Raw genomic sequence first — 57,020 nt, forward strand, 5'->3', positions numbered from 1 at the left:
CATCGGCGGGCGGCTGACGCCACTGCTGCTCGCCGAGGGACACACCGTGCGGTGCCTGGCCCGCAAGGCGGTCCGACTGCGCGACGTGCCCTGGGCCTCGGCGGCCGAGATCGTCGAAGGGGACCTGAGCCGGCCGGACACGTTGCCCGCCGCCTTCGCCGACGTGGACGTCGCCTACTTCCTGGTGCACTCCCTCGGCCGGCCCGACTTCGAGGCCGTCGACCGGACGGCGGCGACGAACTTCGCGGCGGCGGCCCGGGCGGCCGGCGTACGCCGGATCGTCTATCTGGGCGGTCCGCTGCCGGAGACCGGTGCGGTCCCCTCGCCGCACCTGCGCTCCCGGGCCGAGGTGGGCCGGATCCTGCTGGCCAGCGGGGTGCCCACGGCGGTGCTCCGGGCCGCGGTGATCATCGGATCCGGCTCGGCGTCGTTCGAGATGCTGCGCTACCTGACCGAGCGACTGCCCGCCATGATCACCCCGCGTTGGGTGCGTAACCGGATCCAGCCGATCGCCGTCCGCGACGTGCTGAACTACCTGGTGGGCTCCAGCGCGCTACCGCCGGAGGTCAACCGGGGCTTCGACATCGGCGGACCGGACGTGCTCACGTTCCGCGAGATGATGCAGCGCTACGCGCGGGTGGCCGGGCTGCGCCGGCGGATCATCGTGCCGGTCCGGGCGCTCACCCCGGCGCTCTCCTCGCACTGGGTCGGCCTGATCACCCCGGTGCCGAATGCCATCGCCCGCCCGCTGGTGGAGAGCCTGATCCAGGAGGCGGTCGCGGACGAACACGACATCGCCCGCTACGTTCCCGACCCGCCGGGCGGGTTGACCGGCTTCGACGACGCGGTGGCGCTGGCGCTGGCCAAGGTGCGCGACGCCCAGGTGGAGACCCGCTGGTCGAACGCGAGCGGCCCGGACGCGCCCGCCGAGCCACTGCCCACCGACCCGGTGTGGTCCGGTGGCACCGCCTACACCGACGTCCGGGAGCGGACGGTGGACGCGCCACCAGCGGCGCTCTGGCGGGTGGTCGAGGGCGTCGGCGGCGAACACGGCTGGTACTCGTTCCCGCTCGCCTGGTCGGTGCGCGGCTGGTTGGACCGCCTGGTCGGCGGGGTCGGCCTCCGTCGGGGCCGACGCGACCCACACCGCCTCCAGGTCGGTGAGGCGTTGGACTTCTGGCGGGTCGAGGAGATCGTCCCGGGCGAGTTGCTGCGACTGCGCGCGGAGATGCGGCTGCCCGGCCGGGCCTGGCTGGAGATGCGGGTGCTCCCCACCGACGGCGGCCGCAGCCGCTACCAGCAACGTGCCGTCTTCCTGCCGCGCGGCCTGCCGGGGCACGCCTACTGGAAGTCGGTGGCCCCGTTCCACGCGGTGGTCTTCGGCGGCATGGCCCGCAACATCGCCCGCAACGCCGAACAGACCCCCTGATCCCCGCAGGTCTCAGTTGCCGGTGCGGGCTCCGGTGAGCTGGAAGGCGGTTCGTTCGCTCGGCGGGACGAAGTCGCGGACCGGTTGACCGCGCAGGGCGGTGGAGAGCACCTCGCCGACCGCGTCGACCATCCGGGCCTGCACGGCCTGACCGACCGCGTCCCGGGGATCGTCCGGGTTCGCCGCCATCGAGGCGACCGCGATCTGCGGGGTGAACGCGACGACCGTCTCCGTCTCGTAATGCTCTGAGCTGCCGGTCTTGCCCGCGACCGGCCGGCCGAGCCGCGCCCGCAGGCCGGCTGCGGTGGCACCGTCGCAGCGCCCGTACATCGACTGGTCGCCGACCGGGCAGCGAGCCGCGTCGGTGGCCGCCCGCGCAACGTCGACGTCGAGCACCTGCCGGCAGTCCGGCTTGGCGGCGTCGACCGGGCGGCCACCCGCGTCGGTGATCGACACCACCGGCAGCGGCGCGCACCAGGTCCCCTCGGCCGCCACCGTGGCGTACGCGGTGGCCAGGTCCAGCGGCGTGGTCGCGGCGACGCCCAGGGTGAACGCACCCCAGTCCTTCGCGTCGTAGCGGGCCAGTCGGGCGTCGGCGTCGGCCCGCAGCACGATGCCGAGTCGCTCGGCCATCTCCACCACCCGGTCGGCGCCGACCTTCTCGGTCAGCCAGGCGAAGTACGTGTTCACCGACCGACCGAACCCGGTCCACATGGTGCGGGGGCCATCCATCGAGGATGGGCTGGCGTTCGAAGGACACCAGCGGCCGGCACAGCTCGCCTCCCCGGTCGCCGGGAAGCGGGTGAGCAACTGGGTGGGCGCCACGAAGTCGGTCGACAGCGGCAGGCCCGCCTCCAGCGCGGCAAGCATCGTGAAGAGTTTGAACGTCGACCCGCCCTGGTACCCCTCGATCGCACCGCCGCCGCCGATCAACTGGTTGACCGTGTTCGGGCGGTTCTTCTGCCCGACGGGGTTGTCCCGCACGCTGTAGGTGCGGTTCACCGACATCGCCAGCACCCGTCCCGTGCCCGGTTGCACCACCGCGGTCGGCACCGCCTCGGCCGCCGACGGCTGATAGATCTTCAGCACCTGCTCGGTGGTGGCCCGCTGCACCCCCGGGTCCAGCGACGACACGATCGAGAACCCACCCCGGCGCAGCGCGCGTTGCCGCTCGTCGGCGGACGCGCCGAACGCGGACTGGCTGCTCCACCAGCGGGTGAACCAGTCGCAGAAGAAGCCCCAGTCGTTGTGCGCCTCGGGCACCCCGGTGCAGTCGTTGGGCGTCTCGCTCGGCCGTAGCTGCAAGGGCTCGGCCCGCGCCGCCGCCGCCGCGTCCGCCGGCACCTGCCCCGACTCCACCAGCCGCTCCAACACGTACGACCGCCGCGCCATCGCGCTGTCGGCGTCGCCGTTGATCGGATCGTCGCTGTCCGGCGACCGGACCAGGCCGGCCAGCAGCGCCGCCTGGGCCAGGGTCAACTCGGCCGGGGACCGGGAGAAGTAGCGCTTGCTGGCCGCCGCGACGCCGTACGCCCCGGCGCCGAAGTAGGCGATGTTGAGGTAGCGGGTGAGGATCTCCTCCTTGTCGAGCTCGCGTTCCAGCGCGAGCGCGTAACGCATCTCCTGGAGCTTGCGGGCGGTGCTGACCTCGGTGGCGGCCACCCGCTGCGCCTCGGTCAGCCGGGGATCGCTGCTGAGCACGTTGCGGACGTACTGCATGGTCAACGTGGAGGCGCCCTGCCGGGTCTGCCCGTCCCGCTTGTTGACGGTGAAGGCGCGCACCACGCCCCGCAGGTCCACTCCGCTGTGCTGGTAGAACCGGACGTCCTCGGCGGCCACGATCGCCTGGCGCATCACCGGGGCCACCTCACGCAGCGGCACGTCCACCCGGTCCTCCTGGTAGAAGGAGGTGATCAGGGTGGTGCCGTCGTTGGCGTAGAGGTTGGAGCGCTGGGCGGTGGGCGGCGTACGAAGTGTGTTCGGCAGCTCCGAGTACGGCGTGGACAGGGCGCTGAAGCCGATCCCGAACACCAGGGCCACCGGCAGGGCGGCTGCGGCCAGCACCAACCCGGCCAGCACTCCAGCGATCACCACGGTCAGCAGTTTGTCGAGATGGGCCCGGATCATCAGCTCTCCCCGCAGGAGCCGGTCACGCTAGGACCCGTTCAGAATGACCCGGAACGCCGCTTTCGCCCCGGGTTTTCCCCAAACCCGGAGGAAACTCGCACCGCGCCCAATCAGGGCAGCAGCGCGCCGGCCAGCGGGTGGACCGTCTCCTCGATCTCGTCGGCGACCCGGCTGAAGCACTGGTCACCACGGCCCCACGGGTCGTCCAGATCGTCCGTCGTCAACGCCGAGGCGCCCAACCGGGCGTCGTGGGCCGCTGCCACCAGGGCCACCCCCCGGGCGTACACGGCCTCCGGGGTCGCGTCACCCGGCGGCAACGCGGCGGCGTCCACCGCGGCCAGCAGCCGACCGAACTCACCCAGCACGAACGTGCGGGCCGCCGCGTCCGGCCGCAACGCCACCACGTACTCCTGCTGGTCGGCGGTGGCGGTCAGCACCAGGTCGGCGGCGTCGATGTGGTCCGACCGCAGCTTGCGCGCGGCGAACCCCTCGACGTCCCCACCACGGCCGGTGACCTGCCGGGCCGCCGGCGGATTCATCTCCTCGCCCGCGTGCCAACCACCCGTGCCGGCGCTGTGGCTGTGCAGCAAACCGTCTGCCTGGGCCGGGTCCTGCGCACGCCGCGTCAACCGCTCCCGCACCGCCAGAGCGAGCAGCCGCTCCGCCATCGGGGAGCGGCAGATGTTGCCCATGCAGACGTGCAGGACCGTGAACGGGGGCACTCAGACCCCCCGACCGTCGACGAGGTCCGGAACGACGTCGCGCAGCTTCTCCAACGGGATCGCCCCGGCCCGCAGCAGTTGCGGCACCTCACCGGTCAGATCCACGATCGTGCTGGGCACCGGATCCGGGCACGGCCCGGCCTCCAGGTAGGCCCGCACCGAGTAGCTGAGCTGGTCCCGTGCCTCCTCGGCGGTCACCGCGGCGGGCTGGCCGGTCTTGTTGGCCGACGAGACCGCCATCGGGCCGGTCTCCCGCAGCACCTCGAGCGCCACCGGGTGCAGCGGCATCCGCACCGCCACCGTGCCGGTCTTGTCGCCCAGGTCCCACTGGAGGCTCGGCGAGTGCTCGACCACGATCGTCAGCGCACCCGGCCAGAACGCCTCCACCAGGTCCCGGGCTGCGGTGGGCAGCGAGAAGACCAACCCGTCCAGGGTGTGCCGCGAGCCGATCAGCACCGGCGGCGGCATCTGCCGACCCCGGCCCTTGGCATCCAGCAGGGCCTTGACCGCGTACGGGGTGAACGCGTCCGCGCCGATCCCGTAGACGGTGTCCGTCGGGAGGACGACAAGCTCGCCGTTCTTGACCGCCTCGATGGCCGCAGCGATGCCGCGGTCCCGATCGGCGGGCGATCGGCAGTCGTAAAGCATCACGAGGAGTCAGTCTGCCACGCCGCCCCGATCGGGGCGTGCTGGCCGTCCGCCCGTCGGGACGCGGTGGCGTAACGGGGACGTCCGGTGAGGTCCAGATGCGCCGTGACAGCGGTGAAGCCACCGTCGCCGGCAAGCAGCGCGGGAACCGCCGCGCCGTGGGTGTCGTCGTGCTCCACCCCGAGCACGCCGCCCGCGCGCAGCAACACCGCCGCGCGGCTGACGACCGGCCGGATCACCGCCAGGCCGTCCGCGCCGCCGAAGACCGCCTCCGCGGGGTCGTGCCCGGCCACCTCCGGCGGGACTACCACGTCGTCCGGCACGTACGGCGGGTTGCAGAGCAGCACGTCCACCGAGCCCACCAGGGACGCCAGCAGGTCCGGCGCGGTCACGTCCGCCTCGACCACCTCGATCGGCCGGTCTCCCGACGCGGCCCGCTCCGCCGCGTTGCGCCGCAACCAGGCCAGCGCCCGCGGGGACCGCTCCACCGCGATCACCCGCGCACCCGGCACCTCCTGCGCCACCGCCAGCGCGATCGCCCCCGAGCCGCTGCAGAGGTCGACCACCACCGGGTCGGTACGGCCCCGGGCCTGCTCGACACCCCAGCCGGCCAGCAGCTCGGTCTCCGGCCGGGGCACGAACACACCCGGCCCGACCGACAGGTCGAGGTGCCGGAACCCGGCCCGGCCGGTCAGATGCTGCAACGGCACCCGCGCGGCCCGACGGCGCGTCAGCTCGTCGAGCCGCGCCAACTGCTCCTCGTTCAGGTCGTCGGCGAGAGCCAGCCGGCCTCGGGAGACCCCCAGCACGTACGCGGCCAGCACCTCCGCCTCCGCCCGGGCCGAGCCGACCCCGGCGGCGGCGAGCGCGCGGGCCACCCGAGCCACCGCGGCGGACGGGCGGGTGGGGCCTGTCCCTTCGGGGGGGTGTTGCGGCAGAGTGGTCACGCGACAATCATGATGCGTCGCGGGCAGCGCGACCAACGGGTGCGCGGGCGGCGCACACGACAGGAGGTCGGCGGGTGGGGTGGCTCGACCGGGTCGATGACCAGGTTGACTTCCTCACGCGCGCCCGGGCGCTGCAGGAGGCCAGTCGCTCCGCGGAGTCGTACGTCCTGCTCGAACGTGTGATCCGCACCACCACCGATCCGGCGGCGCGTGCGGACGCGATGGTGCAGCGCCTCTCCGCCCTGATCAATCTCGGTCGGACGGCGGAGTTCACCCGGGCCATCGAGGAGGCGTCGGCGGCCGTCCGCGATCTCGCCGAGCCCTACCTGCACGGGCACCTCAACGCGCTCGCCGCCCTCGCCGCACACCACCAGGGCGCACTGGACCGTTCGGTCACGCACCTCGTCCGAGCCGCCCGCGCGCTGGGCGCCGTCGAAGACCCGGACCGGGACACCGCCTGGGGCTGGCACGACCTGGCCATGGCGTACAGCTACCTCAGCTTCCACGGATACGCCCTGGGGGCCATCGAACGAGCCCGGCAACTCGGTCTCACCGCCGGGATCCCCGAGGAGACGTTCGCCGCGCCGGGCATCCGGCTGCGCAACGCCGTGGCACTGGACCACAACGGCGACAGCGACGGCTGCCTGCGGGTGCTCCGGGACGTGGCCGCCGACCTGGCCCGCTTCATCGACTCCGGGCGGGCCGGGCGGCTGCGCCCGAGCAGCCTCGCCGCGTACGGCTACGCGTCGGCCCGGCAGGCCGCGCTCGGCGACCAGGTGGAGACCGACGGGAAAGCCGAACCGGCCCGCCTGATCAGCCACGGTGGGGACAGCTCCCGCGCTCGCGACCTGCGTCAGCTCGGGCAGGTGTGCCTCGCCGTCGCCGACGGCCGGCCGATCGAGGCGGTCGCCCGACTGGACACCGTCCAGGTCTCCAACGAGACGCTCGGGGCGGCCGAGCCGGCCCGACTGCGCAGCATCGCGCTGGCCCGTGCCGGCGACCACGCGGCGGCGCACCGGGCCGACCGGCTGGCGTTCCGGCTCGCCGCCCAACGCAACGATCGGCTGCGCGACGTCTACATCGACGGCATCGCCGCCCGGATCGACCACGAGGAGATGCGCCGCGAGGCGGCACGGTTCGAGGGCGAGGCGTTGACCGACCCGCTCACCGGGCTGCCCAACCGCCGCCGGTTGGAGCGCTACATCACCGCCGTGGTCACCCGAGGCGACCGGGTGGTGATCGGTGTCTGCGACCTGGACGGCTTCAAGGCGGTCAACACCCGCCACGGGCACCACTCCGGTGACCTGGTGCTGCAACGCATCGCCGGAGTGATCAACCGGGTGATGCGCCGGGGTGACTTCGTGGCCCGCTACGGCGGCGACGAGTTCGTGGTGGTGCTGCCGGACACCGGCATGCGCGAGGCCGCCGAGGTGGCCCGCCGGATCGAGGCCGCCGTCCGACTCGAAGACTGGGAGTCGCTGGTGCCGGGGACCCCGGTCGGGGTGAGCATCGGCTTCGCGGAGGTCTCCGGCGGCGGTGGGCTGCGGGACGCCCTCGGCGTCGCCTTCGAGCAGGCCGACCGGGCCATGCTCCGTGCCAAGTCGCGTCCCCGCGCGAGCTGATCGCCCGGCGGACAGCGGCGGGGCGCGGCGGCGGTCAGCGGCGGGTCAGCTCGGTGTCGCCGGCGAGCCGGGCGGCGCGGTCGGCCTCGGCGAGCGCGTCCAGCACCCCGTCCAGGTCGCCGGCGAGCGCCAGGTCCAGGTTGTACGCCGTGTAGCCGATCCGGTGGTCGCTGATCCGGTTCTGCGGGTAGTTGTAGGTGCGGATCCGCTCCGAGCGGTCGACCGTGCGCACCTGCGCCTTGCGGGCGTCCGAGGCGGCGGCGTCGGCCTGCTCCTGCGCGGCGGCGAGCAGCCGGGCGCGCAGGATCCGCATGGCCTGCTCCCGGTTCTGCAACTGGGACTTCTCGTTCTGGCAGGAGACGACGATGCCGGTCGGCAGGTGGGTGATCCGCACCGCGGAGTCGGTGGTGTTCACCGACTGACCACCCGGGCCGGACGAACGGAACACGTCGATGCGCAGCTCGTTCTGGTCGAGGGTGACGTCGACGTCCTCGGCCTCGGGCAGCACCAGCACTCCGGCGGCGCTGGTGTGGATGCGGCCCTGCGACTCGGTGACCGGGACCCGCTGCACCCGGTGCACACCGCCCTCCCACTTGAGTCGCGACCAGACGCCGTTGCCGCCCTCCGGCACACCCTTCGTCTTGATCGCCAGCGAGACGTCCTTGACCCCGCCGAGGTCGGAATCCTGGGCGTCGATCACCTCGGTGATCCAGCCGTGCCGCTCGGCGTAGCGGGTGTACATCCGCAGCAGGTCAGCGGCGAAGAGAGCCGACTCCTCGCCACCCTCACCGGCCTTGATCTCGACGATCACGTCCTTGGCGTCGTGGGGGTCACGCGGAATGAGCAGCTCGGCGAGGCGCTCCTCCAGCATCGGCACGGATCCGGCGATGGACTCCGCCTCGCCCGCGAAGGACGGGTCCTCGGCAGCCAACTCACGAGCCGCGGACAGGTCGGCGCGGGTCTGCTCCAGCTCGGCAGCGGCCTTGTGCAGGGGCACCAGCTCCGCGTAGCGGCGACCCACCCTGCGCGCGGTGGCCTGGTCGGCGTGGATGGCCGGATCGGCCAACCGCTTCTCCAGCGTCGCGTACTCGTCGAGGAGGGCGGCCAGACGCTCGCTGCTCATGCTGCGGATGCTCCTTCGACGGTGCGAAGCCGGCCGGGCCGAAGGCCGCCGGCTGCGTAACAGGGCACAACGCGGACGGCGCCCGCGCCCGGTGGAAAACCGGACGCGGGCGCCGAACGAGGAGTTACTTGGCCTTCTTGGCCTGAACCTTGGCGTACTTCTGCTGGAACTTCGCGACCCGGCCGGCGGTGTCGAGAACGCGCTGCTTACCGGTGTAGAACGGGTGGCAGGCGCTGCAGGTCTCGGCGTGGATCGTGCCGCCCTTGGCGGTGCTGCGGGTCGTGAACGTGTTGCCACAGGAGCAGCTGACCTCGGTGGTCACGTACTCCGGGTGGATGTTTGCCTTCATCGCCTCGGTCCTCTCGTTGGTGGTCGCCGGGTCGCCGTCATCACTCGTCGCGCCGTACACGACGGGCTCGGGCGTGAACCGGAACCGGTGGCCGATTGACCAGTGTGCCATGGGCCTGAGCCGACCCGGTAATCGGGCCGCACACCTCGTCCGGCATCGTCAACACGTGCTACCCCACCCGCATTCCCGCCGCCCGGCGGGGCATTCGCCCACCCGGCGGTCCGCCGCCGCGTACCCCGCCGGGGGTACGTCCCACGAGCCGGAGGGATACCGGTGACCCGCCTGATCGCCACCCGCGGACTACCCGCCTCGGGTAAGACGACCTTCGCCCGAACGCTCCAACCGTCCGTGGCCCGGGTGAACCGGGACGACCTGCGCCGGATGCTGCACGGCGAGCGGCTCTTCACCCAGTGGGCCGAGGCCCAGGTGACCGTCGCACAGCGGTCCCAGGTCGAGGCGTTGCTGCGCGCCCGGGTGGACGTCTGCGTGGACGACACCAACCTGCGCTCGCGGGCCCTGCGGGGCTGGGCCGACCTGGCCGCCCGGCACGGCGCTGATTTCGAGGTGCACGACTTCACCGACGTGCCACTTGACGAGTGCCTGCGCCGCGACGCCGCGCGCCCACCTGCCGACCAGGTCGGCGCGGACGCGATCCGTCAGCTGCACGAGCGGTACCTGGAGGGGCGGACCCTGCCGTTGCCGGTGCCGCAGGCCCGCACCGGACGCCCCGCCGTGGTGCACCCGCCGTCGACCGAGCCACCGGAGATCGTCCTGGTGGACATCGACGGCACCGTCGCGCTGGCCGTGTCCCGCAGCCCGTACGACATGACCCGGGTGGGCGAAGACGCGCCGAACACGGCGGTGATCGCGGCGGTCCGGGCGATGCACGCCGCCGGATACGGGGTGGTCTTCTGCTCCGGGCGGGACGCCTCCGCCCGAGCGGCCACCGAGGCCTGGCTGGACCAGCACGTCCAGGTGCCGTACCTCGGCCTGCACCTGCGCGCCGTCGGCGACTCGCGGAAGGACTCGGCCGTGAAGCGGGAGATCTACGACCGGGAGATCCGGGACCGTTACCGGGTGGCCGGTGTCTTCGACGACCGTGCCCAGGTGGTCCAGATGTGGCGAACCCTCGGCCTCACCGTCTTCCAGGTGGCCGACGGCGACTTCTGAGCCGCGAAGGGGCACGGCCAGGACGGCCGTGCCCCTTCGTCGTCGATCACCCGGGACTGGTTACTCCCCCGGCGTCGACTTCGCGATCTGCATCAGGAACTCGATGTTGGTACGGGACTGCTTGAGCCGGTCCAGCAGGAGATCCATCGCCGCCTGCGAGTCCAGCGAGTGCAGCACCTTCCGGAGCTTGTGGATGATGGCCAGCTCCTCGGGTGCGAGGAGGACCTCTTCCTTCCGGGTGCCGGACGGGTTGATGTCGATGGCCGGGAAGGTCCGCTTGTCGGCGATCTTCCGGTCCAGCTTCAGCTCCGCGTTGCCGGTGCCCTTGAACTCCTCGAAGATGACCGTGTCCGCCATGGAACCGGTCTCCACCAGCGCCGTGGCGATGATGGTCAACGACCCGCCGTTCTCGATGTTGCGGGCCGCGCCGAGGAAGCGCTTCGGCGGGTAGAGCGCCGTGGAGTCGATACCACCCGACATGATCCGGCCGCTGGCCGGAGCCGCCAGGTTGTACGACCGACCGAGCCGGGTCACCGAGTCGAGCAGCACGACCACGTCGTGTCCAAGCTCGACCAGGCGCTTGGCCCGCTCGATGGCCAGCTCGGCCACCGTGGTGTGGTCCTGCGGCGGACGGTCGAACGTGGCCGCGATGACCTCGCCCTTGATCGACCGCTGCATGTCGGTGACCTCTTCAGGCCGCTCGTCGACCAGCACCACCATCAGGTGGCACTCCGGGTTGTTGCGGGTGATCGCGTTCGCGATCGCCTGCAGCACCATCGTCTTACCCGCCTTCGGCGGCGACTGGATGAGTGCCCGCTGGCCCTTGCCGATCGGCATGACCAGGTCGATGACCCGGGTGGTCAGGATGTGCGGCTCGGTCTCCAGGCGCAGGCGCTCCTGCGGGTAGAGCGGAGTGAGCTTGTAGAACTCCGGACGACGCCGGGCCTCCTCCGGCTCCATCCCGTTGATCGTGTCCAGCCGCATCAGCGGGTTGTACTTGTCGCGCCGCTGGTCGCCGCTGTTACCGCCCTCGCGGGCCGCCCGCACCGCACCGGTGATCGCGTCACCGCGGCGCAGGCCGTACTTCTTGATCTGGGACATCGAGACGTACACGTCGTTCGGGCCGGCCAGGTAGCCGGTGGTCCGCACGAAGGCGTAGTTGTCGAGCACGTCGATGATGCCGGCCACCGGGACGAGCACGTCGTCCTCGCTGACCTGCGGCTCACGCCCACCGGTGTCGGTGCCGGTCTCGGTGCGCTCACCGCGCCCGCGACGACGGTCCCGGAAACGGCTGCGCCGGCCACGCCGGCCGCCGCCCTCGCCGTCATCGTCGTCGTTGTCCCGCTCGACACGCTCGACACGCTGACCACGGTCGTTGCGGTCGCCCCGGTCGCCCCGGTCGTTGCGCTCGCCCCGGTCGGAGCGCTCCGTGCGCTCGTTCCGCTCGCCGCGCTCGGCCCGCTCGCCCCGGTCGTTGCGCTCGGCACGATCCGCCCGCTCGCCCCGTTCGGAGCGCTCGGTGCGGTCCACGCGCTCGGTGCGCTCGGCACGTTCCGGACGCTCGGCCCGCTCGGCCCGCTCGGTGCGCTCGGTGCGCTCCGGACGCTCGGCCCGCTCGGTGCGCTCGGCCCGCTCGGTGCGCTCGGCCCGCTCGGCCCGCTCCGGACGCTCGGCCCGCTCGGTGCGCTCCGGACGCTCGGCCCGCTCGCGGCGGTTCTCGCCACGGTCGGCCCGGTCGCCGGCTTCCGCCTCGTCGGTACGCGTCTCGGCCGGACGTGCCGTCTCGGTCGAACGCGCCTCAGCCGGACGGGTCTCCGCCGCTGCGGCCCGGCTCCGCCGGGTGCGACCACGGCCCTCGGTTTCGGGGGCTGGCTCAGCCGCTGCCGGCTCGGCGCCACGTCCTTCGGCGGCCGGCCGGTCGGCGGTCTCCCGCACCTCGGCGCGCACCCCCTCACGGGTCGGGGCTGCTGCGGCCGCGACCTCGGCCCGCGGTCGAGGGGTCCCGGCGGCGTTGCCGCCCTGCCGCTCGGAAATCGCGGCGATCAGCTCGCCCTTGCGCATGCGAGCCGTGCCGGAGATGCCGAGCGACGCAGCCAGGCTCTGCAGCTCTGGCAGCAGCATCGCCGACAGACCGGTGCCGCTACGCCGACGACGGGCGGGAGCGGCGGCGGTGGCATCGCCAGCGACGTTGGAAACATCCGACGTCACGTCGGTGGTGTCGCTCAATGGATTCCTTCCCTCGATAAAGGCCGGGACTGCCCGGAGTCGGAACTAAGGTGGCCGGGCGGCCTCGGTGCACCCGCCTCGCAAGGACGCGTCGCGGGAGTCTGTGACACAGCAGCCGGTCGGTATCCCGACTCACCAACGTCGGTGAGCAGGTCTCGCCGTCTGCGGCGACCTGTGGAATCTGCGGTGCGGCGTGGGCCTTTGGCAGGGGTGTGACGGGCTGACCGCCGAGAGCTTCGGGGTGCGCCGCCTCGCAGGAGATCGCGTGCTTCGCGGCTGTGCTAGGTCTAGAGCGTAATCAACTCTTCCGACCTGCGGCAACAGGGCCCCGCTCGGCGTGTCCAAGTCTACCCCGAGCAACCCGCGCACCGCTGACGTCTATCGGTAACTGCCAGATTTCCCAGTCTGTTCCCACCGGGAAGCCCTCCGGGGGCTCGCTGAACGCCAGCACGGTGGGGCCGGCCCCACTGACCACGGCTGCCACACCAGCCGCTCGCAACGCTCTGACCAGCGCCGATGTGCCTGGCATCCCGGATGCGCGGTAGTCCTGGTGGAGTCGATCGACGGTCGCCGGCAGCAGCAGCCCCGGGTCGGCGGTGAGCGCGTGCACCAGCAGAGCCGCCCGCCCCGCGGTCAACGCGGCGTCGCCGTGCGGCACGGTGGCCGGCAACGCGGCCCGCGCGGCAGCGGTCAACCCGCGCTCCGCCGGGACGAAGACGGTGGGCAGCACCCCGTCCGCGACCGGCAGGGACACCGCCCGCGCGCCCGTCGGCTCGGACCAGGCCACCGTGAAGCCGCCGAGCAGGCACGGTGCGACGTTGTCGGGATGGCCCTCGATCTCGGCGGCCAGCCGGAGCGCGGCCCCGTCGTCCAGCCGGTGCTCCCCGTCGGTGACCAGGGCACGGGCCAGCAGCACCCCGGCGACGATCGCGGCGGACGAGGAGCCCAGCCCGCGCGCCTGCGGGATCCGGTTGACGCACTCCACGCGCAGGCCCTCGGGGTGGGCGTCAAGCACGTCAAACACGGCCCGCATGGCCCGCACCACCAGGTGCCGGTCGTCGTCCGGCAGCTCACCGGCACCCTGCCCGGTCACCGTCACCCGGACCCCGCCCGGCGCGACCTCGGCGGACACGTCGTCGTAGAGCCCGAGGGCGAGACCCAACGCGTCGAAGCCCGGACCCAGGTTGGCGCTGGTCGCGGGGACCCGGACACGGACCGGCCCGGCGGTGAAGTTCGTCGGCACGCGCTCATGCTAGGCGTCGGCACCGACGAACCGGCCCGTTGCCCGCTGCCTGGGACCGCCGACTTCAGCCGGCCGGGTTCGGGACCGGTTCCGCAACCGGATCGCTGAGCGTGAGCCGCCGGGTGGCGATCCGCCAGCCGACCGCGTAGACGAGGGTGATCAGCCCGCAGCCGGCGAGCACGACCCGTTCGTCCACCACGTCCACGACCAGGGCCACGGCCAGCTGACTCACCGAGATCGCCAGCGTCGCGAGCATCATGTCGGTGGCGAAGACACGCCCACGCAACCGGTCCGGAACCTCGCCCTGCAGGGCGAAGTTCGACATCACCCAGTTGCTGCCGCCGGCGAAGTGCGCCACGAAGACCAGCAGCAGCACCAACGGGAACCAACGCACCACCGACGTGCCCAGATAGGACAGCCCGTAGAGCGACATCGACAGCGCGAGCCCGGGCAGCAACCACGCCCGGTTGGTGAGCACCCGACGCATCAGGATCGGCCCCACCAACGCACCGGCCCCACGCACCGCGAAGAGCAGGCCGGCGCCGAGCGGGCCGACGCCGTACACGCCGGCCAGCAACGGGAACACGGTCAGCACGCCGTTGCCCAGGCCCACCGCCGACTTCACCGTGACCAGCGCGAGCACCCGGGGACGGTGACCGATGTAGCCGAGCGCCTCGCGGACGGCGGCCCAGGTCCGCTGGGCCGGCAGGTGGGCGTCCCGTGGCGCCTGCAACGGCCGGCGGATCCGGGTGGCGAGGGCCGCGGCCAGCGCCAGGCCGACCGCCGCCACCCAGAAGCAGACGTACGGGCCGGCAGCGGTGCTGAGGACGCCACCGAGCGAGGCACCGACGACGGTCATGGTGCCCCAGGCCGAGCCGGCGACCGCGTTGCCGGCGGCCAGCTCGTGCGGCTCCAGCACGTTGGGCAGCGCGGCCTGCGCGGCCGGCGAATAGAACGCCTTGGCCACCGCGACCACCCCGATCGCGACGAGCGCCAGCCACGCCGTGGCGGCGCCGCGCACGCCGAGCAGCAGCAACACGCCGGCCAGCGCGGCCACGTTGGCCGCGATCATGATCTTCCGGCGGTCGAAACGGTCGGCGATCGTGCCCGTGTACGGCAGCAGCAGCGCCACGATGCCGGTGTCCACCGCCAACACCAGCGCGCCCCAGACCCCGCTGCCGGTCAGCTGCGGTAACAGCACCAGCAGCGGCACCATGACGAACCAGTCGGCGCCGAAGACCACCAGTTCGGCCAGGAAGAGGTTGCGGAAGCTCCGGTTGCCGGTCAGGACCGAGAGGGTGGACGCCACGGAGCGGCACCTTACCTGGTCGGGGTCGGGGCCACGCTCGCTGTCAGCAGCGCCGAAACCGTGACGAAGGTGTAACCAAGCGACCGCAGTCCATTGATCATGTCGGTCAGGCCGCGGAGCGCGACCAGTCGCCGATGGGCCCCCACATCGTGGCCGAGCACGATCGTTCCCGGTCGGACCTCAGCCACGATCCGCCGGGCGTGGCCGGCCGGGTCGTCGGGAAACTCGCGCTCCACCATCTGCAGCGACCAGAGCACCAGCCGGTAGTCCAGCCGCGCCGCCGCGTGCAGCACCGCCCCGCCCAGGTGACCGTACGGTGGGCGAAGCAGCCGGGGCTGAGCCCCGGTCACGTCGGCGATCGCGTCGTGGCTCCGGCGCAGGTCGTCGTACGCCTCGGCGGCGTCCAGCTCGGCCAGGTCCCGGTGGTCCCAGCTGTGGTTGCCCACCTCGTGCCCCGCGAGCCGGTCGCGGACGACGTCGGCGTGCCGGCGGACCTGCGCGCCCACCATGAAGAACGTGGCCGGAACCTGGTGCCGGGCCAGGGTGTCGAGCACCATCGGAGTCCACTGTGGTGCCGGGCCGTCGTCGAAGGTGAGGGCCACCAGACGCTGACTGGTCCTTCCCGACCAGAAGACCTCAAGCGCGCCGGCGCCGACATCCTGCTGGCCGTTTCCGAGTGTGGCGCTGGCGGGGCCGCCGGCGATCGGCAGCCGACGATGGGTGCCCTGCCACGCCTCGGACGCCCCGGCGCCGATGGCAACCCCGCCGACCACCAGCAGGCCACGGCGCAACAGATCGCGCCGCCCCCACCCTCGCGTGCCGTCGGCCATCCGCCCACCCTTGCGTCACCCGCACCCATCTATCTACGAAGAGTACGCAAGAAGTTACAGAAGGTGCGGCTCCGGTCGGATCGGAGTGTTTCGGTCGACAGACGCAGGAACGCCCCCGGCAGAACCCTGCCGGGGGCGTTCCGAGTCGCGGTCCGACCTACTCGGTCGACTCCGACGGAGGCAGCGGCGAGGTACGGCTACGGGGCAGCCGCAGCACCTCGAACTGGTCCGTACCCTCGACCAGCGCGGCCGACGGCGCGGCTCGCCCGGCCGGCTGCGCACCCTCGGCCGCGGCCGAGGCAGGTGCGCCGCTCGGCACCGCCACCTGGTTCGGGGCCGACACCTCGTCGGTCTCCGCCGCGGTCACCTCCGACCTGCCGGCGCGCCGCCGGTCGCGTCGGTCCCGCAGCGACTCCTTGGTGTGCTCCACCATCGTGTAGAGCGTCGGCACCAGGATCAGGGTGAGCAGCGTGGAGCTGAGCAGACCGCCGATCACCACCACCGCCAGCGGCTGCGAGATGAACCCGCCCTCACCGGTCAGCCCGAACGCCATCGGCAGCAGCGCGAAGATGGTCGCCACCGCGGTCATCAGAATCGGGCGCAGTCGACGCCGGCCGCCCTCGACCACCGCCTCCCGGACGCCCATGCCCTGCGCCCGGTACTGGTTGATCAGGTCGAGCAGCACGATCGCGTTGGTCACCACGATGCCGACAAGCATCAGCACGCCGATCAGCGCCGGCACGCCGAGTGGCGTCCCGGTGACCAGCAGCAGACCGATCGCGCCGGTCGACGCGAACGGGATGGAGATCAGCAGGATCAGCGCCTGGGTGAGGCTGCGGAACGTCGCCACCATGATCAGGAAGACGATCGCGATCGCCACCAGCACCGCCAGGCCCAGGTCACCGAACGCATCCGCCTGATCCGCGCTGACGCCACCGATCGTGAAGCTCGCGCCCGGCACGTCGAGGGCGTCCAGCCGCTTCTGCAGCTCCTTGCTCGTCGCGCCCAGGTTCGAGCCGGTCGCCGCACCGGTCACCGACACGCTGCGCTCGCCGTCGATCCGGGTGACCTGCTGCGGCCCCTCGCCCTGGGTGACGTCCGCGATGTCGTCCAACTTGACCGACCCCACCGGCAGCGCCCGCAGCTCCTCCACCGTCACCGGCGGGCGCGTGCCCAGCCGCAGCACCACGTTCTGCTGCTGGCCGTCGAGCGAGACCTGACCCAGCGGCGCTCCCCGGAACGCCTGCGACACGAGCTGCCCCACGGCGGCCTCGGTGAGTCCGGCCCGGCCGGCGGCGACCCGGTCGACGGTCACGTCGACCCGCGGCACGCGCTCGGCCAGGCTGGTGGAGACATCCTCGACGTCCGGGACACCGGCCATCGCCGACCGGGCCTCCTCGGCGGCCCGGGTCAGCACCTCCGGGTCGCTGGCCTGGACGACCACCTCCAGCTGGCTGGTCGACGCCTCCTGCCCGCCACCGAAGCTGATCTCACCCACACCGGCGCCGAGCTTGTCGAACTCCTTGCGCAACACCTCACGCATCTGCTTCGCGTCGGTGTCACCGTCGAGCGCCAACGACCAGCTGGCGACGTTGTTGCCGCCGCCACCCGCCCACGGGTTGTCGCCACCGCCGGCGGTCACCTGGTACGTCTCGACGCCCCTGGTGGCCGACAGCACCGACTCGACCTGCCTGGCCGCCGCGTCGGTGGCCGCCAGGCCACTTCCGGCCGGCAGCTCCTGGCTCATGTTGAGGGTGTCCTGGCCGGAGTCGTCCAGGAAGTTGGTCTCCAGCTTCTGGGCCAGACCGAAGGTGCCGAAGAGCACCAGCAGGCCGAGCCCGACAGTGATCCACCGGGTCGACCGCTTGCGGGTGGCGAACCCGACCACCGGCAGGTACGCCCGCTGCAACGGGCTGCGCAGCTCCTTCTCCTCCGCACCACGCCGCACCGCCTCGTCGTCCGCGGTGCCGCCACGCGGCTTCAGGAACCAGTACGCGAGCACCGGGATCACGGTCAGCGACACCAGCAGCGAGGCGAGCAGCGCCACCGTCACGGTGATCGCGAACGGTGCGAAGAGCTGACCCACGAACCCGCCGACCAACGCGATCGGCGCGAACACCGCCACCGTGGTGAGGGTGGACGCGGTCACCGCACCCGCGACCTCACGGACGCCGGTGACGATGGCGTGGCGCTTCTCCTCGCCGTACTCCAGGTGTCGTTTGATGTTCTCCAACACCACGATCGAGTCGTCCACCACCCGGCCGACCGCGATGGTCAACGCGCCGAGGGTGAGCAGGTTGAGCGAGTAGTCACCGATCCACAGTGCGATCAACGCCACCAGCACGGAGAGCGGGATGGAGACCGCGGTGACCACCGTCGAGCGCACCGACAGCAGGAAGACCAGGATGACGATGACCGCCATCACCAGGCCGAGCAGACCCTCGGTGGTCAACGACTCGATCGACTTCTCGACGAACGGCGCCTGGTCGAAGACGACCGTCAGCTCCGCGCCGGAGGCGTCCTTCAGGTCGGCGAGCCGGTCCCGGATCTCGTGCGAGATCTGCACGGCGTTGCCGTCCGGGGCGGCGGTGACCGCGATGCCGAGGCTGTCCTTGCCGTTGGTCCGGGTGATCGCCGTGGCCGGTGCGAGCTGTTGCTCGACCGTCGCCACATCACCGAGACGGACCGGCGTCGCGCCGGGGGTGACGACGATGCCGCGGAGGTCCTCCAGGTTGGCGATCGGCGCACCGACCTGCACCGGAAGGGCCAACCCGCCGTCGGTCACCGCGCCGGCCGGAACGGCCACGCCGTTGGTCTTCAGCGCCGCGCCGATCGCCGTCGGCTGCACCTGCGCCGCGGCCAGCTTCGCCGGGTCCGGGGTGACCACCACGACGTCGTCGCGGGTGCCGGTCACCTCGACGGTGCGTACCCCCTCGATGCCCTCCAGCTCCGGCACCACCGTCGCCTGGAGCTTTTCGGCGAGCGCCCGCTCGTCCGCCGCGCCGGCCGCGGCCAGCACCACCGCCGGCAGGTCGTCGGTGCTACCGGCGATGACCTGGGGGTCGACGCTCTCCGGCAGCTGGGCGTCGATCCGGCTCAGCGCGGTCTGCATCTTGTTGACCACGTCGTCCAGGTCGGTGCCGAACTCGTACGTCACCTGGACGGTGGCCGACCCCTCGCGGGACGTGGAGGTGACCTTGTCCAACCCCGGAATGCCCTGGAGGGCGTTCTCGATCGGCTCGGTCACCTGCGACTCGACGATCTCGGGGCCGGCACCGGGGTAGGGGGCCACGATGAACGCGGCCGGGAATTCGAGCGACGGCAGCAGTTGCTGCTTCAGCGACGGCACGGCGAACACTCCGAACACCGTGGTCACCACCGCGATGAGGGCGATCAGCCCTCGGTTGGCGAGGCTGAATCTGGCAAGCAGCGACATCGGCCTGGTTCACTCCTGAACGAGAATGCGGGCGGGGATACGTGAAAGTGTGCCGGATTCGATCACCGGAACCCCCGCCGCCCCCGACGCAGTCTCACCACCCGACCGCCGGCCGCCCGCAGCGGGCGGCCGGCGGCGCGCTCAGGCCAGGTCGAGGGCGCGAGCGGCGGCCATCGGGTCGTTCGCGATGGTCAGCGGCGCCGGCGCCGTGGAGATCGCCCACTCCGGGTCCTTGAGGCCGTGGCCGGTCACCGTGCAGACCACCGTCGACCCGGGCGGCACCGCGCCCGCCTCGGCCTGCTGGAGCAGGCCGGCCACGCTGGCCGCGCTGCCCAACTCGACGAAGACCCCCACCTCGCGGGCGAGCAGCCGGTACGCGGAAAGGATCTCCCGGTCGGTCACCGCGGCGATCAGGCCACCGGAGGTGTCCCGGGCGTCCAGTGCCTTGGTCCAGCTCGCCGGGTTGCCGATCCGGATCGCCGTGGCGATCGTGGACGGCTCCGGCACCACCTGGCCGGTCACGATCGGGGCGGCACCGGACGCCTGGAAGCCGTACATCTTCGGCGTGCGGGTGGTGGCGCCGGCGGCCCGATCCTCCGCGTAGCCCATCCAGTAGGCGGAGATGTTGCCGGCGTTGCCGACCGGCAGGCAGTGGATGTCGGGCGCGTCACCGAGCGCCTCGACGACCTCGAAGGCGGCGGTCTTCTGGCCGTGCAACCGGTCGATGTTCACCGAGTTGACGAGCGCGACCGGGTGGTCCTGGGCCAGCTTCGCGGCGAGCGACAGGCAGTCGTCGAAGTTGCCACTGACCTGGAGCAGCTTCGCGCCGTGCACCAGCGCCTGGGCCAGCTTGCCCAACGCGATCTTGCCCTGCGGCACCAGGACCGCGCAGGTGAGCCCGGCCCGCGCCGCGTACGCCGCCGCGGAGGCGCTGGTGTTGCCGGTGGAGGCGCAGATGATGGCCTTGTTGCCGGCCTCGACCGCCTTCGACACCGCGAGGGTCATCCCCCGGTCCTTGAACGAGCCGGTCGGGTTGGCGCCCTCCACCTTGAGGTGCACGTCGCAACCGATCCGGGCGGACAGCACCGGCGCCGGCAACAGCGGCGTGTTGCCCTCGTGCAGCGTGACGACCGGCGTGGCCGCGGTGACCGGCAGCCGATCCCGGTACGCCTCGATCAAACCCCGCCACATGTCGATCTCCTCGCCTCTACCGCCGCACCGACCCGAGCATCAGGGCCACCTTGGACCAGCCTGCCGGAGTGGTCGATGGCACACCCCGGCTTACCCACCTGTCGGGACGCACGAGCCCACCCATCGATGGTGTCAACGAATCAGGCGCCACCCTCGACCCGCAACACACTGGTCACGGACCGGACAATGTCCAGACCGCGCAACTCGCCGACGGTCGCGGCGAGCGCGGCGTCCGGCGCCACGTGGGTGACGATGACCAACTCGGCGTCGCCGTCACGGCCGGGCGACCCACCCGCCGAGCCCTGCCGCACCGTCGCGATCGACACGTCGTGCCGGGCGAACACGCCCGCCACGGCGGCCAGCACACCCGGACGGTCGGCCACGTCCAGGCTGACGTGGTAGCGGGTCAACGCCTCACCCATCGGCCGGACCGCCAGGGCCGCGTACGCGCTCTCGCTGGCCGCGCGCACCCCGGCGAGCCGGTTGCGGGACACCGCGACCACGTCGCCGAGCACCGCGCTGGCGGTCGGCGCACCCCCGGCGCCCCGACCGTAGAACATCAACTGCCCGGCCGCGTCCGCCTCCACGAAGACCGCGTTGAACGCGTCGCCGACGCTGGCCAGCGGGTGGCTGCGCGGGATCATCGCCGGGTGCACCCGGACGCTCACGGTCTCCCGGCCGGTGGGGTCGACGCCCCGGGCCGCGATGCAGAGCAGCTTGATCGTGCAGCCCATCGCCTGGGCGCTGGCCATGTCCGCGGCGGTCACCTCGGTGATGCCCTCGCGGTGCACGTCGGCCGCGCCGACCCGGGTGTGGAACGCCAGCGAGGCGAGGATCGCCGCCTTCGCCGCCGCGTCGAAGCCCTCCACGTCGGCGGTCGGGTCGGCCTCCGCGTACCCCAGGGCGGTGGCCTCTTCGAGGGCCTCGGCGAAGCCGGCGCCGGTCGCGTCCATCGCGGAGAGGATGAAGTTGGTGGTGCCGTTGACGATGCCGGTGACCCGGTTGATCCGGTCCCCGTGCAGCGACTCGCGCAGCGGGCGCAGCAGCGGGATCGCACCGGCCACGGACGCCTCGTAGTAGAGGTCGCCGCCGCCCTCGGCCGCCGCCTCGTGCAGGGCCACCCCGTCCTCGGCGAGCAGCGCCTTGTTGGCGGTGACCACGCTCTTGCCGGCCCGCAGCGCCTCGACCAGCCAGCCCCGGGCCGGCTCGATACCGCCGACCACCTCGATCACCACGTCCACGTCGTCGCGTTTGATCAGGCCGAGCGCGTCGGTGGTGAACAGGGCCTCGTCGACGGGCAGGTCACCGCGGTCGCGGCCGAGCCGGCGGACGGCGATGCCGGCGATCTCCAGTGGAGCGCCGATCCGGGCCGTCAGGTCGGCCGACTGCTCGTGCAGCAGCCGGACCACCTCCTGGCCGACCGTGCCACAGCCGAGCAGCGCCAAGCGCACAGGTGACGTCATCCAACATCCAATGCCAGCAGGTCCTCTTCGGTTTCCCGGCGGACGATCAGGCGCGCCTGGCCGTCACGTACCGCCACGACCGGTGGCCGGGGCACGTGGTTGTAGTTGCTGGCCATGCTCCGGCAGTAGGCACCGGTGCCGGGCACTGCGACAAGATCTCCGGGCTGCACGTCGGCGGGCAGGAATTCATCCTTCACCACGATGTCCCCTGACTCACAGTGCTTTCCCACCACGCGGGCGAGCAACGGCTGCGCGGTCGAGGCCCGGGAGGCCAACGTCGCCGAGTAGGACGCGTCGTAGAGCGCCGTGCGGATGTTGTCGCTCATCCCGCCGTCGACGCTGACGAACGTGCGGATGCCGTCGAGCTCCTTGACCGTGCCGACCTCGTAGAGGGTGAACACGGCCGGGCCGACGATGGCCCGCCCCGGCTCGATCGACAGGTGGGGCACGGCCAGGTTCTCCGCCGCGCACTCCAGGTCGACGATCTTGCGCAGGCGCTTGGCCAGGTCCTGCGGAGTGGCCGGGTCGTCCTGGGTGGTGTACGCGATGCCGAAGCCGCCGCCCAGGTCCAGCTCGGGCAGCTCCACCCCGCGTGCGTCGCGGATCTGCGCCTGGAGGGCGAGCACCCGGCGGGCCGAGACCTCGAAGCCGCTGGCGTCGAAGATCTGGGAGCCGATGTGCGAGTGCAGACCCCGCAACTCCAGGACACCCTCGTCGAGGATCTTGAAGGCGGCGGTCGCGGCGGCGCCGCCGGCCAGCGAGAAGCCGAACTTCTGGTCCTCGTGGGCGGTGGCGATGAACTCGTGGGTGTGCGCCTCCACGCCGACCGTGACCCGGACCAGCACCCGGGGCCGGACCCCGCGCTCGCGGGCGAGCGCGGTGAGCCGGTCGATCTCGGTGAACGAGTCGACGATGATCCGTCCCACTCCGGCGTCCAACGCCCGGGACAGCTCGGCGACCGACTTGTTGTTGCCGTGGAAGCCGATCCGCTCCGGCGGCATCCCGGCCGAGAGCGCGGTGGCCAGCTCACCCCCGGTGCAGACGTCCAGGTGCAGGCCCTCCTCGGCGATCATCCGGACCACCGCCCGGCAGAGGAACGCCTTGCCCGCGTAGTAGACGTCCTCGGTGGGGAAGGCCGCCCGGAAGTCGCGGCAGCGCGAGCGCAGGTCGGCCTCGTCGAGGACGTACACCGGGGTGCCGAACTCGGCCGCGATGTCGCGGACGCTGAGGCCCGCGACGGCGACCGCGCCGTCCGCGCCGCGCGTCACCGACCGCGGCCACAGCGCCGGCACGAGGGCGTTGACATCCGCCGGGGTACGCAGCCAGGCCGGCCCCCGGTCGCTGATGTCCGCGTGCAGCGCTCCGGCCTCATGAGCCCTCATGTCACATCCTCTCGGGCGCGGAGACGCCGAGCAGGTAGAGGCCGTTGGCGATCACCGTGCGGGTGGCGTCGTTGAGCCAGAGCCGGGCGCGGTGCAGGTCGGTGATCTCCTCGTCGCCGCGCGGCAGCACCCGACAGTCGTCGTAGAACCGGTGGTAGGACGGCGCGACGTCCTCCTCCAGGTAGCGGGCCACCCGGTGCGGCTCGCGCAGTTCGGCGGCGGTGGCGACCACCGCTGGGAACTGGGCGAGCGCCTTGAGCAGCTTGTTCTCCTTCTCGTGACTGAGCAGTTCGGGGCGGAACGCGTCGGCGTCACCCGCGAGCAGCCCCACCTCGGCGGCGTTGCGGGCCACGCCGGCCGTCCGGGCAGCCACGTACTGCACCTTGTAGACCGGGTTGTCGTTCTTGGCCTTGGTCCACAACTCGATGTCGATGTCGATCGGGGAGTCGCTGGAGTAGCGGGCCAGCGCGTACCGGGAGGCGTCGACGCCGATGGCCTCGACCAGGTCCTCCAGGGTGATCACCGTGCCGGCCCGCTTGCTCATCCGCATCGGCGCGCCGTCGCGCAGCAGGTTGACCAGCTGCCCGATGAGGATCTCCAGGTTGCGGTCCGGGTCGTCACCGAAGCAGGCGGACATCGCCTTCATCCGGCCGATGTAGCCGTGGTGGTCGGCGCCCAGCATGATCACGACGCGCTCGAAGCCGCGCTCGCGCTTGTCCAGGTAGTAGGCGCAGTCCGCGGCGAAGTACGTCCACTCGCCGTTGGACTTGCGCAGCACCCGGTCCTTGTCGTCACCGAAGTCGGTGGTGCGCAGCCAGGTGGCGCCCTCGGACTCGTAGAGGTGTCCCTGCTCGCGCAGCCGGTTCAGCGCCAGGTCGAGCTCACCCCGGTCGTGCAGGTCCTTCTCGTTGAAGTAGGTGTCGAACTCCACTCCGAAGTCGCGCAGCGAGGTGCGAATCTCGTCGAACATCAGCGCGACGCCCTCGACCCGGAAGATCTCCTGGGCGGCGTCGTCGTCGAGCGAGCGCACCTCCGGCCGGCGGGCCTGCACCTCGGCGGCGATCTCGGCGATGTACGCCCCGCCGTAGCCGTCCTCCGGGGCCGGCTCACCCTTGGCGGCGGCCAGCAGTGAGCGGGCGAACCTGTCGATCTGCGAGCCCGCGTCGTTGAAGTAGTACTCCGTGCCGACCTCGGCGCCGGTGGCCCGCAGCAGCCGGCTCAACGCGTCGCCGACGGCCGCCCAGCGGACCCCGCCGATGTGCACCGGCCCGGTCGGGTTGGCCGAGACGAACTCCAGGTTGATCTTCTCCCCGGCGAGTCGCTCGCTGCGGCCGTACTCCGCGCCGGCCTCGACGATCACCCGGGCGAGCTGACCGGCGGCGGCCGCGTCGAGCCGGATGTTCAGGAAGCCCGGCCCGGCGATTTCCACCGATTTGACACCGGCCGTCCGGCCGAGTTCGTCGGCCAGCGCGGTCGCCAGTTCCCGGGGCGGGACCCCCACCTTCTTGCTCAACTGCAGCGCGAGCGTCGACGCGTAGTCGCCGTGCTCGGGGTTGCGCGGTCGCTCCACCACCGTGCTCGCCGGCAGCGCGGCGTGGTCGAGCCCACGCTGCGCGAAGACGGCGTGGGCGGCGGCAAGGACGACCGAGGCTAGTTCTGCAGGAGTCACCCAGCCATGTTATCGGGGGTAGACTCGGGCACTCGGCGGCTCCCCTGCGCGTCTACCGGCCCGCCACTCCCCTGACCGACCGACTTGACGAGGCACGATGAGCATCAGCACCCCGGGTGGCCCTGAGCGCCGCCCGACCGTGGTCAGCACCGGCAAGAAGCCGGCCGCGGGCCGGCCGGCGCCCGGCGCCAAGGCCGGTTCCGGTAAGCCGGCCGGCTCCCCCCGGGCCGGCGGCAAGGGCCCGCGCAAACCGGTCACCCCGGTCAAGGTGAGCCAGGGCCGCGCCTGGGGGCCGATCGCGCTCTTCGTCGCGGTGGGCGTGCTCGCGGCCGGCATCATCGGCTACGGCGCCTACGCGGCGTTCCAGGGCTCCAAGCCGTGGGACAAGCGGGCCAACGCCATCGACGGCATCGTCAACATCCGCAAGACCGACGGCGAGAGCCTGAAGTACGAGTCGCACAAGTCGGGTCCACTGACCTGGAAATACTCGCCGCCGGTGGGTGGCGTGCACAACGCCGCCTGGCAGAACTGCATGGGCGACGTCTACGACGCGCCGATCGCCAACGAGCACGCGGTGCACAGCCTGGAGCACGGCGCGGTGTGGGTCACCTACCGCCCCGACCTGCCCAAGGACCAGGTCGACAAGCTCGCCGGCAAGGTGCGCGGCGTCGAGAAGATGCTGATGAGCCCGTACGAGGGCCTGGACAAGCCGATCTCGTTGCAGGCCTGGGGCTACCAGCTCAAGCTCGACAACGCCGACGACTCGCGGATCGACGAGTTCATCAAGGACCTGCGGGTGAACGCCTCCGCCGAGGGCCCGACGGCGCTCTGCAACACGGGCATCACCGCCACCGGCACCACGCCGCGTGAGCTTCCGCAGCAGCAGCAACCCCAGCAGTAAGGACGCCGATGACCGCCCCCGCCACCACCGACAGCGAGTACGACGACACCCCGGCCGTCCCGGACGAGGACGGCCGGGCCCCGGCGTCGCGTTACGGCGTGCTGGCGCTCGCCGTCATGGTGGTGGTGGGGCTGCTCCTCGGTTATGCGGGTGGCCTGCTCACCCCCCGGTTGACCCGCCCCGGTGACGCGTCGGTCGAGGCGGGCTTCGCCCGGGACATGACGACCCACCACGCGCAGGCGGTGGAGATGAGCCTGATCGCGTACCGGTCGGCGACCCTCCCCGAGGTGCGGCAGATCGCCGTCGACATCGCCACCGGGCAGCAGGGCGAGATCGGCGCCATGCAGACCTGGCTGCGCGAGTGGGGCCTCAGCCCGACCGGTTCGAAGCCGCCGATGTCGTGGATGTCCGACGGAGCCGCCGTCAAGAACGGCCTGATGCCGGGGATGGCCACCCCGCAGCAGATGACCGCCCTGCGGGACGCCAGGGGCATCGAGGTCGACAGGCAGTTCCTGACCCTGATGTACGACCATCACCTGGGCGGCATCCACATGATCGACGCGGCGCTCGACGAGACCGGCAACGACGAGGTCGTCCGGGTGGCACAGACGATGAAGAACACCCAGCAGACCGAGCTGAACAACCTCCGGCAGCTCCAGGCGCAGGCCGCCAAGGGCTGACCGACCGGTTCGGGCGTACCCGGCCCGCGTTCCCGCCGATCGGTGCGGTGACGCGGGCCGCGCCATGTCGAGGCCACCTCCCCCGGCACCGCCTTGATCGACTCGCCTTTCCGGAAGTCGGGCTGTCCTCGCAACCAGGACGCCCCGACCTGCAGGAACCCGAGTCGATCACAGCGGGCAGACCACCACCTCTGACCCTTGATGCACCCCTAAGTACCTTGTGGGTGATTTGACCGGGACAGGCGATTACGTTGCTTCGAGACTTTTCTCCCCACATATCGTGACCAGTTGCGATTCGTGCTCGTTGCCCAAGACGTGGGGGTTGCACTCAGAGACGCACGGCGTTCGGTCACCAGTTGGTGCCGACGTCACACCATCGGCGGTGACGGGGCGGTGGCAGCCGTCCGTCGCGGACAGCGGCAGAGCGAGCCGGGAATGCTCAGCCGCGAACAGGAACTCGAACTGATCGACACACTGCGGGGCGTCCACCCCGACGAGTTCGGCCTGGACGACGAGCTGTGGACGAGGCAGAGCCTCACCACGCTCATCCAGCGCCGATTCGACCTGCCGTTGGACGCCGGGGCGGTCGGGGCGTACCTGCGGGCCTGGGGGTTGGGTCCGCGCGAGCCGCGCGAGCGGGCCTGTGGGCTCTGCGTCAGCGCGGTCGAGCGCTGGGTCCGCAGTGAGTACCCGGCGATCACCAGGGCCGCCCAGGAGCACCTCGCCGAGGTCTACTGGATCGGTCGGATCCGGCTGCGCGGCACCATGCCGGCGGCGGACGTGATCTCCGCCGTCTCGTCCCGCGGCCGGGTGCGCTTCATGATCACCACACCGACGGTGGACCCGCCGCTCCCCCGCGACTTCGTGCTGCGGCTCAGCGGCGAGGAGCAGCGCACCGTGCACCTGATCGTGGACGGCTCCTGGCCGCGCAACGAGTGGCCACGCCGGCTCCCCCGGCGAATCGTCCTGCACCCGCTGCCCAGCTGTGGGCGGGCCGTCGCGGCCGCCTGAGCACCGGGTGAGCCGGTCGTCGACACGATCGGCTCACCCGATACCGATTCGGCGTACGCGGAGGAGGTTTGCTAGTCTTCTCCAGTCGCTGAGCCCCCGTAGCTCAGGGGATAGAGCACCGCCCTCCGGAGGCGGGGGCGCAGGTTCGAATCCTGCCGGGGGCACCTTGGACCATGAATGCCCCGGCCGTTTCGCCGGGGCATTCTTGCGTTGGGTCAACGTACGGGCGCCGACCGAGCCCGGGTACCGGTTTGTTGGTGGCGCTCACGCGCCCGGCGGGCCGGCCACCATGCTCGCGCGCAGGAGTTGGTCGCGGACCGGTATCGCGTGCCGCAGGTGAGTCATCCGGGCAGCCAGGCCAGCCATGCGAGCCAACCTCTGGGTGGCTGGCCGACGCCGGCGATCGTATTCGTGCAGAGCCTGCTCGACCGTGCGCGTCGCGCCCAGGTGGGAGGCCAGCGCTACCGCGTCGATGATCGCCTCGCACGCGCCGCGCCCCAGGTCGGGTGTCATGGCGTGCGCGGCGTCGCCAAGGAAGGCAACCGTGCCGTGCGTGAAGGACGGCAGCGGCGGCGTCACGTACACGTCGTGGCGCAGCACCGCGGACTCGTCGATCGCGTCCAGGACGGTCTGGACCGGGGGCGCCCACCAGCCGAACATCCTCCGCAGTTCGACGAGTTCCTCGCCCGGGCGGAACCGGCCCTCCGGTGCCGCCGCGGACGCGTACCAGTTGGTGCGACCACCCTCCTGCGGTGTCACGCCGAACTTGAGGCCCCGGCCCCACATCTCCACGAACGTGTCGGTGGGCATGTCCTGCACCACGCCGCGCCACGCCGTGCTGCCGGAGAATCGTGCCCGGTACGCCGGGCCGAACACCTTTTCGCGAGCCTTGCTGAACACGCCGTCGGCCACCACGACCAGATCGACGTCGCCCACCTCGGTAACGTCGTCCACCGGATCGCCGGCCCGCAGCTCCACCCCGGCCTCCATCGTCGCGTCGTGCAGGATGGCGAGCAGTCCCGGCCGGGACAACAGGTAGACGTGGTCGCCGGTGCGCCGGTGCAGCCGTTCGACGTCGATCGTCGCGATGCGGGAACCGTCCGGACGAAGGAAGACCCCGGCCTGCTGTCGTCGGCCGTCCCGGCGGACCAGGTCGCCGACGCCGATCGCGTCCAGCGCCCGCAGCGCAACGGGCCACATGCCGAGCGCCGTGCCAGTGCTCGGCAGCCCCTCGTCCCGCTCCCGGACGGTGACCGTCCAGCCTGCGCGTCGCAGCGCGATCGCCGCCGTCAGCCCACCGATGCCCCCGCCAATGACCAACGCACGTCTCTCCATTCTCACCACGCTACAACACCTGTTGTTTTGAAACTACGGATGTGGTGGACCGAATAAGGTGGAGGCGTGCCCTCCCGCGAAGAAAACCTGCTCGATGCCGCCATCGGCATCCTCGGAAGTCACGGCGTACGGGCGTTGACGCATCGCGCGGTCGACGCGGCCGCCGCCGTGCCGACCGGCTCCACGGCGAACTACTTCAAGACCCGGGACATGCTGATCAACGCCGTTGCCGACCGATTCGCCGATCGCGACCGCGCCACCTGGCAGGCGATCGCGGGCTTCGTCCGCCCCACCACCGCGGTCGAGCTGGCGGCTGCGCTCGCCGCCTACGTGCACCGTGCCCTCGGCCCGGAGCGCGCCCTGACCATCGCCCGATACGGCCTTTTCATCGAGGCCGCACTGCGCCCGGAACTACAGGGGCGACTCGCGGAGGCGGCCCTCTCGATCCGGACGTGGGGCACGCAGTGGCTGCGCGCGATGGGCTCCACCGACCCGGAGAGCGAATGCGCGGCGATCCTCGACTACCTGGACGGCCTCATCTTCCACCAGCTCACGTTTCCCGGCCCGGCCGAGCAGGTGGAGGCGGCGATCACGCAGACGGTGAGCCGACTGTGCACCACCGCGGTTTGACCACCGAACGGCCCAGACAACGCCTCACCGGTGATCGGCGGGGTCGGCGGCTGAGGTGCAGCGCAGTGCGCGGTCGACGAAGTTGATGAGCCATTCGAAGCTCTCGTCGATGTCGGTGGACCACTGGAATCCGTTGGTGGCCTGCAGGGTGGCGAAGCCGTGGAACATGCTGCGCAGCGCGCGCAGGGCGTGGGTAATGTCCTGCGGGGCGATGTCGTACCCCCGGAGGACCGCCTCGAAGGGTCCGAGCGCCCGCCTCTCCGCGATCACGATGGGGTCGTCCGGACCGGTCGGAGTGATGCCGAGGGTGGCCGCGTACCGGCCGGGGTGAGCAACCACGAAGTCACGCAGCGCGCGGGCCGCGGCGGCCAGCGCGTCCCGCCCGGAGCGGCCCTGGGTGGCCGCGCCGATCGCGTCGGCGGCCTCGGCGATGGCGAGGGCGGCGATGCGTCGGTTGAGGTCGTCCTGGCTGGCGATGTGCTTGTACAGCGACGGGGTGCGCACCCCGACCCGCTCCGCCAGCCGGGCCATGGTCAACTCGGCGAAGCCGACCTCGTCGGCGAGCGCGGCGCCGGCCGCGACGACCGCACCCGGGTCCAGGCCCGCCCTAGGCACGGACACCGGCCAGGAAGGGCAGGACCACGGCGAGGGTCTGCTGGGGGTACTGGACGTGCGGGTAGTGCCCGGCGCCGTCGATCATCGCCAGCCGGCCCAGTCCGGTCGGCAGGTCGGCGACGATCGCCTCGCCCTCGGCCTGTGGTGAGACCCAGTCGGGGTCGAGGGCGCCTTGGACGATCAGCGTCGGGCAGCTGACGTTGCCGAGCTGCTCACCGGCGTCGACGGGAGAGATGGTGCCCATCTTCTGCAGGACCTTCATCCGGCCCGGCTCCCGCAGCATCGCGGTGATCTGTCGCAGGCGGGCGTCCCAGTCGACGGGCTTGGTGCCGGGGTAGGCGAGGTCGAGGTACTTGGCCCACTGCTTGGTGCTGCCGAGGATGGTCGTGCCCATCAGGGCGGTCGCGCCGCGCCGGTAGGCGGCCACGCGCATGTCACCGAGCTTGACCTGCTGCTTGCGGGTGAAGGGCGCGAGTTCGACGAGTGCGGTGATCAGCTCCGGGGCCTTCGCCGCGGCGATCGTGGCCGCGCCGCCGGCGATGGAGTGGCCGACCAGGATGGCCGGCCCGCCGAGGTGCTCGACCAGGGCGATCAGGTCGCCGGCGAGAGCGGTACGGGTGTAGGAGGCCCACCCGACGCTGGACTCCCCGTGGCCGCGCAGATCCATCGCGGCGACCCGGTAGCCGGCCTGCACCAGGGCGGGAGTGAGGAACCGGTAGGCCTCGCGGCTGTCGCCCATGCCGTGGGCAAGCACCACCAGCGGTCCGGTGGCACCGGTCACCTCGTAGGCGATGGTCCCGCCGTCGACGTTCAAGAACTCAGTCATGACTACCTCCAGGTGGCCGTTGGCGCATTGGCTAACCGCGTTAGCCAAAAGCTATCACCATTAGCTTGAGAATGCCAGTCCCCGGGCGCACCGCCGGAGAGCCGCCGCCACCCGCACCCGGCGACGCCCCTACGTGCGTAGGTGATCAAGAATGGCGTCATGCTGTTTCTCGGGTTGCTGCTCGCCGCGTTGGGCGGGGCCGCCCTCGCGACGGTTCTCACCGTTCGCGGGCTCACCGCGGCGTTCCGGGCCGGCGAAGGATCGGGTTGGCTGCGGGCGGCGGCGCTCCTCGCCGGTGCCGCCACGGTCGGCGTGTACGCCTGGGGCCTGCTCCACCTCGGCTACGCGGTGCTGCGGGCCGAGGATGGTGGAGCCGGCTCGTTCCCGATCGCACCGTGCCGAGAGGCCGGGCCGCAGCGGGCAAGCCAGGTCGACGGGTACGACGTCAGCTACCTACCGCTGCGCTTCGAGTGCCGCCTGAGCGGTGGCGGCGGGTACGTCACCTCGACCGTGCCCGGATACGTCAACCCGGGCACGGTCGTCCTCGGCCTGCTCACCGCCACCTGCGGCGTCCTCGCCAGCACGACGGCCCAGCGCGCCCGACCGCCGGTCGCCTGAACGACGGACCGGCGGGCGGGCCACGCTCAGCTCCCGACGTACGCGGCGAGGTGCTCCCCGGTGAGGGTGGCGCGGCCGGCGACGAGGTCGGCCGGGGTGCCCTCGAAGACGATCCGACCCCCGTCGTGGCCGGCCCCGGGGCCGAGGTCGATGATCCAGTCGGCGTGCGCCATGACCGCCTGGTGGTGCTCGATGACGATCACCGACTTGCCGGCGTCGACGAGGCGGTCGAGCAGGCCGAGCAGTTGCTCGACGTCGGCCAGGTGCAGGCCGGTGGTCGGCTCGTCGAGGACGTAGACGCCACCCTTCTCGGCCATGTGGGTGGCCAGCTTGAGGCGCTGCCGCTCCCCGCCGGACAGGGTGGTGAGCGGTTGACCCAGGCTGAGGTAGCCGAGCCCGACGTCGGCGAGCCGGTCGAGGATGGCGTGCGCGGCAGGCGTACGTGCCTCGCCGGTGCCGAAGAACTTCTCGGCCTCGGTCACCGACATCGCGAGCACCTCGCTGATGTCGCGACCGCCGAAGCGGTATTCCAGCACCGAGGCCTGGAACCGCTTGCCCTCGCAGTCCTCGCAGGGGGCGGCGACGCCGGCCATCATCCCCAGGTCGGTGTAGATCACGCCGGCGCCGTTGCAGCTCGGGCAGGCGCCCTCGGAGTTGGCGCTGAACAGTGCCGGCTTCACACCGTTGGCCTTCGCGAACGCCTTGCGGATCGGGTCGAGCAACCCGGTGTAGGTGGCCGGGTTGCTCCGCCGCGAGCCACGGATCGCACCCTGGTCGATCGAGACCACACCGGCACCTGCGGGAATCGAGGAGCGCACGAGCGAGCTCTTACCCGAGCCGGCGACACCGGTGACGACGACGAGCACCCCGAGCGGTACGTCGACGTTCACGTCCTGGAGGTTGTTGGCCGTCGCGCCACGGATCTCCAGCTTGCCGGTGGGCGTGCGTACCGTCTCCTTGAGGGCGGCCCGGTCGTCGAGGTGGCGGCCGGTGCTGGTGCCGCTGGCGCGCAGGCCGTCCAGGCTGCCCGCGTAGCAGATGGTGCCGCCGTCCGTGCCGGCGCCGGGGCCGAGGTCGACGACGTGGTCGGCGATGGCGATGGCCTCCGGCTTGTGCTCCACGACCAGGACCGTGTTGCCCTTGTCGCGCAGTTGGAGCAGCAGCTTGTTCATCCGCTGGATGTCGTGCGGGTGCAGCCCGATCGTCGGCTCGTCGAAGACGTACGTGACGTCGGTGAGCGAGGAGCCGAGGTGACGGATCATCTTGGTGCGCTGGGCCTCGCCGCCGGACAGGGTGCCCGAGGGCCGGTCGAGCGAGAGGTAACCCAGGCCGATCTCCTCGAACGAGTCGAGGAGGTGTTGCAGCCCCGCCAGCAACGGAGTCACCGACGGCTCCTTGATCCCGCGGACCCAGGCGGCGAGATCACTGATCTGCATCGCGCAGGCGTCGGCGATGTTCTTTCCCTTGATCTTCGACGACCGGGCCTCCTTGCTGAGCCGGGTGCCGGCGCACTCGGGACAGGTCGTGAAGGTCACCGCCCGCTCCACGAAGGCGCGGATGTGTGGTTGCAACGCGTCGATGTCCTTGGCGAGGAAGGACTTCTGGATCGACGGGATCAGGCCCGCGTACGTCAGGTTGATCCCGTCGATCTTGATCTTGGTGGGCTCCCGGTGGAGCAGGTCGTGCTGCTCGCGCTTGGTGTACTTGCCGATCGGCTTGTCCGGGTCGAAGTAGCCGCAGCCACGGAAGATCCGGCCGTACCAGCCCTCCATGCTGTAGCCCGGGATCGTGATCGCGCCCTCGTTGAGCGAGAGGCTGTCGTCGTACAGCGCCGACAGGTCGATGTCGTTGATCGAACCCATGCCCTCGCAGCGCGGGCACATTCCGCCGAGCCGGGTGAAGGTCGCCTTCTCGGTCTTCGTCTTGCCCACGCCCCGGTCGACGGTGATCGCGCCGGTGGCCTTCACCGAGGGGACGTTGAAGGAGTACGCGTTGGGCGAGCCGATGTGCGGCTGCCCGAGGCGGCTGAACAGGATGCGCAGCATCGCGTTGGCGTCGGTGGCGGTGCCGACGGTGGATCGGGAGTTGGCGCCCATCCGCTCCTGGTCCACGATGATCGCCGTGGTCAGGCCGTCCAGCAGGTCGACCTCGGGCCGCGCCAACGTCGGCATGAAGCCCTGCAGGAAGGCGCTGTACGTCTCGTTGATCATCCGCTGGGACTCGGCGGCGATGGTGCCGAACACCAACGAGCTCTTGCCGGAGCCGGAGACACCCGTGAACACCGTCAGCCTGCGCTTCGGGATCTCGACGCTGACGTCCCGGAGGTTGTTGACGCGCGCGCCCTGCACACGGATCAGGTCGTGGCTGTCCGCGACGTGCGGGGTGGACGGCGGGGTGGCCGTGCTCATCAGGTCTCCATCTGTCCGGGGTCGGACGGTCAGCGCACTTCCTGGATGCGGATCAGATTGCCGGCGGGATCGCGGAAGGCGCAGTCCCGGACGCCGTACGGTTGCTCGGTCGGCTCCTGGACGACCTCGGCGTCGGTGGCCTCCAGCTTGGCGAAGGTGGCGTCGAGGTCGGTGGTGGCCAGGTTGACGCCGAAGTAGCTGCCCTTGGCCACCAGCTCGAGGATGGTCTGCCGCTCGTCGTCGGTGATGCCCGGGTTGGCGGCCGGCGGGTGCAGGACGATGGCGGTGCTGGGCTGGCCGGGCGGCCCGACGGTGATCCAGCGCATCCCCCCGTAGCCGACGTCGAGGCGGACCTCGAAGCCGAGGACGTCGCGGTAGAAGGCCAGCGAGGCGTCCGGGTCGGTGTGCGGAAGGAAGCTCGAGTGAATGGTGATGTCCATGGCCGTCACGCTAGTTGTGGCTCCGCGACCTGCGCTTCTCGATTCCTGATCGGTCTGGTCACCTGCTTCGCCACGCACGACGGCAGCCCCGCCGCCGCCTGCGCCGCCTGCCGCCGGTAGACGCTGGGCGGCATGCCGACCAGCTCGGTGAAGCGGGTGCTGAAGGTGCCCAGGGACGAACAACCGACCGCGAAACAGACGTCGGTGACGCTGAGGTCGCCCCGGCGCAACAACGCCATCGCACGCTCGATCCGCCGCGTCATCAGGTAGCTGTACGGAGATTCGCCGTAGGCGAGCCGGAACTCGCGGCTCAGGTGCCCGGCCGACATGTGCGCGCCCCGCGCGAGCGCCTCGACGTCCAGCGGTTGCGCGTACTCCCGGTCGATCCGGTCGCGGACCCGGCGCAGCCGCGCGAGGTCGCCCAGTCGCTGGGTCGCGTCGGGTTTGCTGCTCACCTGGGAAATCGTGCCACAACCCACCGACAATCCGCCGTTCGCCAGGCGCGCGCGGCGACCGGGAGCCCGGTCAGCCGGCCTCGCGACGCGCGCGGGCCCGCCGCTTTCCCTCGTGCATGGCCTGCACCCGGGCCACCGGGATGGTCCGGCCCTCGGCGACCAGGTCGGCCGGGAGCGGCTGCGGGGCCGGCATCAGCGCGGCCCACGGATCGCCGTCGCCGAGCAGCGCCGGCGCGGTCCGGATGGTGAAGTCCGCCGGGGCCACCTCGGTCAGGTCGGCCCAGTCGACCGGGAAGGAGACCGGCAGGCCGGGGCGCAGCCGAGGGCTGTACGTCGCCACCACCGTCGCGCCGCCCGCCCGGGTGGCGTCCACGAAGACCCGGCCACCCCGGTCCTCCTTGATGTAGGCGGTGGTGGCCAGCGCCGGGTCGAGCCGCTCGGCGCGGACGGCGAGCGCCCGGGTGGCGGCGGCCAACTCCTCCGTCGTGGGATCGCCGGCCACCGGGACGAACACGTGCACGCCCTTGGCACCGCTGGTCTTGACCGCACCGGCCAGGCCCGCGTCGGCGAGTGCCTGCCGGACCAGCAGGGCCGCCGCGACGGCCGCCCGGAAGCCGTCACCCTCCGGCGGGTCCAGGTCGAGCACCAGGTGGGTCGGCCGGTGCGGATCGGCGGTGGTGGCCAGCGTCGGGTGGTACTCCACCGCCCGCTGGTTGGCGAACCAGAGCAGGGTGCGCCTGTCGTCGCAGAGGGCGTACGAGATCTCCCGGTGCGACGCCTCCGCCCAGACCGGCACCCGGCGGACCCAGTCCGGGGTGTAGCGGGGCAGGTTCTTCTGCATGAAGGGCGGCTGACCGGGGCGGACCCGGATCACCGACAGCGGGCGGTCCCGCAACTGCGGCAGGATCCGCCCACTGACGGCGTCGAGGTAGTCGACCAGGTCTCGCTTGGTCGCGTCGTCGCGGTCGGACAGCGGCTGGTCCAGGTTGGTCAGGGCCACGCCGTCCCGGGTCTCGTCAGCCTTGCTCACCCGACCACCTTCGCGGTCCCGGTGCCGTCGGTCAACCGGACGCGGCGCTCGGGTCCGGACCGATTCCGGCGCCCACCGTGGCCGACCCCGACGGGTCGGCGTCCGGTCCGAGCTGGGCTGGGCGTCGGGGCAGTGTCGTCATCGCTACCAACAACGCGGCGACCACCAGGGCGGCGGCCACGGCGAACGCGGTCCGGTAGCCGGCGGCCAGGGCGGCCGTCTCGGCCCAGCCGGCGGCCCGCAGTCCGTCGGTGCGGGCGGCGGCCAGGGTGGCCAGCGCGGCCAGACCAACCGCGCCGCCGACCTGCTGGGTGGTGTTGACCAGGCCGGACGCGAGCCCGGCGTCCGCGTCGGTCGCGCCCGCCATGGCCAGGGTGGTGACGGCCGGCAGGGTCAGACCGCCGGCCACCCCGAAGGTCACCATCGCCGGGAGTACGTCGGCGAGGTAGGCGCCGTCCGCGGGCAGCCGGGCGAGCAGCAGGAAGCCGACGGTGGCCAGGCCCAGCCCGACCAGCAGCACGGTCCGGGCACCGCAGCGGGCGATCAGCCGACCGGCCAGGCCGAGTGACACCACCGCGATCACCACCGGGGTGGGCAGGAAGGCCCAGCCGGTCGCGGCGGCGTCCAGCCCGAGCACCAGTTGCAGCTCCACGGCGAGCAGGAACTGGAAACCGAAGTACGCGGACACCATGAGGAACTGCACGGCGTTCGCCGCCACCAGACCCGGGACGCGCAGCACCCGACCCGGCAGCAGCGGGGTCGCCGCCGTCCGTTGGCGGAGCACGAACCCGCCGAGCAGCAGCGCCGCGAGGGCCACCGCGCCGAGGGTGCGCGGGCTGGTCCAGCCGTGCTCACCGGTCCCCACGATGCCCAGCACGGCGGCCATCAGACCGGCGGTGACGAGCAGCGCGCCGGGCAGGTCCAGGCCGGCCCGCAGGCCGATACCCCGTTCGGCGGGGAGCCGGCGGACGGCCGCGAGCAGGATGGCCGCCCCGATCGGCAGGTTGACCAGGAAGATCGCCCGCCACCCGGCCGCGTCGGTGAGCACCCCACCGGCGACGGTGCCGACCGACGCGCCGGCCGCTCCGGTGAAGCTGAAGACGGCGATCGCGCGGGCGCGCTCGGCCGGTTCGGGATAGAGCCGGACGATCATGCCGAGGCTGACCGCCATGGCCAGCGCCCCACCGACGCCCTGGCCGAACCGGGCGGTCACCAGCAGGGCCGGCCCGGTGGCGACCGCGCAGGCCAGCGAGGCCACTGTGAACAGCGCGACGCCGGCCAGGAAGACCCCCCGCCGGCCGAGCAGGTCGCCGAGTCGGCCGGCGAGCAACAGCAGCCCGCCGAACGCGACCAGGTACGCGTTGACCACCCACGCCAGGCCGGCGGCGGTGAAGCCCAGATCGCGTTGCACGGCGGGCAGCGCCACCGCCACGACGGTGCCATCCAGGATGATCATCAGGCTGCCGGCACAGAGCACGAGCAGTGCTGGCCAGCGGGACGGAACGACGCGGTCCATGAAACCCCTCCTTGGTGCACGGTTTGTTACCGAGGTCATCGTCTGTGACCATGAACCGGAGCGGAAGGAGGCACTGTGATGTCCCAGAGGAACAGCGATGTGTCCGCGCAGGTCGAGGCCGAGGTGACCTGCGCGGCCGAGAACGTGCCGTTCACCCCGGGTCAGGCTCGGGCCTGCACCGTCCGCGAGGTGCTCGACCGGGTCGGCGGCAAGTGGAGCATCAGCATCCTGGTGTCCGCCTCACACGGCCCGGTGCGCTTCACCGAGTTGGAGCGGAGCGTCGAGGGGATCAGCCGCCGGATGCTCACCCTGACGCTGCGCAACCTGGAACGGGACGGCCTGCTGCACCGCACCGTCTATCCGACCGTTCCGCCGAAGGTCGAGTACACCGCCACCCCGATGGCGCTGGAGCTGTACGAGTCGCTGGTGGCGCTGACGGCCTGGGCCGAGCGACACCGCCGCGCCATCGCCGAGGCGCGGACCAGGTACGACGCCCAGCACGCCGGATAAACCCGGCCGAGGTGTGGTGAACGCCACCGCTTTCCTCTGACCGATCGGTCAGGGTCTGACCGATCGGTCAGGCATGCTGGTCTGCGGGAGGTGGACCGACCATGGTCAGAGCGGTGTCCGACACGCACGGTGAGATTCTCGCCGCAGCGGCCCGGCAGTTCACGGTGAGCGGCTACCGGGGCACCTCCCTGCAGGACATCGCCCGTGAGGTCGGCTGCTCCAAGGCCACCGTGCTCTACCACTTCGCCAACAAGGAAGCCCTGCTCGCCGAACTGATGGCCCCGGCGATCGGCGTGCTGCGGGACCTCGACGACCGACTCACGGGCCAGACCGGTTCGGCCGCGCAGGAGGTCGCCGCGCAGGGCTTCGTCGACCTCGCGGTCCGGTTCCGGCGGGAGATCGCGGTGCTGCGCGGCGAGTTCCCGGAACTGCTGTGCCAGCCGGCCTTCGCGCACATCCAACAGATCTCCGACCGGCTGCGTGACGCGCTGGCCGGCCACTCCGACCGGCCGGGCGCCCGGATCGCCGCGCTGGTGCTGCTCGCCGGGATCTCCGAGGCCTGCGGCGAGTTCACCGACATCCCCGACGACGAACTGCGCTCCGCCCTGCTCACTCTCGTCCGGCGGGCCGTCGAACCCGTCGACGCACCCCTGCCCCAACCACCCACGACCGAGGACAAGGACTCCTGATGGCCACCCTGCTCTACCGGCTCGGCCGGGGCGCGCTGCGCCGGCGACGGCTCGTCGTCGCGCTCTGGCTCGTCGTACTCGTCGTCGCCGGCCTGGCCGCCGCGACCCTGCGCGGCCCGACGGCGAGCAACTTCACGATGCCCGGCACCGAGAGCCAGCGCGCGCTCGACCTGCTCGCCGAGCAGTTCCCCGCGGCCAGCGGCGCCACCGGCACCATCGCGGTCAAGGCGCCGGCCGACGGCCAACTGGCCACCCCCGAGGGCCAGGCCGTGGTGCAGCAGCTGGTCCAGGAGGCCTCGGCCCTGCCCGGCGTGGTCGGCGCGGTGAACCCGCTCCAGGTCGGCGCGGTCTCGCCCAACGGTCGCTACGCCCTGGTCCAGGTCCAGTTCTCCAGCGGCGGCGACGAGGTGACCGACGCGCAGCGCACCGCGTACGAGGAGGTCGGCGCCGCCGCCGAGGCCAAGGGTTGGCAGGTGGCCCCGGGTGGCGAGGTGCTCGGTGGTGAGCCGGAGATCGGCTCCACCGAGGCGCTCGGCGTACTGGTCGCCGCGATCGTCCTGATCATCACGTTCGGCTCCCTGGTCGCCGCCGGGATGACCATGCTCAACGCGCTGATCGGCGTGGGCGTCGGCATGGCCGGCCTGTTCGCGCTCAGCGGCGTCATCGAGTTGACCAGCACCGCGCCGATCCTGGCGCTGATGCTCGGCCTCGCCGTCGGCATCGACTACTCGTTGTTCATCACCTCCCGGCACCGGCAGAACCTGCTCGAAGGCCTGTCCCCGGAGGAGGCGGTCGGCCGAGCGGTCGGCACCGCCGGCTCCGCGGTGGTCTTCGCGGGCGCCACAGTGGTCATCGCGCTGGCCGGGCTCGCCGTGGTGAACATCCCCTTCCTCACCGTGATGGGTCTCGCCGCCGCCGGTACGGTCACCGTCGCGGTGCTCGTCGCGATCACCCTCCAACCGGCCCTGCTCGGCTTCGCCGGTCGCCGGGTGCTCCCCCGCCGGCTGCGAACCACCGTCACCGACGGCACCACCACCGACACCAGCGCTGTCGCCGACCACTCCGGCGACACCGACCGGCCGGCCGCCGAGGACGAGTCCCGGTTCGGGTTCCGCTGGGCTCGGTTCGTCACCCGCTTCCGCGTACCCGTCATCCTGGTCGGCCTGCTCGGCCTGGGGCTGCTCGCGCTGCCCACGCCGGACATGCGGCTGGCCCTGCCAGGCGCCGCGACGGCCGCCGTCGGCTCACCCGCCCGGGTGGCCAACGACCTGACCGTCGAGGGCTTCGGGGCGGGCTTCACCGGCCGGCTCGCGGTGGTGGTCGCCGGTGACACCCCGCAGGCCACCTCGGCCGCCGTGCCGCAGGTGACCGCGCTGCTCCAGCGCACCGAGAACGTCCTCGCGGTGGCGCCACCCCAGCTCAGCCCGGACGGCCGGACCGCGCTGCTCGGCGTGGTGCCGAAGACCGGCCCGACCGACGAGGCCACCGAGACCCTGGTCCACGACATCCGCAGCGCGGTGGGCGGGATCCGCGACGCGGACGTCCTGCTCACCGGCGCCACCGCGATCGGCATCGACGTCTCCGAGAAGCTCTCCGACGCACTGCCGGTCTACCTGCTGCTGGTGGTCGGGCTCTCGGTGCTGCTGCTGATGCTGGTGTTCCGCTCGCTGCTGGTGCCGGTCAAGGCCGCGTTGGGCTTCCTGCTCACCGTCGCCGCCACATTCGGCATCACGGTGGCCGTCTTCCAGCAGGGGCACCTCGCCGACCTGGTCGGCCTGGACACGCCGGGGCCGCTGATCAGCTTCCTGCCGATCCTGCTCATCGGCATCCTGTTCGGGCTCGCCATGGACTACGAGGTGTTCCTGGTGTCCCGGATGCGGGAGGACTTCGTCCACGGCAAGTCCGCCCGGCAGGCCACCATCAGCGGCATGGGGCACGGCGCCCGGGTGGTCACCGCCGCCGCACTGATCATGATCTCGGTCTTCGGGGGCTTCGTCTTCCTGGAGGACCCCGTGATCAAGTCGATGGGCTTCGCCCTCGCGGTCGGCGTCGCCATCGACGCGTTCGTGGTCCGGATGACAATCGTCCCGGCGGTGATGTCACTGCTCGGTGACCGCGCCTGGTGGCTGCCGAGCTGGCTCAACCGAGCCCTCCCGAACGTCGACATAGAAGGCGAAGGCCTCCGCACCCACCTGGAAGAACGCACCCCGACCCACGTCTGACCCCACCCCCGACCCAACGCGGTCGATCATGGAGTTGTGGTGCCCGTTGTGCCCCGATCAGAGGCCTTCGTCCAGCACCACAACTCCATGATCGACGGGATCAAAGCGGCCGTCAGACCCCGGCCGGGTACGTCTCCATCTCGCCGGGGGCGGCCGGCACCGGTAGCGGGTGCAGAGCTGTCGTCTCGTCGCACCAGATGAAGGCGTCGTAGCGGTCGCCCAGGCGGCTCGGCACGTAGTTGCCCCAGGACTCGAAGGACGGGTCGTAGACGACCCCGATCGCCCGATGGTCCACGGTGTCGGTCACCCAGCCCGGCTGGTCGTCACCGCCGAAGATCAGCACCGCCCGGTCCGGCATCAGCTCGTGCAGCCGCCGCTCGACCGACCCCTCCCGAGCCGGTGGCACCACCATCGGCTCGGGAGGCGAGCCCCACCGGGGTGCGGCGATCACCGTGCCCCGGTAGCTGCCGAAGCCGATCAGCGCCACGGCGTCGTCGCCATGCCGTTCCCGGGCCAACTGACCAATGTTGACCATCCCGTCCGCGGCCATGTCGGTGGCCCGCGCGTCCCCCACGTGCGTGTTGTGCGCCCAGACGATGCCCCGGGCATCCGGGCCGTACCGGTCCAGCAACCGGTCCAGGGTGTCCTGCATGTGCGTGTCGCGGATGTTCCACGAGTCCGGCCCGCCGGCCACCATCGCCCGGTAGTACCGCTCCGCGCCGGCCACCACCTCCGCGTTCTGCCAGGCCGAGAAGCGGTCCGGCCCGTCGGAGAGGGCGTGTTCACGGGTCCGGGCGAGCAGACGGACCACCTCCTCCTCACAACGGGCGGAGACGAACCGGCTGGCCGCGCCGTACTCCTCGACCCTCTTGCCGTACGGCTCGAAACACCGGTACGCGTCCTGCGCCGCCTCCAGCGACGTCGGGTCCTCCTCCCCCAGATAGTCGAAGATCGCCTGCATCGACTCCCAGAGGCTGTACACGTCGAGCCCGTGGAACCCGGCGCGTTGGTCCTCCGGCCGCTCCACGTTCCAGGCCCGCAACCAGGTGGCGAACCGGGCCACCTCGGCGTTGGCCCACATCCAGGTCGGCCACCGCTCGAACTGGTCGAGCGCGAGCTGCGGCTGGAGCGCGCCGCCGGGCGCGGCGGTCACCGACCGGTGCACCCGATCACAGTCCGGCCAGTCACCCTCCACCGCGACGAAGGAGAACCCGCACTCCGCGATCAACCGTCGGGTGAGCTGCTCACGCAACCGGTAGTAGTCGTAGCTGCCGTGGGTGGACTCGCCGATCATCACCACCCGGGCGTCTCGTACGCGTTCCAGCAACGGGTCGAAGTCGCTCGGCGCGCCGAGCCGCTGAACCAGCATGCCAGCGGCTACCCGGCCGCCGCTGGGGCAAACCGTGGGCGCGTCGCGGGCCGACACGCCGACCGCCGGGCCGTCGCCCGTGCCAGCCGCCACGGTGTACGCCCACCGCGAGCGGGTAGCCGGCCGGCATGACCGTCACCGGCGTTCAGTTGCAGGAGTACCTGGCCGGGCTCGACTACCCGGTCTCCCGGGAGGACCTGGTCCGCTGGGGCCAGGAGAACGGGGCCAGCACGGCGATGCTGCAGATGTTGCAGGCGTTGCCACCCGAGCAGTTCGCCTCCCCCGACGAGCTGGCCGCAGCCCTGACCACCCTCAGCTAACCGCCCTCTTCCCGGTGATCAAGAGGTTTGCGTCGTTGGCAGGTCGTTTCGTGACGCAAACCTCTTGATCACCGCGATCCAGCCCTCGATCCAGCCCTCGATCCAGCCCTCGACGCAGCCCGCGATCCTGCAGGGTGGGTCGGGGTTATGGGAGCAGGACGGTGCGGGACTCGGTGCGGGCGGTTTCGGCGGCGGCGATGATGGCGACGACCTCTCGGCCGAAGTGGACGTCGCAACGGTGGTCCCGGGTGCCGGTCCGTACCTGCTCGACGAGTTGGTCGATCGCGACACCGAACGCCGTGGCGGCATCGTTCTCGCCGAACGGGACGTTCTCGATTCCGTTCTCGCCGTAGAACACGAACTCCCGGGCCATCGACTCGGTCGGGGCGTCCAGGGAGAGCGAGGCGCTGCTCGTGGCACCACCCTCGTGGGTGAGCAGCAGGTGCACCATCCCGCTCGGCCCGTCCATCGCCGCCACCTGGGTCACCCGGCCCAGCACCGGCAGGAGGATGGAGAGCGCATGCGGGGCGATGTCCCAGAGCGCGCCGTGCTCGCGACGCCACAACGACCCGCCGTACGGGCTGCCGTCCTGGAAGATCGAGGCGAACGCGGTGGTCCGACCGTGCTGCCACCCCCCGACGGCGGCGGTGGCGGCGAGGAAAGCTGTCACGTTCGGCTGGAACCGCTGGGTGAAGAAGACGACCGAGGCGACCCCGGACTCCTCGGCAGCGGCGACGACCCGGTCGGCGTCGGCCACGCTGAGCGCCAGCGGCTTGTCCAGCAGCAGGTGCCGCCCGGCGGACGCGGCCCGGACCGCGATGTCGGCCTGGACGTCCGGCGGCAGCGCGACGGCGACCGCCTCACACTGCTCGATCAGCGCGTCGACGTCGGCGTAGGCCGGCACCCCGTACCGCTCGGCCAGCGCGGAGGCCCGCTCCGGGTTACGCCCCCACACCCCGACCAACTCCGCGTCCGGGTGTGCGTGCAACGCCTTCCCGTGCGTCTCGATCGCCCAGTGACCGGTGCCGAACAAGCCGAACCGCAGCACGTGTACCTCCGCTGTTTTCCCCGTCCCGCGGCAACGCCACGGACCTGATCCACGCTAGTCGCCGCGGTGGTCATGACGGCGGCGGGTTCGACCAATCGAAGCAGCTACCTCCCCGTTTCCACGGACCCGCTCCGGGCAACGCCACGTCCGATCGCCGCCAGACACCTCAAGCGCGGCGAGGCAGTCTCGACGGCATGCCGAGCACTGATTCGACACTGACCAGCGGCCCCGTCGCCTTCACACACTGGTACGACTTCGCCGAGGGCGGGCCCGTGCACAGCGCCCTGCTGCCGTTTCCATCGACGGCACCCGCGCCGTTCGAGGTCGCTCGCTGGTCGGTGGCGCCGAACACGTCGAACGACCTCGATGTCCATCGGTCGCGCGAGGTGTGGATCATCGTGTCCGGCACCGGAACCTTGACCTTCGGCGACCAGACGAGCGTTCTGCGGCCCGGGGACGTCGCGGCGTTCGACAGCGGGGTGCCGCACCAGCTCCGGAACGACGGACCGAACCCGCTCCTCGCCGTCTCGGTCTACTGGTTGCCGGACGGCGACTGACGTCGGCCCCGGTCAGCCGAAGTGTCCCGAACGCCCGTCGACGGCCACCCACCGAGGCAGGGTCATCCGATTACTACGGCGGTTAGTAGGCTGTGCCGGTGACCGAGGCAACGACCGGGCAGGTCCGGTGACCAGCGTGAGCGTCGACTCGCCGGTGGACGGAATCGTCGCGACCGTGTCGATCGTGCTGTCGCTACTCGTCGCGGTGTGGGCGCTGGTGGCGGCGGTGCGCCAACGGCCGCCGGACCGGGTGCAGTTCGTCGGCCTGGGCGTACTCGAAGTGGCATTGCTCGTGTTGAGCGTGCTGGCCGTGGTCGCGGTCGGCGGCGGGGACCGGCCCGGTGAGCCCGGGGCCTTCTTCGGCTACCTGGTCACGCTCGTGAGCCTGCCGCCGTTGGCCTGGGTGCTGGCCCGGATGGAGCCGACCCGTTGGGGTTCGGCGATCGTCTGCGCGGTCTGCCTGGTGGCCCCGGTGGTGGTGGTCCGTTTGCAGCAGACCTGGGAGGTGCTCGGTGGTTGAGACACGACCGGCCGGACGCGCCACGAACGCCGGCCCCGGTCGGCTGCTGATCGCGGTCTACCTGCTCTTCGCCATCGCGGCGACCAGCCGGGCGGGTCTGCAGCTCGCCACCAAGTTCGACGAGGCGCCGGTGGCGTACCTGCTCTCCGGGGTGGCCGCGCTCATCTACATCGTGGCGGCGGTCGGGTTGGCGCGGGCCGGGCACACCGGCCGACGGGTCGCGCTGGCGTGCTGCTCCGTGGAGTTGGTCGGGGTGGTCGCGGTCGGCATCCTGAGCCTGGCCGACGAGGAGCTCTTCCCGGACGAGACGGTCTGGTCGCAGTTCGGCAGCGGGTACGGCTACATCCCGCTGGTGCTGCCGGTGCTCGGCCTGATCTGGCTCTGGCGCACCCGCCGCGCACCCGCCTGACAACGACGACGAGGGCGCCGCCGGCAGTGCCGGAGCGCCCTCGTCGGGGGTACACAGGTACGGGTCAGTCCCGCGGGCCGCCCGCGACGTAGATGACCTGACCGGAGACGAAACCGGCACCCTCGCTCGCCAGGAACGAGATGGTGTGCGCGACGTCCTCCGGGAACCCCGGGCGACGCACCGGGATCTCGGCCGCCGCGTGCTTCTTGAAGTCGTCGAAGTCGACCTTCATCCGGGCGGCGGTGGCGGCGGTCATGTCGGTGACGATGAAGCCGGGTGCGACCGCGTTCACGGTCACCCCGAACGGCCCCAGCTCGATGGCGAGCGTCTTGGTGAAGCCCTGGAGGCCGGCCTTGGCGGCGGCGTAGTTCGCCTGACCCCGGTTGCCCAGCGCGGAGGTGCTGGAGAGGTTGACGATCCGCCCCCACCTGCGGTCCACCATGTGCTTCTGCGCGGCCTGGCTGAACAGGAACGCGCCCCGCAGGTGCACCCCCATCACGGTGTCCCAGTCGGCGTTCGTCATCTTGAACAGCAGGTTGTCGCGCAGCACGCCGGCGTTGTTGACCAGGACGGTGGGCGCGCCCAGGTCGGCGGCGATCCGGGCCACCGCTGCCTCGACCTGGTCCCGGTCGGAGACGTCGGCGCCCACACCGAGCGCCCGGCCACCGTCGGCGACGATGGCGTCCACCGTGTCCTTGGTGGCCGACTCCTCGATGTCGACGACGGCGACGGCCATCCCGTCGGCGGCCAGCCGTCGGGCGGTGGCCGCGCCGATGCCGCGTGCGGCTCCGGTGACGATGGCGACGCGGGGCTCCTCCGACATGATTACCTCCCGGTAACGTGGGGTCGATCGGAGGAGCTTAACGTCAACAGGCCGGCCCCCGGCATAGGCGAATCCACCGGTATCCGTAGCCGGAGACCTTCACCGCGCCGAGCTTGCCCAGCTCGCCGTAACCGCGGTCGGTGAGCACGTCGATCGGCATGTCGGCCTCCGGTTCGAGGCTGCTCAGGTCCACCTCGACGTCGTCGGTGCCCAGGTTGTGCACGAAGACCATGGTCCCGGTCGGCCCGTCCGCCCGGTGCGCGAGCACACCGGCGGGCACCGCCACGTCGATGTGCGTCGTCGAGCCGGACCCGATCTCCGGGGCCTCCCGCAGGGTACGGATCATGCGCTCGAACCAGGCGAGCAGCGACTTCGGGTCGCCGCGCTGGGCGGTGACGTTGATGTTCTGGTAGCCGAACTCACCCTTGTCGATCACCGGGCGGACCAGCTTCTCCGGGTCCGCCGTGGAGAAGCCGGCGTTCGGCTTGTACGACCACTGCATGGGGGTACGGATGGCGTCCCGACCCCGCAGCGACAGGTCCTCGCCCATCCCGATCTCCTCGCCGTAGCGCAGCACCGGTGTGCCGCGCATCGAGAACTGGAGGGCGTACGCCAGCTCGATGCGCCGCCGGTCGTTGCCGAGCATCGGGGCGAGCCGGCGACGGATGCCCCGGTCGTAGATGCGCATGGTCTCGTCCGGGCCGAACTCCGCGTACACCTGGTTGCGCTGTTCGGTCGTCAGCCGGGACAGGTCGATCTCGTCGTGGTTGCGCAGGAAGGTGGCCCACTGCCCACCGACCGGCAGCTTCGGGGTGTCGTGCAACGCGTCGATCAACTGCTCCGGGTCCTGCCGGGCCAGGGAGAGCATGAGCCGACCGTTGAGCATGAAGTCGAAGAGCATGTGGATCCGGTTGCCGGACCCGCTGGCGTCGCCGAAGAACGTCGGCAGTTGGTCCGGCTCGACGTTCGCCTCGGCCAGCAGGACGGCGTCGCCGCGCCGCCACTGCACGTGCTGGCGCATCTCGGTGAGGAACTCGAAGTCCTTCGGGGAGTTCGGGTTGCCCGGCTCGGTCAGCTCGATGATGAACGGCACCGCGTCCATCCGGAAGCCGGAGACGCCGAGCTGGAGCCAGAACGACATGATCTTCTTGATCTCCGCCCGGACCTGCGGGTTGGCGAAGTTGAGGTCCGGCTGGAACTTGTAGAACCGGTGGTAGAACCACGCCTTCGCGGTCCGGTCGTAGCTCCAGGTCTCGTCCTGCTCCCCCGGAAAGACCATGCCCTGGCGCCGGTCGTCCGGCTCGGTGTCCGACCAGACGTACCAGTCGCGGTACGGGGAGTCCGGCGAGGACCGGGCGGATTGGAACCACGGGTGCTCGTCGGAGGTGTGGTTTACCACCAGGTCGATGATCACCCGGATGCCCCGGTTCTGGGCCTGGTGCAGCAGCTCGGCGAAGTCGCCCAGGGTGCCGAAGCGCGGGTCCACGTTGTAGAAGTCGGTGGCGTCGTACCCGTCGTCGCGGTTGGGCGAGGGGTGGATCGGGTGCAGCCACAGGCAGGTCACCCCGAGCCGGGCCAGGTAGTCCAGCCTCCCGATCAGCCCACGAATGTCACCGACGCCGTCACCGTCGGAGTCGGCGTACGTGTCGATGTCGAGGCAGTAGACGACGGCTTCGGAATACCAACGGTCACCCATGCCGAAGGAACATCTCCGTTCGATCACCGCGGCAAACCCTTGGTTATCGTGCCTGTCATGGGAAACGACCTGGTACCGCCGAGCACACCGTTGGACTGGTCCGCGGGCAGGTGGCTGCACCCACCGGTACGCGTCGAGGACGGTTCCGCCGGCCAGCTCGTCGTCGAGCCGGCGGCGGAGAGCGACTTCTGGCGGCGGACCAGCTACGGCTTCGTCCACGACAACGGCCCGGCGCTGCTGGCACCGCTGCCGGTCGACACCGCCATGGAGGTGAGTTTCCGGCTCGACTTCGCGGCGCAGTTCGACCAGGCCGGTGCGCTCGTCCGCGTCGACGAACAGACCTGGACCAAGGCCGGCGTCGAGATCAGCGACGGTGAGGCGCAGGTCGGCGCGGTGGTGACCCGGGAGTTCTCCGACTGGTCGGTGGCGCCGGTGCCGCAGTGGGCGGGCCGGGAGGTGACCGTCCGGGTCAGCCGGGCCGGCGACGCGCTGACCGTCCGTGCCCGCGCCGACGACGAGCCGTGGCGACTGGTCCGGCTCGCCCCGCTGGATCCGGCGGCCGAGGCGGTGGCCGGGCCGTTCTGCTGTGCGCCGTCACGCGCCGGCCTGACCGTGGTGTTCACCGGCTGGCGGCAGGGTCCGGCGGACACCGCTCTGCACCCCGAGGTGTAGCAATAGCCTTGCCGGGTATGACAATCCGATCCCCCGCAGCCGACCGGAAGGACGACCATGGCGTACGCCCAGAGTGGCGACCCGGCCGAGTTCACCGGGTTGACCGGTTGGGTGGCCTCGGTGATCGAGGCGATGGGACCCGTGGGCGTGGCGCTGCTGGTGGCGTTGGAGAGCATCGTCCCGCCCATTCCCAGCGAGATCGTGTTGGCGCTCGCCGGCTTCCTGGCCCACGAGGGCAAGTTCAACGTCCTGCTCGTGACGCTGGCCGCGACGGTCGGCTCGCTTGTCGGCGCGCTGGTGCTGTACTGGCTCGGTGCGGCGCTCGGCGAGGATCGGCTCAAGCGGTGGTTGGACCGCATCCCGCTCGTCGACAGCGACGACCTGGAGAAGGCCGACAAGTGGTTCGAGCGGCACGGCCGGTGGGCGGTGCTGATCGGCCGGGTGGTGCCGGTGGTCCGCAGTCTGGTCTCCGTGCCGGCCGGGGCCAACCGGATGCCGTTGGGCGAGTTCATCCTGTTCACCACGATCGGCAGCGGGGTGTGGAACGGGCTCATCGTCGGGGCCGGCTACGCGCTCGGCAGCCGTTGGCAGGACGTGGAGCGCTACAGCGACTGGTTCAACTACGCGATCGGCGCCGCCTTCGTGGTGGTGGTGGTCCTGTGGGTGATTCGCAAGGTTCGCAAGCGCCGGGAGCGCGACGACCGGCGGTCGGTGACCGCCGGTCGCTGATCCGCTACCGGTCGGCCGGCTCCGCAACTGTCTGCGGGCGGCGGAGCACCGCCTGTTCGACCGCCGACCACACGCTCGTGGTCACCAGGTAGATCACCGCGGCGAGCGGCAGCACCAGCGCCACCAGCACCGTCGTGAACGGCAGCAGGGGCAGCAGCCGCCCGAGCACGGCCGCTCCCGGCCCCTCGGTGGGCGTACCGGCCACCGTGCCGACGGCCGCCGCGGCGCGCCGCGCCCGCCGCGACGACCACCAGGCCACCGCCAGCAGCACGGCCAGCAGTACGGCGAAGAGCGGGCCGGCCGCCCCGGCCACACCGTCGCTGAGATGGTGGCCCAGCGGCACCCCGGCGAGCCGCTCGTCGAGCAGCCCGGTGCCGCCCTCGTTCGTGGCGAACAGCCGGTAGAGCACCAGCAGGAACGGCGCCTGGAGCAGCAGCGGCAGGCAGCCGGCGATCGGGTTGGCGCCGGCTTCTGAGTACAACGCGAACACCTCGCGCTGAACCTTCGCCGGGTCGTCGGCGTACCGCCGCTGGAGGTCTCGCACCTGCGGGGCGAGCGCCGCGCGGCGCCGCTCGCCGCGGACCTGCGCGACGGTGAGTGGCGAGATCAGCAGCCGGACGGCGATGGTGAACAGCACGATGGCGGCGGCGGTCGCCATCGTGCCGGCCAGTGGGGTGAGCAGGTCGGTGAGCCAGGACAGTGCCGTGCCGGCAGCGCCGACGACGTCGCGCAGTGGTGCGAAGGCAAGCATGGACAAACCCCTCGGGTCCGATTCCGGTGGGGTCCTCCCCCGAGCGACACCCGACAGCACGGGCGACGCTCGACAGGGGGACCGGTGACGGCGGGATCGGCCGCGCGGCGGCGTGGCGCTACGCGGCCGAGGGGTGTCCCGGGGCACGGGGGCGGGGGCGACCGGCGGCGTCCGGGTCGATCTGCCGGGGCATTCGGCGGCCACGGGACCGGGCGCGCAGCCCGGCCCACCGCGGCCCGGTGCCGGGGGTGCCCGACCTGCCCAGCACCCGCGCCGCGAGCACCACGGCGAGCAGCACCAGGGCGGTCAGCGCGGCACCGGCGAGCAGGTCGGTCGGACGGCCGGCGAGCAGGGTGAGCTGGGCGAACGCGACCATCCACGCGACCCCGACAAACCCCAGTGGCACCGGCACGGGCTCAGCATAGGACCCGCTGTCACGTCGTCCCGCCGAAATCGACGGCACACCCGAGCACGACGAGTCACGCCACGTTTCCCGGTGTCGCCACGTTGGGTAACCAGACAGCGGACCGACGCGGATGGACCGCGACCGGTAGGAACGGACGGTGGTGTCGATGACCGGTCAGGTGGCGGAGGCGCCCAGCGAGACGGCTGCGGCGACCGGATTGCTCACCGTGGGTGTCGAGGAGGAGTTCCTGCTCGTCGACCCGCACACCGGGGCCGCGGTCCCGGCCGTCGACCTGGTGATGGAGCAGGTGCCGGCCGAGCTTCGCGGGCAGGTGGAGCGGGAGTTCCAGACCAGTCAGATCGAGATCGGCAGCCCGCCCGGCCTGGAGCTTTCGTCGATCCGGCACTCCCTCGGGGTGCTGCGGCGGGCGCTGTCCGACGCCGCCGAGCGGGCCGGCGTACGCCTGCTCGCCATCGGCACGGGTCCGGTGGACGGTCCGGTGCCGCCGGTGGTGGACAAACCCCGCTTCGACCGGATGATCGAGCGGTTCCGGCTGCTCGTCCCGGGCCCCGGCAACAACGGCATGCACGTGCACGTCGGCGTCCCCGATCCGGAGACCGGTGTGCAGGTGCTCAACCACGTACGCCCGTGGCTGCCGATGCTGCACGCGATGACCACCAACTCCCCGTTCTCCCGGGGGGAGGACACCGGCTACGCGAGTTGGCGCTCGGTGGAGTGGGAGCGCTGGCCTTCGGTGGCCCCGACCCCCTATCTGGAGTCGCACGAGCACTACCAGCGGCTGATCCGACAGTTGATCTCCAGTGGGGTGATGCTCGACGAGGGGATGCTCTACTGGTACGCCCGCCTGTCGGCGAAGTACCCGACGGTGGAGCTGCGGATCGGCGACGTCTGCCCGTCGGTGGACGACGCGGTGCTGGTCGCCGCCCTGGTCCGGGCCCTGGTGGCGACCGCGATGGCGGATGTCGAGGCTGGGCGGCCGGCGTTGCAGACCGACCACCACCTGCTGGTCGGCGCACACTGGCGGGCCGCGCACGACGGCCTGGAGGGCGACGCGGTCGACGTCACCACCGGCGAGGTGCGCCCGGCCTGGGAGCTGCTGGACCGGCTGGTGGAACGGCTGCGGCCGGCGCTTGAGCAGCACGGCGACTGGGCCGACGTGACCGACCTGCTGGGCGGGTTGCGGCGGCACGGCAGCGGTGCGGCGCGGCAGCGCGCGGTGTTCGAGCGCACCGGCCGACTCACCGACGTGGTGCAGGACGTCGCACGACAGACCCGTGGCTGATCAGCACGTGACAGGATGAGGCCGTGGCGCAACGGCTGATCGTCATCGGCGGGGACGCCGCCGGAATGTCGGCGGCGTCCCAGGCCCGACGCCGCCGCGACCGCGACGACCTGGAGATCATGGTCTTCGAGCGGGGCCACTTCACCTCCTACTCGGCGTGCGGCATCCCGTACTGGATCAGTGGCCTGGTGTCCGGCCCGGAGGCGTTGATCGCCCGGGACCCGCAGACGTTCCGCACGACGTACGCGATGGACGTCCGGCTGCGCCACGAGGTCACGGCCATCGACCTGGACCGCCGCGAGGTGGTCGCCCGCGACCTGGAGGGCGGCGGCGAGGTCCGCGAGCGCTTCGACGACCTGATGTACGCCACCGGCGCGGTGCCGGTGCAGCCGCCCTGGGCGGCCACCGACGCGGGCGGCGTGTTCGGCATGCAGACCCTCGACGACGGGGCGGCGCTGCGCGACTGGCTGGAGGGTGAGCCACGGCCGCGTCGGGCCGTGGTGATCGGCGGCGGCTACATCGGCGTCGAGATGGCCGAGGCGCTGATGCAGCGCGGCCTGACGGTGACCCTGGTCGAGGCGGGCTCACAGCCCATGGCGACCGTCGACGGCGACATGGCCGAGCTGGTCGCCGACGCGATGCGCGGCCTGGGTGTCACGATCCGCACCGACCTGCCGGTGACCGGCCTGGAGCAGCGCGACGGCCGGGTGTCCGCGGTGGTCACGGCCGAGGGGCCGATACCGGCCGACGTCGTGGTCCTGGGCCTGGGAGTACGCCCGAACACCGCGCTCGCCGAGGCTTCCGGGTTCCCGATCGGGACGACCGGCGGCATCCGGGTGGACCGGCGGATGCGGGTGACCGGGCTGTCCGGCGTCTGGGCGGCGGGCGACTGCGTGGAGACGTTGCACCGGGTCAGCGGGATGCCGGTACACGTGCCGCTGGGCACCCACGCCAACAAGCAGGGCCGCGCGGCCGGGATCAACATCGGCGGCGGGTACGCCACCTTCGCCGGTGTGATCGGCACGGCCGTGACGAAGGTCTGCGACCTGGAGGTGGGACGCACCGGCCTGCGGGAGCGGGAGGCCACCCTGGCCGGTTTCGACTTCGTCTCGGTGGTCGCCGAGTCGACCAACCGGGCCGGCTACTACCCCGGTGCCCGGCCGATGACCGTCAAGTTGATCGCCGAGCGGCCCAGCGGCAGGTTGCTCGGCGCGCAGATCGTCGGGTGGTCCGAGGCGGCCAAACGGATCGACACGCTGGCCGTGGCACTCTGGAACGGCATGACGGTGGACGATATGACGTCACTGGACCTGGGCTACGCTCCGCCGTACGCGCCGGTGTGGGATCCGGTGCTCGTCGCCGCCCGCAAGGCGGTCGACGCGCTCGCTGCCCTCGACCGCTGACCGGTGCCCGCCGTGGAGGACCCGTGACCCAGACTCCGACCCGGCCGACGACGCGTCGGCGCCCGACGATGGTCGACGTGGCCCGGCACGCCGGGGTCAGCCTGAAGACGGTCTCGCGGGTGGTCAACGACGAGCCGGTGGGTCAGGAGCTGGTCAGCCGGGTGCTGGCCGCCATCGCCGAGCTGGGCTTCCGGCGCAACGACATCGCCCGCAACCTGCGCTCCCGGCAGCTCAACGCCACGGTCGGGTTGCTCATCGAGGAGATCGCCAACCCGTTCTACGCGACAATCGCCAGCGTTGCCGCCGAGATCGCCGCCGCCCACGGCACGATGCTGATCACCGCCTCGTCGGAGGAGGACCCGGAGCGGGAACGCGCCCTGCTCCAGGACTTCACCCAGCGCCGGGTCGACGGGCTGCTGGTGGTGCCGGCGGGCCTCGACCACTCGTTCCTGCGGCGCGAGGTCGAGTTGGGGATGCCTGTGGTGTTCCTGGACCGGCCGCCGCAGGGGCTGCACGCCGATGCCGTGCTGTTGGACAACCGGGGCGGCAGCCACGCCGCCGTCGCCGCGTTGCTGGATCAGGGGCACCGCCGGGTGGGCCTGCTGCTCGGTGCGCCGAGCGTGCCCACGATGCGCGAACGGTTGACCGGGGCGCGGGCGGCCCTGGCCGCGGCCGGGGTCGCACCGGACGAGTCGCTGGTCTCCGAGAGGCTCATCGCGCCCGAGGAGGCCGGGAGGGCGGTCGCCGCGCTGCTGGACCTGGCGGACCCGCCCACGGCCTTCTTCTGCGCCAACAACCGGCTCACCGTCGGCGCGCTCCAGGAGCTGCACCGCCGGGGCAGCGACGCCGCGCTTGTCGGCTTCGACGACTTCGAGCTGTCCCACCTGATGCCCCGGCCCCTGACCGTCGTCGCCTACGACACCCGGGAGCTGGCCCGGGTCGCCACCGAGCGGCTGTTCCAGCGGATCGCCGGAAACGACGAATCCGCGCCGTCCACCACGGTCCTCCCCACCCAACTCCTCCGCCGCGGCCTCCCCTAACCCAACCCCCGCTCGCCCCGCCCACCCCCACCCCCACCCGGTCGATCATGGAGTTGTGGTGGGCGTTTGACTGCACTTCGCGGCGTTTGTGAGGCACCATAAGTCCATGATCGACCCGGCGAGCCTGGGCCCCGGCGCGGTGGGGGGCGGGGTGGGGGCGAGGGCCGGGGTTTTACGGGGTTGGGTTGAGGAGGGCGTCGACCTCGGCGCGGTGGGGTGGGTCGGCGCCCTGGCGGGCGCAGGTCAACGCGGCCACCGTCGCGGCCTGCCGCAGCACGACGTCCCACTGCTGCTCGGTCACCCCGGCGAGCCGGTCGGCCGGCCGGTCGCCGAGCGCGTCGAGGTCGGCCAGCGCGGCCAGCAGACCGCCGGTGAACGAGTCACCGGCGCCGACGGTGTCGACGACCGTGGTGCGTACCGCCGGTTGCTCGTGCAGCGATCCGTTCGGGGCGAGCAACCAGACACCCTCACCACCCCGGGTGACCAGCGCGCAGGACACGCCGGCGTCGCGCCACTCGGCCAGTACGTCACCCACCGACCGGTCCGGGTAGAGCCACGCCAGGTCCTCGTCGCTGGCCTTCACCACGTGCGCGAGGGGCACCTGGCGTCGTACCCTGGCCTGCTCGGCCGCCCGGTCGGTGACGATGCTCGGCCGCAGGTTGAGGTCGATCGAGACGGTGAGCCCGTCGCGGCGGCGTTCGCGGGCGAGCAGGTCCTCCAGCACCTGCGCACCGGGTGCCAGCGCGAGCGCGAGGGATCCGGTGTGCAGCGCGGTCGCCCCTGACCCGGTGAGGTCGGGCAACTCGTCCGGCGTCCACTGCCAGTCCGCCGTGCCGGCCAGCCGGAACTCGTAGCTGGCCTGCCCGCTGGTGTCCAGCGTGGCCTTCGCCACCGAGGTGGGCTCCGGGGCGCGGACCGCCCAGTCCAGCTCCACCCGGTTGGCGCTCAGGTGTGCGGCGAGCTGCCGACCGTACTCGTCGGCCCCGAGCCGGGCCAGCAGCCGTACCGGCTGGTCGAGCCGGGCCAGGGTGACCGCCACGTTCGCCGGGGAGCCTCCCGGCACGGCGCGCTCCCCCTCGGCCGTGACCACCAGGTCGATCAGCGCCTCACCCGCGACCACGATCATGCGGTCACCTCGCCCGGCGCGAGCGGGCCGGGGCCACCGAGCCCGGTGGCCGAGCGGGACAGCAGCACCGCCTGGTACGCGTGGTAGACGTCCGGCCGACCGTGCCAGACCGTGTCGGCGGGCAGGTTCTGCGGGTCCAACTCGTGCCGCCAGCCGGTGCCGTCGATCAGGTAGCGGCGCGCGTACGCCCAGAAGACCCGGTACCAGTCGGCGTAGACGTCGTCGCCGGTGCGGCGGTACAGGGTCACCGCCGCTCCGACGGCCTCGGCGAGCACCCAGTGCATCCGGGAGCGCACCACCGGCCGGTCGTCCCAGTCGATCGTGTAGACGAAGCCGTCGGCACCGTCGACCGCCCAGCCGCGGCGTACGGCGGCGGCGAACAGGTGGCGGGCGTCGGTGAGCAGCCAGCGTGGCGGCTGCGGCAGGACCGCTTCCAACTCCAGCAGCAGCCGGGCCCACTCCAGCCAGTGGCCCATGGTCGAGCCGTACGGCCGGAACTGGTCGGCGGGCTGGTCCCGGTTGTAGTCGAGCAGCGGCGTCCAGTCGGCGGTGAAGTGCTCGGGCAGCCGCCAGTCGTGCCGGGCGGCCTCGGTGTGCGGCAGGTGGTAGGCGATCCGCAGGGCCCGGTCGGTCCAGCTCGGGTCGCCGGTGGCGGCGGCAGCGGCGAGGAACGCCTCCACCATGTGCATGCTGCTGTTCGCGCCGCGGTAGTCCTCGGTCACCGTCCAGTCCCGGTTCCACGACTCGCGGACCGCTCCCACCTCGTCGTCCCAGAACCGGTCCCGCACCACGGTCAGGACGTCGGCGAGCAACTCCTCCGCGCCGGGCCGTCCGGCGCGCGCGGCGCTGGATGCGGCGAGCAGCACGAACGCGTGGTCGTAGCCGGCCTTGTGGTCGTCGACGGGCGCTCCCTGCTGGTCCACGGCGCTGAACCAACCGCCGAACCGGTCGTCGCGCAGCAGGGTGCTGAGCGCGGCGATTCCGTGGTCGACAAGGGCGGCGGCGTCGGGGTCGCCGCCCAGGTGGGCGAGCGCGGCCACGTGGGTCATCCGGCAGGTGATCCAGGTGTAGACGGGTTCACCACGGTCCGGGGTGCGGTCGTCGGTCAACCACCAGAAGCCGCCCTCGGCCCGGACCGCGCGGCGGGCCGTGTCGAGCAGCGTGCGGGTCTGGTCGGCGAGGAAGTCGTCCAGGTCGGGCAGGTCGGGTGATCCTGCGGGGTTCGTGGTGGCGTCGAATCGGGGCACGTCGGTCATCTCAGCTGGTCACCGTCGGGTAGGAAAGGGACATACGGCCAGGATCGGCGTACGGACCGGGTCCGCGCCGCAAAACCGTCAACGGTACGGCGTGACGCCGCAGACGCAAGGGAGGATCATGAGTGCGATTCATCCCTTATGACCGTTGACATCGTTGTCACTTCTCAACCCTGCTCCGGCAGCCGGCCGACTGTCAATTCCGGCCATCCGCGTTGCCTGGCGTCAGCGTTCCTCACGCGCCACCGAGGTCGGTCAGACCGATCTCGGCGGGAGGAAGCTCGTGGATGCCCGGGCCGGCACGCAGGCCCTCGAGCATGAGGACCAGGAAGCGGTCCACGCTGCGTTGGGTGAGTTCGGCGCGCAGCCCGGGTAACGGCCGCAGCAGCAGTGCCATCATCAGGGTCAGGTCGCTGGCGCCCACGTCGCGGCGCAGATCGCCGTCGGCCTGCGCGCGGCGGACGAGCCGGTCGAGGATCTTCAGCAGGGCTTGCCGCAGCCGCTGCTCCTCGGGCTCGGTGTGCAACTGCTCCCAGGTGCTGGTGAACCAGATCGACAGCCAGGTGGCCAACCGCAGCTCGGCCGCCGCCCGGCGGACGAAGCGCGCCAGCGCCCGCCACGCGTCCGGCTCCTCGTCCTCGGCGTCGCGAGCGATGGCGACCACACGGTCGAAGCCGTCCAGCGCCACCCCGCGCACCAGGGCCTCGCGATCGGGAAACCGGCGGTACAGGGTGGCGGCCCCGACACCGGCGCGGCGGGCCACCTCCTCCATCGGCACGTCGACGCCCCGTTCGGCGATGAGCGCCCGAGCGGCCTCGATGAT

General features: G+C 71.8%; 52 protein-coding genes and 1 tRNA gene (2 of these 53 running past the window's edge). 21 read left to right on the forward strand and 32 right to left on the reverse strand.

Annotated features, from left to right (window positions below):
* On the forward strand, positions 1-1,429 hold the 3' portion of the coding sequence (locus AB0A90_RS13740) for an SDR family oxidoreductase (protein ID WP_357246385.1). 32 nt of this gene lie to the left of the window's left edge; only the last 1,429 of its 1,461 coding nucleotides appear in the window; the start codon falls outside the window, past its left edge; the stop codon is at positions 1,427-1,429.
* Positions 1,430-1,441: 12 nt separating this feature from the next.
* Here the strand turns inward: AB0A90_RS13740 and AB0A90_RS13745 are convergent, their stop codons facing one another.
* From AB0A90_RS13745 to prmC, 4 genes are all read right to left on the reverse strand, one after another.
* Positions 1,442-3,556 carry a transglycosylase domain-containing protein gene (locus tag AB0A90_RS13745; protein WP_357246388.1) on the reverse strand — a complete coding sequence of 705 codons (2,115 nt, stop codon included), beginning with the start codon at positions 3,554-3,556 and terminating at the stop codon, positions 1,442-1,444.
* A 110-nt stretch (positions 3,557-3,666) separates the two neighbouring features.
* Positions 3,667-4,278, reverse strand: a complete 612-nt coding sequence (locus tag AB0A90_RS13750; protein WP_357246391.1) for a phosphotyrosine protein phosphatase — start codon at positions 4,276-4,278, stop codon at positions 3,667-3,669.
* Positions 4,279-4,926 carry an L-threonylcarbamoyladenylate synthase gene (locus tag AB0A90_RS13755; protein WP_204945979.1) on the reverse strand — a complete coding sequence of 216 codons (648 nt, stop codon included), beginning with the start codon at positions 4,924-4,926 and terminating at the stop codon, positions 4,279-4,281.
* Complete coding sequence (prmC, locus tag AB0A90_RS13760; RefSeq protein WP_357246394.1) at positions 4,926-5,873, reverse strand: peptide chain release factor N(5)-glutamine methyltransferase; 948 nt, start codon at positions 5,871-5,873, stop codon at positions 4,926-4,928. Before prmC ends, AB0A90_RS13755 begins: the two co-directional genes overlap by 1 nt.
* Positions 5,874-5,947: 74 nt before the next feature.
* Between prmC and AB0A90_RS13765 the strand changes: the two genes are divergently transcribed.
* Entirely contained in the window at positions 5,948-7,495 is a 1,548-nt protein-coding gene (locus AB0A90_RS13765; protein ID WP_357246397.1) for a GGDEF domain-containing protein, read from the forward strand.
* A gap of 34 nt (positions 7,496-7,529) precedes the next feature.
* Here AB0A90_RS13765 and prfA read toward each other — a convergent pair whose 3' ends face one another.
* Complete coding sequence (prfA, locus tag AB0A90_RS13770) at positions 7,530-8,618, reverse strand: peptide chain release factor 1 (RefSeq protein WP_357246399.1); 1,089 nt, start codon at positions 8,616-8,618, stop codon at positions 7,530-7,532.
* Positions 8,619-8,742: 124 nt separating this feature from the next.
* Positions 8,743-8,967, reverse strand: a complete 225-nt coding sequence (gene rpmE, locus AB0A90_RS13775) for a 50S ribosomal protein L31 (RefSeq protein ID WP_355008073.1) — start codon at positions 8,965-8,967, stop codon at positions 8,743-8,745.
* 273 nt (positions 8,968-9,240) lie between these two features.
* Here rpmE and AB0A90_RS13780 point away from each other — a divergent pair, with 273 nt between their 5' ends.
* Complete coding sequence (locus AB0A90_RS13780) at positions 9,241-10,137, forward strand: AAA family ATPase (RefSeq protein WP_357246402.1); 897 nt, start codon at positions 9,241-9,243, stop codon at positions 10,135-10,137.
* A gap of 60 nt (positions 10,138-10,197) precedes the next feature.
* Here the strand turns inward: AB0A90_RS13780 and rho are convergent, their stop codons facing one another.
* The 9 genes from rho to argS form a co-directional block, all read right to left on the reverse strand.
* Positions 10,198-12,363 carry a transcription termination factor Rho gene (rho, locus tag AB0A90_RS13785; RefSeq protein ID WP_357246405.1) on the reverse strand — a complete coding sequence of 722 codons (2,166 nt, stop codon included), beginning with the start codon at positions 12,361-12,363 and terminating at the stop codon, positions 10,198-10,200.
* Positions 12,364-12,661: 298 nt separating this feature from the next.
* Positions 12,662-13,606 carry a homoserine kinase gene (thrB, locus tag AB0A90_RS13790; protein WP_357246408.1) on the reverse strand — a complete coding sequence of 315 codons (945 nt, stop codon included), beginning with the start codon at positions 13,604-13,606 and terminating at the stop codon, positions 12,662-12,664.
* 64 nt (positions 13,607-13,670) lie between these two features.
* Positions 13,671-14,915, reverse strand: a complete 1,245-nt coding sequence (locus AB0A90_RS13795) for an MFS transporter (protein WP_357246410.1) — start codon at positions 14,913-14,915, stop codon at positions 13,671-13,673.
* A gap of 11 nt (positions 14,916-14,926) precedes the next feature.
* Entirely contained in the window at positions 14,927-15,745 is an 819-nt protein-coding gene (locus tag AB0A90_RS13800) for a polysaccharide deacetylase family protein (RefSeq protein WP_357246413.1), read from the reverse strand.
* A gap of 157 nt (positions 15,746-15,902) precedes the next feature.
* Positions 15,903-19,181 (reverse strand): efflux RND transporter permease subunit, encoded by a 3,279-nt coding sequence (locus tag AB0A90_RS13805; protein ID WP_357246416.1) that lies wholly within the window; start codon positions 19,179-19,181, stop codon positions 15,903-15,905.
* 141 nt (positions 19,182-19,322) lie between these two features.
* Positions 19,323-20,372, reverse strand: a complete 1,050-nt coding sequence (gene thrC, locus AB0A90_RS13810) for a threonine synthase (protein WP_357246418.1) — start codon at positions 20,370-20,372, stop codon at positions 19,323-19,325.
* A gap of 140 nt (positions 20,373-20,512) precedes the next feature.
* A complete protein-coding gene (locus AB0A90_RS13815) occupies positions 20,513-21,823 on the reverse strand; it encodes a homoserine dehydrogenase (RefSeq protein ID WP_357247143.1) in 1,311 nt (436 codons plus the stop codon).
* An 8-nt stretch (positions 21,824-21,831) separates the two neighbouring features.
* Positions 21,832-23,217 carry a diaminopimelate decarboxylase gene (lysA, locus tag AB0A90_RS13820; protein WP_357246421.1) on the reverse strand — a complete coding sequence of 462 codons (1,386 nt, stop codon included), beginning with the start codon at positions 23,215-23,217 and terminating at the stop codon, positions 21,832-21,834.
* A 1-nt stretch (position 23,218) separates the two neighbouring features.
* Complete coding sequence (argS, locus tag AB0A90_RS13825; protein ID WP_357246424.1) at positions 23,219-24,886, reverse strand: arginine--tRNA ligase; 1,668 nt, start codon at positions 24,884-24,886, stop codon at positions 23,219-23,221.
* A gap of 97 nt (positions 24,887-24,983) precedes the next feature.
* On the opposite strand from argS, the gene AB0A90_RS13830 reads away from it, so the two are divergent.
* From AB0A90_RS13830 to AB0A90_RS13845, 4 genes are all read left to right on the forward strand, one after another.
* Positions 24,984-25,787, forward strand: a complete 804-nt coding sequence (locus AB0A90_RS13830; RefSeq protein ID WP_357246427.1) for a DUF3105 domain-containing protein — start codon at positions 24,984-24,986, stop codon at positions 25,785-25,787.
* 8 nt (positions 25,788-25,795) lie between these two features.
* On the forward strand, positions 25,796-26,467 hold the full coding sequence (locus AB0A90_RS13835) for a DUF305 domain-containing protein (RefSeq protein ID WP_357246430.1): 672 nt from the start codon (positions 25,796-25,798) through the stop codon (positions 26,465-26,467).
* 315 nt (positions 26,468-26,782) lie between these two features.
* Positions 26,783-27,478, forward strand: coding sequence for a winged helix-turn-helix domain-containing protein (locus AB0A90_RS13840; RefSeq protein WP_357247146.1), 696 nt, complete (start codon positions 26,783-26,785; stop codon positions 27,476-27,478).
* A gap of 92 nt (positions 27,479-27,570) precedes the next feature.
* A tRNA-Arg gene (locus AB0A90_RS13845) sits at positions 27,571-27,642 on the forward strand.
* A gap of 100 nt (positions 27,643-27,742) precedes the next feature.
* Here the strand turns inward: AB0A90_RS13845 and AB0A90_RS13850 are convergent.
* Positions 27,743-28,813 (reverse strand): FAD-dependent oxidoreductase, encoded by a 1,071-nt coding sequence (locus tag AB0A90_RS13850; protein ID WP_357246433.1) that lies wholly within the window; start codon positions 28,811-28,813, stop codon positions 27,743-27,745.
* Positions 28,814-28,879: 66 nt separating this feature from the next.
* On the opposite strand from AB0A90_RS13850, the gene AB0A90_RS13855 reads away from it, so the two are divergent.
* Entirely contained in the window at positions 28,880-29,443 is a 564-nt protein-coding gene (locus AB0A90_RS13855) for a TetR/AcrR family transcriptional regulator (protein WP_357246436.1), read from the forward strand.
* A gap of 24 nt (positions 29,444-29,467) precedes the next feature.
* Here AB0A90_RS13855 and AB0A90_RS13860 read toward each other — a convergent pair whose 3' ends face one another.
* Both AB0A90_RS13860 and AB0A90_RS13865 read right to left on the reverse strand, forming a co-directional pair.
* Positions 29,468-30,064, reverse strand: coding sequence for a WHG domain-containing protein (locus tag AB0A90_RS13860; RefSeq protein WP_357246439.1), 597 nt, complete (start codon positions 30,062-30,064; stop codon positions 29,468-29,470).
* On the reverse strand, positions 30,051-30,884 hold the full coding sequence (locus tag AB0A90_RS13865; protein WP_357246442.1) for an alpha/beta hydrolase: 834 nt from the start codon (positions 30,882-30,884) through the stop codon (positions 30,051-30,053). Before AB0A90_RS13865 ends, AB0A90_RS13860 begins: the two co-directional genes overlap by 14 nt.
* 159 nt (positions 30,885-31,043) lie before the next feature.
* Here AB0A90_RS13865 and AB0A90_RS13870 point away from each other — a divergent pair, with 159 nt between their 5' ends.
* Complete coding sequence (locus AB0A90_RS13870; protein ID WP_357246445.1) at positions 31,044-31,502, forward strand: hypothetical protein; 459 nt, start codon at positions 31,044-31,046, stop codon at positions 31,500-31,502.
* A gap of 26 nt (positions 31,503-31,528) precedes the next feature.
* On the opposite strand, the gene AB0A90_RS13875 is transcribed toward AB0A90_RS13870, so the two are convergent.
* From AB0A90_RS13875 to AB0A90_RS13895, 5 genes are all read right to left on the reverse strand, one after another.
* Complete coding sequence (locus AB0A90_RS13875) at positions 31,529-33,910, reverse strand: excinuclease ABC subunit UvrA (RefSeq protein ID WP_357246448.1); 2,382 nt, start codon at positions 33,908-33,910, stop codon at positions 31,529-31,531.
* 29 nt (positions 33,911-33,939) lie between these two features.
* Entirely contained in the window at positions 33,940-34,350 is a 411-nt protein-coding gene (locus tag AB0A90_RS13880; RefSeq protein WP_357246451.1) for a VOC family protein, read from the reverse strand.
* Between the two features lie 5 nt (positions 34,351-34,355).
* Positions 34,356-34,805: a helix-turn-helix transcriptional regulator gene (locus tag AB0A90_RS13885; RefSeq protein WP_357246453.1), complete on the reverse strand. Its 450-nt coding sequence runs from the start codon at positions 34,803-34,805 to the stop codon at positions 34,356-34,358.
* A gap of 70 nt (positions 34,806-34,875) precedes the next feature.
* On the reverse strand, positions 34,876-35,835 hold the full coding sequence (locus AB0A90_RS13890; RefSeq protein WP_357246456.1) for an ATP-dependent DNA ligase: 960 nt from the start codon (positions 35,833-35,835) through the stop codon (positions 34,876-34,878).
* A gap of 31 nt (positions 35,836-35,866) precedes the next feature.
* Entirely contained in the window at positions 35,867-37,351 is a 1,485-nt protein-coding gene (locus AB0A90_RS13895) for an MFS transporter (RefSeq protein WP_357246458.1), read from the reverse strand.
* 75 nt (positions 37,352-37,426) lie between these two features.
* Between AB0A90_RS13895 and AB0A90_RS13900 the strand changes: the two genes are divergently transcribed.
* The 3 genes from AB0A90_RS13900 (at position 37,427) to AB0A90_RS13910 (ending at position 40,772) form a co-directional block, all read left to right on the forward strand.
* Positions 37,427-37,861, forward strand: a complete 435-nt coding sequence (locus AB0A90_RS13900; RefSeq protein ID WP_357246461.1) for a helix-turn-helix domain-containing protein — start codon at positions 37,427-37,429, stop codon at positions 37,859-37,861.
* A gap of 101 nt (positions 37,862-37,962) precedes the next feature.
* The gene (locus AB0A90_RS13905) at positions 37,963-38,550 is read left to right on the forward strand and encodes a TetR/AcrR family transcriptional regulator (RefSeq protein WP_357246464.1); all 588 of its coding nucleotides are present in this window, start codon (positions 37,963-37,965) and stop codon (positions 38,548-38,550) included.
* On the forward strand, positions 38,550-40,772 hold the full coding sequence (locus tag AB0A90_RS13910; RefSeq protein ID WP_357246467.1) for an MMPL family transporter: 2,223 nt from the start codon (positions 38,550-38,552) through the stop codon (positions 40,770-40,772). The genes AB0A90_RS13905 and AB0A90_RS13910 overlap by 1 nt, the downstream gene beginning before the upstream one ends.
* A 112-nt stretch (positions 40,773-40,884) precedes the next feature.
* Here the strand turns inward: AB0A90_RS13910 and AB0A90_RS13915 are convergent, their stop codons facing one another.
* Positions 40,885-42,141, reverse strand: a complete 1,257-nt coding sequence (locus tag AB0A90_RS13915; protein ID WP_357246470.1) for an erythromycin esterase family protein — start codon at positions 42,139-42,141, stop codon at positions 40,885-40,887.
* A gap of 128 nt (positions 42,142-42,269) precedes the next feature.
* Between AB0A90_RS13915 and AB0A90_RS13920 the strand changes: the two genes are divergently transcribed.
* Positions 42,270-42,461 carry a DUF2795 domain-containing protein gene (locus AB0A90_RS13920; protein ID WP_357246473.1) on the forward strand — a complete coding sequence of 64 codons (192 nt, stop codon included), beginning with the start codon at positions 42,270-42,272 and terminating at the stop codon, positions 42,459-42,461.
* Between the two features lie 145 nt (positions 42,462-42,606).
* Here the strand turns inward: AB0A90_RS13920 and AB0A90_RS13925 are convergent, their stop codons facing one another.
* Positions 42,607-43,509: a Gfo/Idh/MocA family oxidoreductase gene (locus tag AB0A90_RS13925; RefSeq protein WP_357246476.1), complete on the reverse strand. Its 903-nt coding sequence runs from the start codon at positions 43,507-43,509 to the stop codon at positions 42,607-42,609.
* A 194-nt stretch (positions 43,510-43,703) separates the two neighbouring features.
* Here AB0A90_RS13925 and AB0A90_RS13930 point away from each other — a divergent pair, with 194 nt between their 5' ends.
* The 3 genes from AB0A90_RS13930 to AB0A90_RS13940 all read left to right on the forward strand — a co-directional run bounded on the left by AB0A90_RS13930 (position 43,704) and on the right by AB0A90_RS13940 (position 44,995).
* Entirely contained in the window at positions 43,704-44,066 is a 363-nt protein-coding gene (locus AB0A90_RS13930; RefSeq protein ID WP_357246478.1) for a cupin domain-containing protein, read from the forward strand.
* Between the two features lie 127 nt (positions 44,067-44,193).
* On the forward strand, positions 44,194-44,586 hold the full coding sequence (locus tag AB0A90_RS13935) for a hypothetical protein (RefSeq protein WP_357246481.1): 393 nt from the start codon (positions 44,194-44,196) through the stop codon (positions 44,584-44,586).
* On the forward strand, positions 44,579-44,995 hold the full coding sequence (locus AB0A90_RS13940) for a hypothetical protein (RefSeq protein WP_357246483.1): 417 nt from the start codon (positions 44,579-44,581) through the stop codon (positions 44,993-44,995). The genes AB0A90_RS13935 and AB0A90_RS13940 overlap by 8 nt, the downstream gene beginning before the upstream one ends.
* A gap of 64 nt (positions 44,996-45,059) precedes the next feature.
* On the opposite strand, the gene fabG is transcribed toward AB0A90_RS13940, so the two are convergent.
* The gene (fabG, locus tag AB0A90_RS13945; RefSeq protein WP_357246486.1) at positions 45,060-45,818 is read right to left on the reverse strand and encodes a 3-oxoacyl-ACP reductase FabG; all 759 of its coding nucleotides are present in this window, start codon (positions 45,816-45,818) and stop codon (positions 45,060-45,062) included.
* Positions 45,819-45,861: 43 nt separating this feature from the next.
* Positions 45,862-47,514: an alpha-amylase family protein gene (locus tag AB0A90_RS13950; RefSeq protein WP_357247149.1), complete on the reverse strand. Its 1,653-nt coding sequence runs from the start codon at positions 47,512-47,514 to the stop codon at positions 45,862-45,864.
* A 57-nt stretch (positions 47,515-47,571) separates the two neighbouring features.
* Here AB0A90_RS13950 and AB0A90_RS13955 point away from each other — a divergent pair, with 57 nt between their 5' ends.
* Positions 47,572-48,186 (forward strand): DUF1349 domain-containing protein, encoded by a 615-nt coding sequence (locus AB0A90_RS13955; RefSeq protein ID WP_357246489.1) that lies wholly within the window; start codon positions 47,572-47,574, stop codon positions 48,184-48,186.
* A gap of 57 nt (positions 48,187-48,243) precedes the next feature.
* Entirely contained in the window at positions 48,244-48,915 is a 672-nt protein-coding gene (locus tag AB0A90_RS13960; RefSeq protein WP_357246492.1) for a DedA family protein, read from the forward strand.
* A gap of 4 nt (positions 48,916-48,919) precedes the next feature.
* Here AB0A90_RS13960 and AB0A90_RS13965 read toward each other — a convergent pair whose 3' ends face one another.
* Complete coding sequence (locus AB0A90_RS13965; protein ID WP_357246495.1) at positions 48,920-49,666, reverse strand: membrane protein insertase YidC; 747 nt, start codon at positions 49,664-49,666, stop codon at positions 48,920-48,922.
* 118 nt (positions 49,667-49,784) lie between these two features.
* Complete coding sequence (locus AB0A90_RS13970) at positions 49,785-50,078, reverse strand: DUF6412 domain-containing protein (protein WP_357246498.1); 294 nt, start codon at positions 50,076-50,078, stop codon at positions 49,785-49,787.
* Between the two features lie 160 nt (positions 50,079-50,238).
* Here AB0A90_RS13970 and AB0A90_RS13975 point away from each other — a divergent pair, with 160 nt between their 5' ends.
* The 3 genes from AB0A90_RS13975 to AB0A90_RS13985 all read left to right on the forward strand — a co-directional run bounded on the left by AB0A90_RS13975 (position 50,239) and on the right by AB0A90_RS13985 (position 53,818).
* Positions 50,239-51,375 carry a glutamate--cysteine ligase gene (locus tag AB0A90_RS13975; RefSeq protein WP_357246501.1) on the forward strand — a complete coding sequence of 379 codons (1,137 nt, stop codon included), beginning with the start codon at positions 50,239-50,241 and terminating at the stop codon, positions 51,373-51,375.
* Between the two features lie 23 nt (positions 51,376-51,398).
* Positions 51,399-52,778 (forward strand): FAD-dependent oxidoreductase, encoded by a 1,380-nt coding sequence (locus tag AB0A90_RS13980; RefSeq protein ID WP_357246504.1) that lies wholly within the window; start codon positions 51,399-51,401, stop codon positions 52,776-52,778.
* Between the two features lie 68 nt (positions 52,779-52,846).
* On the forward strand, positions 52,847-53,818 hold the full coding sequence (locus AB0A90_RS13985) for a LacI family DNA-binding transcriptional regulator (RefSeq protein WP_357247151.1): 972 nt from the start codon (positions 52,847-52,849) through the stop codon (positions 53,816-53,818).
* 172 nt (positions 53,819-53,990) lie between these two features.
* Here the strand turns inward: AB0A90_RS13985 and AB0A90_RS13990 are convergent, their stop codons facing one another.
* The 3 genes from AB0A90_RS13990 to AB0A90_RS14000 form a co-directional block, all read right to left on the reverse strand.
* A complete protein-coding gene (locus tag AB0A90_RS13990) occupies positions 53,991-54,944 on the reverse strand; it encodes a carbohydrate kinase (protein ID WP_357246507.1) in 954 nt (317 codons plus the stop codon).
* A complete protein-coding gene (locus AB0A90_RS13995; RefSeq protein WP_357246510.1) occupies positions 54,941-56,200 on the reverse strand; it encodes an AGE family epimerase/isomerase in 1,260 nt (419 codons plus the stop codon). The genes AB0A90_RS13990 and AB0A90_RS13995 overlap by 4 nt, the downstream gene beginning before the upstream one ends.
* Before the next feature lie 232 nt (positions 56,201-56,432).
* A protein-coding gene (locus AB0A90_RS14000; RefSeq protein WP_357246513.1) for a TetR/AcrR family transcriptional regulator crosses the window boundary here: on the reverse strand, positions 56,433-57,020 show its 3' portion. 54 nt of this gene lie beyond the right edge of the window; only the last 588 of its 642 coding nucleotides appear in the window; its start codon lies beyond the right edge, outside the window; its stop codon occupies positions 56,433-56,435.

This window comes from Micromonospora sp. NPDC049204, assembly GCF_040647935.1.
Lineage (GTDB): Bacteria > Actinomycetota > Actinomycetes > Mycobacteriales > Micromonosporaceae > Micromonospora.

Coding starts and splice junctions, on each gene's coding strand:
- AB0A90_RS13920 (WP_357246473.1), top strand. CDS start 42,270: ATGACCGTCACCGGCGTTCAGTTGCAGGAGTACCTGGCCGGGCTCGAC.
- AB0A90_RS13800 (WP_357246413.1), bottom strand. CDS start 15,745: ATGGCCGACGGCACGCGAGGGTGGGGGCGGCGCGATCTGTTGCGCCGT.
- AB0A90_RS13870 (WP_357246445.1), top strand. CDS start 31,044: ATGCTGTTTCTCGGGTTGCTGCTCGCCGCGTTGGGCGGGGCCGCCCTC.
- AB0A90_RS13990 (WP_357246507.1), bottom strand. CDS start 54,944: ATGATCGTGGTCGCGGGTGAGGCGCTGATCGACCTGGTGGTCACGGCC.
- AB0A90_RS13975 (WP_357246501.1), top strand. CDS start 50,239: ATGACCGGTCAGGTGGCGGAGGCGCCCAGCGAGACGGCTGCGGCGACC.
- AB0A90_RS13915 (WP_357246470.1), bottom strand. CDS start 42,141: ATGCTGGTTCAGCGGCTCGGCGCGCCGAGCGACTTCGACCCGTTGCTG.
- AB0A90_RS13895 (WP_357246458.1), bottom strand. CDS start 37,351: ATGGACCGCGTCGTTCCGTCCCGCTGGCCAGCACTGCTCGTGCTCTGT.
- AB0A90_RS13965 (WP_357246495.1), bottom strand. CDS start 49,666: ATGCTTGCCTTCGCACCACTGCGCGACGTCGTCGGCGCTGCCGGCACG.
- AB0A90_RS13880 (WP_357246451.1), bottom strand. CDS start 34,350: ATGGACATCACCATTCACTCGAGCTTCCTTCCGCACACCGACCCGGAC.
- lysA (WP_357246421.1), bottom strand. CDS start 23,217: ATGAGGGCTCATGAGGCCGGAGCGCTGCACGCGGACATCAGCGACCGG.
- AB0A90_RS13930 (WP_357246478.1), top strand. CDS start 43,704: ATGCCGAGCACTGATTCGACACTGACCAGCGGCCCCGTCGCCTTCACA.
- AB0A90_RS13985 (WP_357247151.1), top strand. CDS start 52,847: ATGGTCGACGTGGCCCGGCACGCCGGGGTCAGCCTGAAGACGGTCTCG.
- AB0A90_RS13865 (WP_357246442.1), bottom strand. CDS start 30,884: ATGACTGAGTTCTTGAACGTCGACGGCGGGACCATCGCCTACGAGGTG.
- prfA (WP_357246399.1), bottom strand. CDS start 8,618: ATGAGCAGCGAGCGTCTGGCCGCCCTCCTCGACGAGTACGCGACGCTG.
- AB0A90_RS13950 (WP_357247149.1), bottom strand. CDS start 47,514: ATGGGTGACCGTTGGTATTCCGAAGCCGTCGTCTACTGCCTCGACATC.
- AB0A90_RS13910 (WP_357246467.1), top strand. CDS start 38,550: ATGGCCACCCTGCTCTACCGGCTCGGCCGGGGCGCGCTGCGCCGGCGA.
- AB0A90_RS13905 (WP_357246464.1), top strand. CDS start 37,963: ATGGTCAGAGCGGTGTCCGACACGCACGGTGAGATTCTCGCCGCAGCG.
- rpmE (WP_355008073.1), bottom strand. CDS start 8,967: ATGAAGGCAAACATCCACCCGGAGTACGTGACCACCGAGGTCAGCTGC.
- AB0A90_RS13835 (WP_357246430.1), top strand. CDS start 25,796: ATGACCGCCCCCGCCACCACCGACAGCGAGTACGACGACACCCCGGCC.
- fabG (WP_357246486.1), bottom strand. CDS start 45,818: ATGTCGGAGGAGCCCCGCGTCGCCATCGTCACCGGAGCCGCACGCGGC.
- AB0A90_RS13805 (WP_357246416.1), bottom strand. CDS start 19,181: ATGTCGCTGCTTGCCAGATTCAGCCTCGCCAACCGAGGGCTGATCGCC.
- AB0A90_RS13755 (WP_204945979.1), bottom strand. CDS start 4,926: ATGCTTTACGACTGCCGATCGCCCGCCGATCGGGACCGCGGCATCGCT.
- AB0A90_RS13875 (WP_357246448.1), bottom strand. CDS start 33,910: ATGAGCACGGCCACCCCGCCGTCCACCCCGCACGTCGCGGACAGCCAC.
- thrC (WP_357246418.1), bottom strand. CDS start 20,372: ATGTGGCGGGGTTTGATCGAGGCGTACCGGGATCGGCTGCCGGTCACC.
- AB0A90_RS13830 (WP_357246427.1), top strand. CDS start 24,984: ATGAGCATCAGCACCCCGGGTGGCCCTGAGCGCCGCCCGACCGTGGTC.
- AB0A90_RS13995 (WP_357246510.1), bottom strand. CDS start 56,200: ATGACCGACGTGCCCCGATTCGACGCCACCACGAACCCCGCAGGATCA.
- AB0A90_RS13955 (WP_357246489.1), top strand. CDS start 47,572: ATGGGAAACGACCTGGTACCGCCGAGCACACCGTTGGACTGGTCCGCG.
- AB0A90_RS13850 (WP_357246433.1), bottom strand. CDS start 28,813: ATGGAGAGACGTGCGTTGGTCATTGGCGGGGGCATCGGTGGGCTGACG.
- AB0A90_RS13960 (WP_357246492.1), top strand. CDS start 48,244: ATGGCGTACGCCCAGAGTGGCGACCCGGCCGAGTTCACCGGGTTGACC.
- AB0A90_RS13745 (WP_357246388.1), bottom strand. CDS start 3,556: ATGATCCGGGCCCATCTCGACAAACTGCTGACCGTGGTGATCGCTGGA.